Genomic DNA, 56905 nt, shown 5'->3' on the forward strand with positions numbered 1-56905 from the left:
TACGCCCGCCGGGTCCCGCCCCGCGCCAGGACCCGCGCCTGGATCTCCCTGGAGCGGAACAGGCAGCTCTTCGTCTGGAACGACCCCGAGGGCAACCCGCCGCCCCCCGAGGTCACCGTCCCCGAGATCGCCGGCGTCCACGGCCCGGACGCCGACCAGTGGAGCGACTGGACCTGGAAGACCCTCCGGGTCGAAGGCGCCAACTGCCGCGAGATCGTGGACAACGTCGTCGACATGGCGCACTTCTACTACGTCCACTACGCCTTCCCGGAGTACTTCAAGAACGTCTTCGAGGGCCACGTCGCCACCCAGTACATGGAGAGCAGCCCGCGCGGAGACATGGAGCTGGGCACCCTGAGCTCCGGCCGCCTGCGGTCCGACGCCTCCTACTACGGCCCCTCCTACATGATCGACCACCTCTACAGCGACGTCGGCGGCGGCGCCGAGATGGAGATCGTCCTGATCAACTGCCACTACCCGATCGACGCCGACAGCTTCCTGCTCCAGTACGGAGCGATCGTGAGGCGGCTGCCCGGGATGACGGACGAGCAGGCCGCCGACGCCGCACGGCTCACCGCCGAGGGCGCCACCGTCGGCTTCGAGCAGGACGTGGAGATCTGGCGGAACAAGACCCGCATCGACAACCCCCTGCTCACCGAGGAGGACGGTCCGGTCTACCAACTGCGGCGCTGGTACGAGCAGTTCTACGTCGATGTCGCCGACGTCAAGGACGAGATGACCCGCCGCTTCGAGTTCGAGATCGACACCCAGCGCGCCAACACGGCATGGCGCGCGGAGGTCGAGGAGAACCTGGCCCGCCGCGCGGCGGAGACGGAAGTCGGAGCCTGACATGCGAGCGGTGGAGTGCGCGACCTGCGGCAACCAGGTCCTGTGCGAGAAGTTCAGCATCGCCCACACCTCCGTGCAGTGGACCGCGGACGCGGCCGTCGCCTGCGCGGAGTTCCGGGACCGGGTGGCACAGGGCGGGACCACCGCCCGGATGCGGACCTGCAGGGCCCTGCGGGCGAGCATCGACCGCGCGGTCGAGGACGGAACCCTGAGGGTCGGCACCCTGGAGTCCGCGACCCTGGGGTCGGGACCGCTCTCCGGAACACCGGAGGACGCCGATGCCTGAGCCCACGACCGGGGTCCGCACCCACCGGCTGCGCGTCGTCGAGGTCATCGCCGAGACGGCCGACGCGCGCTCCCTGGTGCTCCAGGCGCCACCGGAGAGCGCGGACCGCTTCACGTACCGCCCCGGGCAGTTCCTCACCCTCAAGCTGCCCGGGGCGGACGGCGGGCCGGCCGCCCGCTGCTACTCCCTGGCCAGCTCACCGCATACCGGCGAGCCCTTGAAGATCACCGTCAAACGGGTCGCCGGCGGACACGGCTCCAACTGGGTCTGCGACCACCTGGCGGCGGGGGACGCGCTGGAGGTGCTGCCTCCGGCCGGCACCTTCACCCCGGCCTCCCTCGACGGCGACCTGCTGCTCGTCGCCGGAGGGAGCGGGATCACCCCGGTCCTCTCGATCGCCAAGTCGGCCCTTGCCGCGGGCCGGGGCAGGGTGACGCTGTTCTACGCCAACCGCGACGAGTCCTCGGTCGTCTTCCGCGACGAACTGCGGATGCTGGCCCAGGTCCACCCGGACCGGCTGCTCGTCGTCCACTGGCTGGAGTCGCTCCAGGGCCTGCCCGCCGAGGACCTGCTGACCGCCGCACTCGCTCCCTACGCCGACCGCGAGGCGTTCGTCTGCGGTCCGCAGCCGCTCATGGACGCCGTCGAACAGGCCCTGCGCACCCTGGGCGCGCCCGGCGACCGGATCCACCGGGAACGGTTCTTCTCCCTCGGCGCCGACGTCTTCGACGCCCCGGCGGTGCCGTCGTCCACGGAGACCGGGGACGACGCCACGGCCGAGGTCGAGCTCGACGGCGAGACCCACACGGTGGCCTGGCCGCCGACGGCACCACTGCTCGACGCGCTCCTGGCCGCGGGCGTGGACGCCCCGTACTCCTGCCGCGAGGGAGCCTGCAGCGCCTGCGCCTGCCGGGTCGTGACGGGCGAGGTCACCATGCTCCGCAACGACGTCCTGGACGACCAGGACATCGCCGAGGGATACGTCCTGGCATGCCAGACCCTCCCCCTCAGCGACCGGGTCGAGATCACCTACACCTGACGAGGAACCCATCATGTCCCGAACCTGCCTGGTCACCGGAGCCGCCTCCGGCATCGGCGAAGCCACCGCGGCCCTCCTGGCGCGGCGGGGCCACACCGTCATCCGCGCCGACCTCCACGAGGGCGACATCCGCGCCGACCTGTCCACGGCCGAAGGCCGGGCCGAACTCGTCGCCCGGGCCGGGGAGCTGACCGGCGCCCGCCTCGACGCCGTCGTCTCCTGCGCGGGCGTCGCGCACTTCGACCCGCTCACCATCAAGGTCAACCACTTCGGCGCCGTGGCCACGCTCGACGGGCTGCGGCCCCTGCTCGCCGCCGGCACCGCGCCACGGGCCGTGGTCGTCGGATCGATCGACTCCGTGCACCCGACGGACCCCGCGATCGTGGACGCCGCGCTCGCCGGCGACGAGGCGGCGGCGGAAGCCGCCGCCCGGGCCGCGGTCGACCGCGGCGAGGGACACCTCGTCTACTCCTCCTCCAAGGCGGCGATCTCCCGATGGGTCCGGCGGGCCGCCGCCACCGACGACTGGGCGGGCGCGGGCGTGCCGCTCAACGCGGTGGCCCCCGGCGTGGTCGTCACGCCCCTGACCCGGCCCCTGCTCGACGACCCGGAGACGCGGGCCCTCGTCGAGCGGAGCGTGCCCATGCCGCTGCACGGCCACGCCCGCCCCGAGCAGATCGCCCCGCTCATCGCGTGGCTGGCCTCGCCCGAGAACACGCTCGTGACCGGTCAGGTCGTCTTCGCCGACGGGGGCGCCGACGCGGTCCTGCGCGGCGACCGCACCTGGTGACCGACGGCACGAGGCCGGACACCCGGCGACGCACCCGCACCAGCACCCCGTACGGAGGAGACCGTCATGACGTCCCGTTCGCTCGAACGCTCCACCGTGCTCGCGGCCACGCCCGACGCCGTGTGGGCGGCCATCGGTGACTTCGGCGCTCCCGCCGGCTGGCACCCGCACCTGCCGCCGTGCACCCTGGAGGACGGGGGCGACCCCGAAGTCCCCGGCACCGTACGGGTCTTCACGCTCGACGGCAGGACCGTCGCCAGGGAGCGCCTGCTCCACAGCGACGCGGGCTCCCGCTCGTACCGCTACACCCTCCTCGACCCGGTCGTGCTCCCGGTCCACGACTACGTCGCGACGCTCGCGGTGCGTCCTCACCCCGAGGGGGCCGAGGTGACCTGGTCGGCCGCCTACCGGAGCGCGGACGACGTGGTGCCGCGGGTCGAGGCCCTCTTCGGGGACGGCACCTACGACACCGGCCTCGCCGCCCTGCGGGCTCGTTTCACATCCAGTCGCTGACGCGGAGCCAGGCCATCATGTTGTCCATCGAAGGCTGCGGAGCCTCCGGAGCCGCGCCCGCACCGACCGTCTGAGCCCGCTTCTCCGACTGCCGCCCCGGACCGAACAGCGACTGCCACACCGACCGTGCGCAGCCGCGCACGGCCGGGGCGAGCCGTTCCATCTCGCGGTGGACACCATGGCCGCAGACGGAGATCGCGGCGACGGCCCGGCCCGCGCCCCGCAAAGGGGCGGCGACGCAGAAGACGCCCCGGTATCCCTCCTCGTGGTCGAAGGCGACACCCCGTTCCCTCGTCGACGCCAGCTCCCGGCGGAAGGTCTCGGGGCGGGTGATGGTCCGCGGCGTACGCGGCCGCAGCCCGTCCCGTATCACCTGCTCCACCAGAGGGGCGTCGCTGAAGGCCAGGATCGCCTTGCCCGACGCGGTGCAGTAGGCCGGCTGCCGCCCGCCCGTCCGCGACGGCACACCGGAGTCGTCCGATCCGCCGATCCGCTCCAGATAGACCACCTCGGAGCCGTCGAGCACGGTCAGGTGCACCAGATGCCCGGTGGACTCGTGCAGCGCGTGCAGATGCGGCAGTGCCGCCCTGCGCAGCCTGTTGTGGTGCGAGGCCATGGCACCCAGCTCCAGCATGCCCATGCCCAGCCGGTAGTCACGCCCCTCGCGCTCCAGCCAGCGGAGCTGCACCAGCTGATCGAGGATGCGGTGCGCCGAGGACCTGCGGATGCCCGAGCGCTGCACGACCTCGGTGAGCGTCAGCCGGGGCCCCGCGCTCTCGAAGGCGCTCAACACCTTCGCCGCCTTCTCCAGCAGGGACAGAGGCGGCATCCCGGCCTCGACAGCCTCGGCGGCACGGGTCGTCATCGGCACCTCCCACACGGACAGCCCGGCCGACTGACGCCGGTCGGGTCCGTAATCTCCGGTATTGCGTGGAGATTGCCAGAGGATGACAGGCGGTGGGAAGAGGGAGTTCCGTCTCGGAACAGTAACGCGTAGGTTCCCTCTCGTCATGGCACGACGAGACCGGAATCCGGGAGGGACGCCCATGCGCGACGACGACGTCCTCGGGGCGGTCCGTGCCCTCGCCCCCGCCCTGCGCGAGCGGGCGGCCGAGGCCGAGGCGCTGCGGCGCCTTCCCGACGCCACCGTGAAGGAGCTGGCGGACGCCGGCTTCTTCCGGCTCCTCCAGCCCAGGGCGTACGGCGGACTCGCCGCCGATCCGGCCGTCTTCTACACGGCCGTCCACGAGATCGCCAAAGCCTGCGGCTCCACCGGCTGGGCGGCCTCCGTCCTCGGCGTCCACCCCTGGTACGTCGCCCAGCTCGACCCCCGGGCCCAGGACGAGGTCTGGGGAGCGGACGGCACCGCCCGGATCTGCTCCTCCCACGCCCCCACCGGGGAGGTCGCGCACGCCGACGGCGGCTTCCGGCTCTCCGGCCGGTGGCACTTCTCCGCGGGCTGCGACCACGCGCAGTGGGCCCTGCTCGGCGGCCTCGTCGCCGACGGCGACGGCAGGCCGGTCGACATGCGGACCTTCCTGGTGCCGCGCGCCGACTACCGCGTCGACGACGTCTGGGACACCGTCGGCCTGCGGGGCAGCGGCAGCAACGACATCGTCGTCGAGGACGCCTTCGTCCCCGCCCACCGGACGCTCGGCTACGGCCCGGTCACCACACTGCGCTGTCCCGGGCACGAGCTCAACCCCGAGCCGCTGTACCGGCTGCCGTACGCCGCCGTCTTCACCACCGCCGTCTCGACCGCGATGGTCGGGATCGCCGAGGGCGCCTACGAGGACCACCTCGCCGCCGCCCGCGAGAGCGTGCGGGCGTCCCCGGGCCGACGCGCCGCCGAGGACCCCTTCGCCCAGGTGCGCCTCGCCCGCGCCGCCGGCGACATCGACGCCGCCCGCCTGCAGCTCGGCCGCAACATGGCCGAGCTGTACACGACCGCGCGCGGGGGAGCGGAGATCCCGACCGAACTGCGCGCCCGCACCCGCCGGGACCAGGCCCTCGCCACCGAACGCGCCCTCAGCGCCGTCGACCTGCTCATGGAGAACTCCGGCCGCGGGCCGCTGCGGGCCGGCGCCGACGTCCTGCAGCGCGCCTGGCGAGACCTGCAGACCGGCCGCGGCCAAGCGGCCAACGACATCGACCGGGCGCTGGTCCTCTACGCCAAGGACGCCCTCGGCATGGACGTCCACGACCCCATGCTCTGAGCCGGACACCGCTCCCGGGCGGGGTTCCCGCTCAGTGGGAGCAGCGCATTTCACCGCCGTTCGGCACGCCGTACGGTCCTGGCATTCCCCCACCACGACCCGAAAGGGGATGCCCCATGGCCGATGACGTCCTGGCAGCGATCCGAGAGTTGGCCCCCGCCCTGCGCGAGCGGGCGGCCGAGGCCGAGACGCTGCGCCGGGTGCCCGACACCTCCGTCAAGGAGATCGAGGACACCGGCTTCTTCCAGCTGCTCCAGCCCAAGGCGTTCGGCGGCAGCGCGGCCGACCCGGTGCTCTTCTACACGGCGGTCAAGGAGATCGCGAAGGCGTGCGGCTCGACCGGCTGGGTCGCCTCCGTGGTCGGCGTCCACCCCTGGCACGTCGCCCTCTTCGACCCCCGCGCCCAGCAGGAGGTGTGGGGCCAGGACCCCAAGACGCGCATCGCCTCCTCGTACGCCCCCACCGGCAAGGCCACCGCGGCGGCCGGCGGCTTCCGGCTCTCCGGCCGGTGGCACTTCTCCTCCGGCTGCGACCACACCCGATGGGCGCTCCTCGGCTGCCTCGTCACCGACGACAAGGGCCACCCGGTCGACATGCGCACCTTCCTCATCCCGCGTGCCGACTACCGCGTCGACGACGTCTGGGACACCGTCGGCCTGCGGGGCACCGGCAGCAACGACATCGTCGTCGAGGACGTCTTCGTCCCCGAGCACCGCGCCCTGAGCTTCGGCCCGGTCACCGCCCTGGACGTGCCCGGCCACGCACTCAACCCCGAGCCGCTGTACCGGCTGCCCTATGCCGGGGTCTTCACCACCACCATCTCCACCCCCATCGTCGGCATCGCCGAAGGCGCCTTCGACGCCCACACCGAGGCCACCCGGCAGCGGATCCGCGTCTCCTACGGACAGAAGGTCGCCGAGGACCCCTTCGCGCAGGTCCGCATCGCCCGCGCCGCCGGCGACATCGACGCGAGCTGGCTGCAACTCACCCGCAACATGGGCGAGATGTACGCCCTCGCCGGGCGCGGCGAGGAGATCCCGATGGAGCTGCGCACCCGCACCCGCCGCGACCAGGTGCTCGCCACCGAACGCGCGGTCGCGGCGGTCGACCTGCTGATGGAGAACTCCGGCGGCAACGCCATGCGCACCGGTCCCGGCCCCGTCCAGCGCGCCTGGCGCGACGCCCACACCGGCCGCGGCCACGCCGCCAACGACCCCGAGCGCGCACTCGTCATGTACGGGCAGAGCGCACTCGGCATCGACATCCAAGACACCATGGCCTGAGAGGCGCCGCAGATGGCAGAGCGCACCTACGAGTCGACCTCCCGCACCGTCAAGGCGGCGGGACTCACCCTCCACTACCACGAGGCCGCACCCGCCGGCCGGCCGGAAGCACCCGTCGTGATCATGCTCCACGGGGGCGGCCCCGGTGCCTCCGGCTGGAGCAACTTCGGCCGCAACCTCCCCTTCTTCGCCGAGCACTTCCGTACCCTCCTCGTCGACCAACCGTGCTACGGCCGCTCGGACAAACCGGAGCTCGACAAGGACTACTTCAGCTTCAGCGCCGACGCCGTCGCCGCCCTGATGACCGAACTCGGCATCGACCGGGCGCACGTCCTGGGAAACTCCCTGGGCGGCGGCACCGCCGTCCGCATGGCCCTGAACCACCCGGACAAGGTCGCCAAGCTCCTCCTGATGGGCCCCGGCGGGGTGTCCGTCAACCTCTTCGCCCCCGACCCGACCGAGGGCATCAAGCGGCTCTTCGAGTTCAGCGCCGCACCCGAGCCGACCAAGGAGCAACTGCGCGCCTTCCTCGGCGTCATGGCCTACGACCAGTCGGTCGTCACCGACGAACTGGTCGAGGAGCGGTGGGCCTCCGCCACCGACCCCGACACCCGGCTCGGCAACGCCCGGATGGCGGCCTCCTTCGCCGACCCGGCCTGGGCCGAGGACGTGATGCTCTGGCGCGAGGCCCACCGGATCACGCAGCCCGTGCTGCTCACCTGGGGCCGCGAGGACCGCGTCAACCCCCTCGACGGCGCCCTGGTCGCGCTCAGGACGATCCCCGACGCCCGGCTGCACGTCTTCCCGCACTGCGGGCACTGGGCCCAGACCGAGCAGGCCGAGGAGTTCAACCGCCTCGCCGTCGACTTCTTCTCCCACTGACCTCCCTCGACCCTTCGTCACGACAGATGAGGTGCACCATGGACATCCGTGCTCTCGGCTACCTCCGCCTCGAGACCACCACGCTGGAAGAATGGCGTCGCTACGCCCTGGACGTCCTCGGCATGGTCGAGGCGTCCGGCACCACCGAGGACACTCTCTGCCTCCGCCTGGACGACCGCGCCCACCGCATCGTCATCCAGGCCGGCGAGAGCGACCGGCTCCTCGCGGCCGGCTGGGAGGTGGCGGACGCCGCCGCACTCGCCCGCGCCGCCGACGAGCTGGAGGCGGCCGGCGTCGCCGTCAAGGCCGCCGACCCCGCCGAACTCGCCGAACGCCGCGTCCGCGACCTGATCCACGTCACGGACCCCGGCGGCAACCCGCTGGAGATCTACTGGGGTCAGGCGCAGGACCACAGCGCGCTCGGCACCCCGTACGGAAACCGCTTCGTCACCGGCGACCTGGGCCTCGGCCACGTCGTGCTGCCGGTGCCGGACATCGAGGCCGCGCTCGACTTCTACGAGAACCTGCTCGGCTTCCAGCTGCGCGATTCCATGAAGCTCCCGCCGCAGGCCGTCCCGACCGCCACCGAGCAGCGGGAGTTCCACTGGATGCACTTCCTCAGCCCCAACCGCCGCCACCACAGCCTCGGGCTCTACCCCGGCGCGCTGCCCCCCGGCATCGTGCACTTCATGGTCGAGCTGGAGACCCTGGACGACGTGGGCCGGGGCCTCGACCGGATGCAGGCCGCGGGCATCCCCATCGCGTCCAGCCTCGGCCGCCACACCAACGACCACATGGTGTCGTTCTACGCCCAGGCGCCCGGCGGCTTCCAGGTCGAGTACGGCTGGGACGGACTGGTCGTCGACCCCGCCACCTGGGTGGCGAAGGAGATCACCGCCGACAGCTTCTGGGGCCACCAGTGGAACGGCTGATCGCCCCCTCCGAGTTCAGGGACGTGCTCGGACGCTTCGCCAGCGGCATCACGGTGGTGGCGACACTCGACGCCGACCGGGGGGAACCCGTCGGCTTCGCCTGCCAGTCCTTCGCCTCGCTGTCCCTGGATCCGCCGCTGGTGATGCTGGCCGTCGGCAAGCACTCCACCAGCTGGCCGAGGATCGAGAGCTCGGGCCGCTTCTGCGTCAACATCCTCGCCGAGGACCAGCGCGCCACGTGCGCCGCACTCGGCCGCAGCGGCCCCGACAAGTTCGCGGCCGTGCCCTGGAGCGTCAGCGAGCACGGGACCGTACGCGTCGACGGAGCCCTGGCCCACGTGGAGTGCGAGCTGGACGCCGTGTACGAGGCCGGGGACCACCACCTCGTCACCGCGCAGGTGGTGGCGCTCGACACGGGGGAGGACGGCAGGCCGCTGCTGTACTTCCGCAGCCGCTACGCCGTGGGCGCGTTCTGATGCCCATCGACGCCGAGAAGGCGGTCTCCGCGCCGCCGGTGCGCACCGAGGTCCGGTGGGTCGAGCGCGACGTGCGGCTCTACCACCTGGCGCTCGGAGCGGGCGTCCCCGAGACCGACCCGCGCGAACTGCGGTACGTCTACGAGGGGTCCGAGCGGGGCCTGCGGGTCCTGCCCACCTTCGGGGTCGTCGCGGGCGGCACCGGTGGCGTCGGCTTCCAGGTCTTCGACCTGCCGGGCGTCGACATCGACCTGGCGAACGTGCTGCACGGAGGCCAGGAGATCACGGTGCACCGCCCGCTGCCCGCCGCGGCCCGGGCGACCGCGGTCACCCGCGCCACGGCCGTGCACGACAAGGGCAAGGCCGCCGTCATCGTCCAGGAGTCCACCCTGCTCGGCGAGGACGGCGAGCCGCTGCTCACCCAGCGCAACCAGATCTTCGTCCACGGGGAGGGCGGCTTCGGAGGCGATCGAGGCCCCTCCGAGCGGCTTCCCGCGCCCGACCGCGCACCGGATCTGGTGACCGAGATCCCGACATCGCGTCAGCAGGCCCTGCTCTACCGGCTCACCGGAGACGGGAACCCGCTGCACGCCGACCCCGCCGTCGCCCGCCGCGCGGGCCACGACCGTCCCATCCTGCACGGGCTCTGCTCCTTCGGGATGGCGGTCAAGGCGGTCACGGACCGACTGCTCGACGGTGACACCGGCGCGGTCGCCGGCTGCCGCACGCGCTTCGCCGGAGTGTTCTTCCCCGGCGAGACCCTGCGGCTGCGCGTCTGGGACACCCCCGACGGCTACCGGCTGACGGCCACGGCCGCCGACCGCGGAGACGCGCCGGTCCTCACCGACGCGCGTATCACCGCACGCTGACCCGGCGGCCGGGGCGAAGGCCCCCGCCCCGGCCGCCGCACCACCCGACACGATCAGGGAGAACGCGATGAAGGACACGTGGGACCACACGTACGACGTGGTGGTCGTCGGCTCCGGTGCCGCCGGTCTGGCCGCCGCCATCACCGCCCGGCTGCGCGGACTGAGCGCCCTGGTGGTGGAGAAGACCGAGGTCTACGGAGGCTCGACCGCCCTGTCCGGCGGCGCGATCTGGGTACCGGACAACTTCCACCTGGACGCCGCCGGGCTCGGCGACACCCCCGAGAAGGCCCGCGCCTATCTCGACGCCACGGTCGGCGACCGGGTCCCCGCCGAACGCAAGGACGCCTATGTCGCGCACGGGCCGCGGATGGTCCGCGAGTTCCACGACCGTACGGCGGTCCGCTTCGTCTACACCCCCGGCTACTCCGACTACTACCCCGAACGGCTCGGCGGCTACCCGCAGGGCCGCTCCATCGAACCGCAGGTCTTCGACCTGAAGAAGCTGGGCCCCGACCGGCGCGCCACCATGCGCCGCGCCGGATTGCCCACCTACGGCCTCACCATCACCTCCAAGGACTTCCGGCAGCTCAACATGGTCGGACGCACCTGGGCAGGCCGCAGGACCGCCGCCAAGGTCGGCTTCCAGGCGGTCAAGGCCCGGCTCCGCGGCCAGGAACCGCTGTCGCTCGGCGAGGCACTCGTCGCCCGGATGCGGCACTCGCTCGACACCCTCGGCGGAGAACTGTGGCTCTCCGCCCCGCTGACCGCACTGGTGGAGGAGGGCGGCCGGGTCGCCGGCGTGCGGATCACCCGGGAAGGGCGGGAGGTCACCGTACGGGCGAACGGCGGTGTCGTCCTCGCCTCCGGGGGCTTCTCCCACGACCAGCGGCTCCGCGAGAAGCACCTCCCGTCGCCGACCTCCACCGAGTGGAGCTCCGCGGCCGACGGACAGACCGGCGACGCCCTGGAACCGGCGATCGCCCTCGGCGCCGCGACCGACCTGATGGACCGGGTGTGGGGCGCGCCGTCGGTGGTGCCTCCCGAGGGGAAGCCCTTCTTCCTCGTCGCCGACCGGGGCATCCCCGGCATGGTGATCGTCGACGCGGCGGGCGAGCGCTACGCCAACGAGGCGGCGCCGTACCACGAGTTCGTCGACGCCATGTACGCCAACGACAGGCCGCACGCGAGCACGGTGCCGTCCTGGCTGCTCCTGGACGCCACGTCCAAGGCGCGCTACCTCTTCATGGGCCTCTTCCCGGGGCAGCCGTTCCCCAAGCCGTGGCTGCGGAGCGGCTTCGTCAAGAAGGCCGCCACCGTCGACGAACTGGCCGCCCGCATCGAGGTCGCACCGGAGCGGCTGCGCGCCACCCTGGACCGCTTCAACGGCTTCGCCCGCGCCGGCCGCGACGAGGACTTCCACCGCGGCGACAGCGTCTACGACCGCTACTACGGCGACCCGACGCTGCCGAACCCCAACCTCGCGCCGCTGGAGAAGGGGCCGTACTACGCCATCCCCGTCCACCCGGGCGACATCGGCACCAAGGGCGGCCTGGTCACCGACGCCACGGCCCGCGTGCTGCGGGACGACGGCACCGCCATCGACGGCCTCTACGCCTCCGGCAACGTCTCCGCGGCCGTCATGGGGGAGACCTACCCCGGCCCGGGAGCGACCATCGGACCCGCGATGACCTTCAGCTGGCTCGCCGTCGGCCACATCGCCCGCACGCGCTCCGCCGAGGGACGGTGACGAGCCCGATGACCGAGCTGCGCGGCAGGACGGTGATCGTCACCGGTGGGGCACGCGGGATCGGCGCGGCGGCCGCCCGGACCGCCGTCGCGTCGGGGGCCCGCGTCCTGCTCACCGACGTGCGCGAGGATGAGGGGCGGGCCGCCGCGGGGGAGCTCGGCGAGAGCGCCCGGTTCGTCCGCCACGACGTCACCTCGGAGGACGACTGGCGCCGGGCGGTCGACTTCGCCGTGACCGCCTTCGGGCGAGTGGACGGGCTGGTCAACAACGCCGGAATCTCCGGCGGTTCCCACTTCCTGGAGGAACAGTCGCCCGAGGCGTTCCGGCATGTCCTCGACGTCGACCTCACCGGCGTCTTCCTCGGCATGCGCGCGGTGATCCCGGCGATGCGGGAGAACGGCGGCGGATCCATCGTCAACGTCTCCTCCGCGGCCGGCCTCATAGGCCTGGCGCGGACCGCGGCCTACGGAGCGGCCAAGTGGGGCGTGCGCGGGCTCACCAAGCTCGGCGCCGTGGAGCTCGCCGCCGACCGGATCCGCGTCAACTCCGTCCACCCCGGAATGATCCACACGCCGATGACCGCGCACGTGGGCATCGAGCGGGGCGAGGGGAAGTACCCGAACACTCCGATGGGCCGGGTGGGCGAGCCCCGGGAGATCGCGCGGGCGATCGCCTTCCTGCTCTCGGACGCCGCCTCGTACGTCACCGGAGCCGAACTCGCCGTCGACGGCGGCTGGACGACCGGCCCGACCATCCGACCGACCGAGGAGAACCCCTGATGCCCGTCGACCTCACAGGAAAGGTCGCGCTGGTCACCGGCGCGGCCCGTGGCATGGGCGAGGCCGAGGCCCGCCTCTTCGTCGCGCTCGGCGCGAAGGTCGTCCTCACCGACGTGCGGGAGCCGGAGGGAGCGGCGGCGGCCGCATCCCTCGGCCCCGCGGCCCGCTTCGTCCGCCACGACGTGACCGACGAGCGGTCCTGGGAGGCTGCCGTGGCCACCGCCCGGGACGCCTTCGGCGGACTCGACGTCCTCGTCAACAACGCGGCGATCTACTCCACCTCACCCATCACGGAGGAGGACCCGGCCCGCCTGGAGGCGATCCTCCGCGTCAACCTGATCGGCCCGTTCCTCGGCGTCCGTGCCGTCGCCGGCGCGATGAGGGACGGCGGCGGCGGATCCATCGTCAACATCTCCTCGCAGGCCGGCCTCCAGGGCATCTGGGGGCACGGCGCCTACGGAGCCGCGAAATGGGGGCTGCGCGGACTGACCAGGACGGCCGCGCTGGAACTCGGCCGGGACGGCATCCGGGTCAACTCGGTCCACCCGGGAGCCATCGCCACGGCGATGACCGCCCACCTGGACACCACGGAGCATCCGGGCACACCGCTGGGCAGGGTGGGGACGCCCGAGGAGGTCGCCCACCTCGTCGCCTTCCTCGCCTCCGACGACTCCTCGTACCTGTCCGGCGCCGAACTCGCCGTGGACGGCGGCGCGTCGGCGGGCCGGATGCCGGTCTTCACCCCGAAGGGAGCGGACGAGTGAACCGACCCGACCCCGAGGTCCAGGCGGTCATCGACCTCGCCACCGCCGGCTTCCCGCCGCTGGCCACGGAGATGACGGACATCGCCGAGGTACGCGCCTTCTTCGCGGCCCGGCCCCGACCCGCCGTCCCCCCGCCCCCCGTCGCCCGGGTCGCGGACGAGGACGCCGACGGAGTCCCCGTGCGCGTCTACGACCCGGCGACCCCCGAGACCGCCCCCGTGATCGTCTTCTGCCACGGGGGCGGCTTCGTCCTCTGCGACCTCGACAGCCACGACGCCTTCTGCCGCTCTCTCGCCCGTGCCACGGAAGCGGTCGTCGTCTCCGTGGACTACCGACGCGCCCCCGAGGACCCCTTCCCCGCCGCCCCCGAAGACGCCTACACGGCCCTGCTGTGGACGGCGGCGACCTTCCCCCGGCGCCGGATCGCCGTGGCAGGGGACAGCGCCGGCGCCAACCTCGCCACCGTCCTCACCCTGCTCGCGCGCGACCGGGGCGGCCCCGAGATCGCCTGCCAGGCCCTCTACTACCCCATGCTCGACCCGACCCGCTCCCGCCCCTCCCACCGTGAGAACGCCCAGGGCTACTTCCTCACCGCCGACCATCTGCGCTGGTACTGGGACGGCTACCTGCCGGACCCGGCGACGCGCACCAGCCCCTACGCGGCCCCGCTCGCGGGCGCCGACCTGTCCGGACTCCCGCCGGCCCAGATCGTCACCGCCGGCTTCGACCCCCTCCGGGACGACGGCCTGGCGTACGCGGACGCCCTCACGGCGGCGGGCGTGGCGGTGCGGGCCCGTCACCACGCGGGCATGTTCCACGGCTTCCTCTCCATGGCGGGCGCCCTGCCCGAGGCGGCCGAGGCCCGGGAGGCCGCCTTCGCCGACCTCAGGGCGGCACTCGCCCCGCACTGAACGCCGCCGCGAGCACGTGCGCACCGCCCCTCGACCGATCGGGTCGAGGGGCGGTGCGCGTTCCCCGTCCAGGCGCCCAGGTGTCTCATCCCCGGAGCAGAGCGAACCCCTTGTACCCCGAGGCCGCGACGTCCGCGATGATCTCCCCGTACACCCCGAAGCCGCCGATGAAGGGCATGAACACCCGTGGCTTCCCCGGGATGTTGGCCCCCAGGTACCAGGAGTTCGCCGCCGGGAACAGCGTGGCGTCCGCCCGCTCAGCACACTGCGCGACCCACTGCTCGACGGCCTCCTCGCTCGCCTCGATCGCGCGGTAGCCGTGCTCGTCGAGATGGCTCAGACAGTCGCCCAGCCAGTCGCCGTGCTGCTCCGCGCACAACACGACATTGGCCATCACGGACGGGCTGCCGGGGCCCGTGAGGTTGAACAGGTTCGGGAAGCCGTCGACTCCCAGGCCGAGATAGGTGCGGGGACCCCCGCTCCACACCTCCTTCAGCGTCCGGCCACCGCGCCCCCGGATGTCCACCCGGTCGATCGCGCCCGTCATCGCGTCGAAGCCGGTCGCGAACACGAGGGCGTCCAGCTCCACTCGGGTGGAGTCGGCCAGCACGATCCCGGTGCGGTCGATCCGCTCGATGGCGTTCTCCCGCAGGCTCACGAGCCGTACGTCGTCGCGGTTGAACGTCTCGTAGTAGTGCGAGTCGGTGACGATCCGCTTGGTCCCGATCGGATGGTCGGTGGGGACCAGCAGGTCGGCGGCGGCCGGGTCCTCGACGAGGCCGCGGACCTTCTCCTCCCAGAACGCGCGCGCCGCCTCGTTCGCCGCACGGTCGGTGAGCTGGTCGGGGAACGTCTTGGAGTACAGGACGCCGCCGAGTTCCCAGCGTTCCTCGAACGCGGCCCGCCGCTCGTCCGGCGACACGTCGAACGTCGCCGACGGGTGCGCCGTGTGCGGCGAGCCGCCGCCACTGAGCCGGGACAGCCGTCGCCGTTCGGCGTAGCCCGCCTTCTGCCGGCGGCGCGTCTCGTCGTCCAGGGGTTTGTTGCCCGCGGGGATGCTGAAGTTGGCGCTGCGCTGGAAGACGGTGAGGTGCGCCGCCTGCTCGGCGATCAGAGGAATCGCCTGGATGCCGGAGGACCCGGTTCCGATCACACCGACGCGCAGGCCGCCGAAGTCCACGCCCTCGTGGGGCCAGGCACCGGTGTGGTACGTGGCGCCGGAGAACTCCCCGGCCCCCGCGATGTCCGGCACGTGGGTACTGGAGAGGCAGCCGACGGCGAACACGCAGAACCGGGCCGACACCACCTCGCCGGCGTCCGTGCGGACGGTCCAGCGCAGCGTCTCCTCGTCCAGCTCGGCCGAGACGACCGAGGTGGAGAAGGTATAGCTGCGCCTCAGGTCGAAGCGGTCGGCGACATGACGCAGATAGCGGATGATCTCCGGCTGGGTGGCGTACTTCTCGCTCCAGTCCCACTCCTGCTGCAGCCCCTCGTCGAAGGAGTACGAGTAGTCCACGGACTCCACGTCGCAGCGGGCGCCCGGGTAGCGGTTCCAGTACCAGACGCCGCCCACGTCCTCGCCCCGTTCGAAGCCGCGCACGCTGCGGCCGAGACCGCGCAGCCTGTGCACGGCGTACAGACCGGTGACGCCCGCTCCGACGACCACGACGTCGACGGAATCGGTGATGCTGTCGTTCACGTTCGTACTCCCCTCAGTGGATGGTGCTGCTTCCCGACGGCCGCCGCAGCGCGTTCTTGTCGACCTTGCCCGCCGCGTTGTGCGGCAGGGCGGGCACGGAGCGGAAGGCGCGCGGGACCTTGAAGTTGGCCAGCCGCTCACGCGTGTACGCGGTCAGCTCCGCCGCCTCGATCGACCCCCCGGCCGCCGGCACGCAGTACGCGACGCCGACCTCCCCGAGCCGCGCGTCCGGAGCGCCCACGACCGCCACGTCCAGGACGGCGGGGTGGCCGCGCAACACCTGCTCCACCTCCGCCGGGTACACGTTGAAGCCGCCCACCACGAACATGTCCTTCAGCCGGTCGGTGATCCGCAGGAAGCCGCGTTCGTCGAGGACACCGACGTCCCCGGTGTGCAACCAGCCCTCCGCGTCGACGGCCTGCGCGGTCGCCTCGGGATCGTCGAGATAGCCCCGCATGACGTGGTAGCCGCGGGTGAGGATCTCGCCGGGCTCCCCGGGCGGCGCGTCGACCCGCAGCTCCGTGCCCTCCAGGGCCGTTCCGGACGTACGGGCCAGCGTCTCCGGGGACTCGTGCGGCGGGCAGATCGCGACCACGCCCGTCGACTCGGTCAGCCCGTAGGCGGTGTTGACGCTCCGCGCGCCGAGTGACGTCCGGATCTGCTCGATCAGCGCGGTGGGGATGTTCGCGGCGCCCGTGACCGCCATCCGCAGCGACGTGAGGTCGTACGCCTCGCGCTCGGGATGGTGGACGAGCGAGGTGAAGACCGTCGGCGCTCCGGTCAGGACGGAGACCCGCTCGTCCTGGATCCGCCGCAGGGCCGCCCCCGCGTCGAACACCCGCTCCGGGAGGATGGTCGCCCCGCGCAGCAGACAGGCGAGGATCCCGGCCTTGTAGCCGAAGGTGTGGAAGAACGGGTTGACGAGGAGGTAGCGGTCGCCGCGCCGGAGCGTGACCGTACGCGCCCACGCGTCGTACACGCGCAGGTTCTGTCCATGGGTGGTGGGCACGCCCTTGGGGCGGCCGGAGGTGCCCGAAGTGAAGAGGACGTCGGCGGTGTCGGCGGGGGAGACGGCGGCGGTACGGGCCGTCCGCTCCTGCCCGGTCACACGGTCCGCACCCGCCAGGAACTCCGTCCAGTCCGCGGAGTGCAGGGTCACGGTCCGTTCCAGGAGAGGGAGTTCCTCGCCCGAGGCGGCCAGCATCGCCCGGTAGTCCGTTCCCAGGAAGTCGTGCTCGGTGAAGAGGAGCCGGGTACGGGACCGGCGCAGGATGTCGGCGGCCTCGGCCGCCTTGTAGCGGGTGTTCACCGGGACCAGCACCCCGCCCGCGGCGACCGCGCCGAGCGCGGCCACCACCCAGCGGGCGCTGTTGGGCGCCCACACGGCGACCGCGTCTCCGGGACGCACCCCCTGCGCGATCACCGCGCGTGCCACCCGGTCGACCCGGTCGCGCAGCTCCTCGAACGTCCAGCGCTCCTCTCCGAAGACGAGGGCCTCCTCCTCTCCGTACCGCTCCGCGGCCCAGTCCGCGAGCCGGGCGATGGTCTGCGCGCCCTTCATGATCTGTCACGTCCTCCCTGCGGCCCCGCCCCTCGGGCGGGGCGCGGGCGGTGGAACCACGGCGGTTCGGAGCCTGACAGGCAGGGGCGGCCCGACGCAGGGCCCGGTTCCCGCTCACCGGGAAGGTGGCGGGTCCGATCCGGCTTTCCGCTCCACGCCCGGCGCGAGCCGGGCGCCTCCGGCGGACAGCCGTACAAGAGGAGCGGCCGGACCCCCGTGGAGTCCGGCCGCTCTCTCGTCGCGTCGGATCGGATCGTCACCCGCCCGCGGAATCCCGCGGGGAGGGCGCCCGGCGCTCAGTGCTCGCAGAGGGAGAATTCCCGCTCGAAGAGCTGCTCGTTGTGCTCGTCGACGAAGAACTTCCGTTCCCGCATGAGCTGTTCGCGGAAGCCCTTCGCCTCTTCCAGCGTCATGGTCGAGGTCTCGGACCACGGCTGCTGCGGTGGCACGTCGGACGTCGAGACGATCCTTTCCGACGGGTCGACCAGGAAGAAGGCGAGAATCTTCCGGTGCCCCGGGCGGGTGGCGTCCGCGAGGCGGAACGAGCCGACGCGGTGTTGCAGGATGTTCGGGAACGCCAGGCAGCGGCCCTCCGGGGTGGAGGCGGAACCCAGCAGCTGGTTCAGCGCGTCCTCGTCCTCCAGACCGTAGACCTCGCGCAGACCGTCGTCGTCGTTCTGCTCGTAGTCCGGATCGTCGAGCGCCGCCCGGAAGCTCAGCCGGCTCTCGGTGATGTTCTCGCTGTCCCAGTAGTAGATGCCGGTCGAGACGATCCGCTCGTTCAGCATCCCCTCGACGTGCCAGGAGCCGCCGTCGTACTCCGGCTTCTCCGGGGTGAGGTGGATCGTGGCGAGCTTGACGATGACCTGGAGCCCACGGCCGCGCAGATCGACCCGGGCGGAGTCGTCCGGCACCTCCGGCGCGGTGAAGTCCGGGGCGTCCGGGACGACCGGATGGCGGTTCTCCCACCACTCGTCATGCGCCGCCGACCAGGCACGGCGGGCTTCCTGGTAGGCCGCGTCGTCGCTGTAGTCGGACGCCCTCGGATACTCCGGCTGCGAGTCGTACCACCCGTAGGGATCGACGTCGACCCGCAGGGGGCGAGGGTGGCGGAGGTCCGTGAGCACGTTCTCCAGCAGCGGGCGCATGCGCGCGAACAGGTCCGGCAGGACGGAGGCCAGTGCGTGATGGGTCTCGGGGTGGACGTTGTTCACGTACGAACGGAAGGCGACATCGCCGTCGTCGCTGACGTCGACGTCCGTGGGCAGCCACTGGTACCGCTCGGAGAACTCGTACGTCGAGTAGCGGTCCGTCGGGTTCCGCCACGCCCGCTCGGGCCCGCCGCTCACCTCGTTCACCAGACAGAACAGCGAGGGATGCACCAGATCCAGGACCTGGCCGTCGGATCCGGGGTGCCAGTCCTTCTCCGCTTCGGGGACCTGCTCCAGAACCCGGACCGCCTCACGCAGCCGGGACCGGAGCTTCTCGTCGATCAGGGTGTCCGACTGCCACACCCCGTCGACTGCGGACACCTCGATCCCGGTGCGTTCGTCCCGCAGCGCGGCGTAGTGCGCGAGTTCGGCGAGCACATAGCGGATCTGCGCCTCGGTGAGCCCCTGGTCGACCGCTTCCCGCGTCCACCTGGCGACGATGTCGGCATCGTTCATCTTCTCGAACCAGCCGGGCTTCGCCCGAAGGTGCGAGCTGCACTCCATCATCTCCAGCTCCCGCAGCGCGCGCGGCTTCGCGAACGACAGGGAACGGGAGGCGTGAAAGGGCAGCGGGAATGCGGTCAGGCCGGTCAATTCTCTTGATCCTCACAGTCGGTGTGCGGTGGCCGGAAGGATACGTGAGCGGACTGACACCGCCGCTGTGGTCTCCCGGCGGGCACATCGCCGCCGTCGTCCCCGTCGCCGCGGAGACCTCTCGACAGCGAGCATCTAGGATGTCGACCGCGCTGCGACGTCGCACGGGGTTGACGTCGCGCGCGGTCGTGCCGCGGGCGCGGCCTTTCATCCGTGAGCCGTCCTACCGGATGCGCCCGGGTAGCTGTTTCTACGGGGGAGAACCGCGGTGTTCGGAATCATCAGGCCATGCCGTCATCGTCTGGGCGAGGGCCTGCGCACGGAGTGGATGGCGCATCTGTGCGGGCTGTGCCTGGCGTTGCGCGGCGAGTACGGGCAGTTCGCACGCGTGGCCACCAACTACGACGGACTGATCGTCTCGGTCCTGACCGAGGCCCAGTCGGAACGAACGGGCGACTGGCGGCGGGGAGCCGGTCCGTGCCCGCTGCGCGGAATGCGGTCGGCGGACGTGGCGCAGGGCGAGGGCGCGCGGCTGGCGGCGACGGTGTCGCTCGTGCTGGCGGCCGCGAAGATACGTGACCATGTGGCCGACGGCGACGGCCTGCTGGGGCGCCGCCCGGTGGCCCTGGCGGCACGCAAGATCGCCCACGGCTGGGACCGCGCGGGTGCGGCGGGCGGCGAACGGCTCGGCTTCGACACCGCGGTGCTGCTCGGGGCGGTCGAGCGCCAGCCGGAGATCGAGCGGTCGACCCGCCGTGGCGCCTCGCTCCTCACGGTCACGGAGCCCACGGAGACGGCGACCGCCGCCGCCTTCGCGTACACCGCGGTGCTCACCGACCGCCCGGAGAACGCCGAACCGCTCGCGGAGGCCGGCCGCCTCTTCGGTCGGCTGGCGCACCTGCTGGACGCGGTGGAGGACCTGGACGCGGACGAGGCGTCCGGCGCGTGGAACCCGATCGCCGTGACCGGCGCGGACCGCGCCGAGGTGCGCAGGCTCTGCGACGACGCGGTCCAGGGCATCCGACTCGCCCTGTCCGACGCCGTGTTCGTCGACGGTCGGCTGGTGCGGGCGCTGCTGGGCGGCGAGCTGGAGCGCGCCGTGGACCGGGTCTTCGACCCACGGCACCGCCACCATCAGCACCGGCGCGAGCAGCGGGCCCCGCGCATGCTGCCCTGGCTGGGACGCCGTACGGCCACGGAGACACCCGCGCAGACCGGTACGGACGCGGCCTGCGGCGTCGGCGCCCTCGCCGGCGTGGCCCCGGAGGGAGCGCCGACGGCGTCCGGCCGCCCGCCGCAGGGGCAGTGTCGGCGGTGTCACGAGTGGCGCCGGCTGTGCGGTGACTGCAGGTTGTGTGACAACTGCTGCCGCTGCGACGATGACGGTGACCCGGGCGAGGGCGAGTCCTGGGGGTTCGGGGAGGGCAATCGCGGCGGCGGATCGGGCCGGGACGGGTCCGGCAGGGACGGGTCCGGGGGAGAGGGCTGGTGGGGCGGCCACGGTGGTGGCGGCTCGGGCGGCTCCTCCGGTGGTTCGGGCGGTTCCGGCGGCGGGCATTCGTCCGGTGGCTCCGGTGGCTCCGGTGGCTCCGGTGGCTCCGGTGGCTCCGGTGGTTCCGGCGGGGGCTCGGGGGACGGCTGCGGCGGTGGCGGAGGGTGCTGCAACCCCTGCAAGTGCTGCTGCGACTGCTGCGACTGAACCACAGCCGCACGGGTCACCCGCGGTGAACGGTGGCGAGGGCGCTCCTCGCCACCGTGGGTGACCACGGCGTGCGGCCGGCGCCGGTCTCGTCTTCGACCTCGGGGGCAGCGGAAGCCGTGCCGCGGGGCGCCGCCGTGCGAGGGCGGAAAAATGGTTTGAGCCCGGGCGGCGGTACCGGCAGGATTCGGGGGGACACCGATGAGTTCTTCCCGGCGCCGCGGTCTGACAGTGTGACCCGCCACGTGCGGAGGACACTCACATGACGGAAGGCGCCATGCTCGCACCGCAGGCAACACCCACCCTCTCACCCGACCGCGTCACCACCGTGCTGCGGATTCTCGTGCTGTCCACCTTCGTCGTCCTCCTCAACGAGACGATCATGGTCAACGCGATCCCGCGGCTCATGCGCGAGTTCGAGGTCACCGCGGCAGCCGCCGGATGGCTGTCCACGGCCTTCATGCTCACCATGGCCGTCGTCATCCCGGTCACGGGGTGGTTCCTCCAGCGCGTGACGACGCGCACCGCCTTCACCCTGGCCATGGCGCTGTTCCTCGCCGGCACGGCTCTGGCCGCGGCCGCGCCCGCCTTCCCCGTGCTGCTGGCCGCCCGCGTCATCCAGGCAAGCGGCACCGCCGTCATGATGCCGCTGCTCATGACGACACTGATGACCCTCGTGCCCCCGCACGACCGCGGCCGTGTCATGGGCAACATCACCCTCGTCATCTCCGTCGCTCCGGCCCTGGGCCCGGCGGTCTCCGGCGTGCTGCTGCAGCTGGGTTCGTGGCGACTGCTGTTCCTTGCCGTACTGCCCATCGCCGGAGCCATGGCCCTGTTCGGCCGGAGCAGACTGGTCAACATCGGCGAGCCGCAGGCCGGTCCGATCGACTGGCTGTCCGTCCCCTTGGCGGCCGCGGGCTTCGGCGCCCTGGTCTACGGCCTGAGCGAGCTCGGTGCCGGGGACGCCGCCCGGGCCACCGTGCCCCCGGAGGCGACGACCCTGGCCGGTGCGGTGCTGATCGCTCTCTTCGTATGGCGGCAGCTGGCCCTCCAGCGCTCGTCCACCCCGCTGCTCGACCTGCGCGCCCTCACCTTCCGTCACTTCTCCGTGGCGCTCGGCCTGATGTGCCTGTCCTTCATGGCCCTCATGGGCGCGTTCATCCTGCTGCCGATCTATCTGCAGGAGGTGTGCGGCCTGACCTCACTGCAGACCGGTCTGCTCCTCATCCCCGGCGGTCTGACCATGGGCCTGCTCGGACCCCAGGTCGGCAAGCTCTACGACCGGATCGGCGCACCACGTCTGGTCGTGCCGGGCGCCGCCCTCACCGCGCTCTGCCTCGCGCTGTTCGCCCTCACGAGCGAGGAGACCTCGCCGTGGGTGGTGCTCGCCCTGCACGTGGCCCTGAGCGCCGGCATGGCGTTCGTCTTCACCCCGGTCTTCACCTCCGGCCTGGCCGTACTGCCGCCGCACCTCTACCCCCACGGCTCCGCCATCCTGGGCTCGCTCCAGCAGGTCGCGGCCGCCGCCGGCACCGCCCTGGTGATCAGCGTCATGACGGGACGCGCCGCCACGGCGGCAGCCGACGGCGCCGACGCCACCGGCGCCCTGGCCACGGGCATCACGTGGGGATTCGGCGTCGGAGCGGCGCTCGGCGTCGTGGCGGTACTGGTCGCGCTGCTGGTCCGCACCCCTCCCGTCGCGCAGCCGCCCGCTGAGCCGCAGACCCAGGACGAGGACGGTACGCCGACCAAGACCGCCCCCACCCCCTCCTGACGACGACGGACGACCGCCCGGCCCCCACCACGACGAAGGGGGCCGGGCGGTCGTCCGCATGCAGGGGCCCCGAGGGACGGCGCCGTGGCCGCTGTCGTCGGTGCGCGCCACGCCGCGCAGAGTGTGTGCCGAGGGAACGTTCCCCCTCGGGCGCCCCGCCGGATCGCCCGGCCACGTCGGATCGCCCGAGAGGGTCGAACCCATCTCTTTCGCCCCGCGACTGCCCCTGGCGCGCCCGGAGAAACGCGCCGCCGCACCACCGCGCCCCGCGAAACGCGCCGCCCCACCCCTACGGAGAGTGGCGGTGGCCCGTTTCCCTCGCCCGCGCGGGGGCAGACGCCGCTGGCAGCCGGAAACCTCCGGAAAGGCGGGAATCACGATGACGGCCCTGTCCTCACCCCCTCTCTCGCTCGCCGCCGGCGCGACCGGCCGCCCCGTGGCGTAGGCGGACCGATGCGTCACCACGACCTCGTCGTCATCGGTGCCGGCTCCGGCAACGCCGTCGTCGACGACTCCTTCGCCGATCTGGACGTGGCCATCGTCGAGGAACGCTGGTTCGGCGGGACCTGTCTCAACAGCGGCTGCATCCCGAGCAAGATGCTCGCCCACACCGCCCACGTCGCCCGCACGGTCCGGGAAGCCGGGACCTACGGCGTGGCCGCCGAGCAGGGCGAGGTGCGCTGGCGCGCCGCGCGTGACCGCGTCTTCGGGCGACTCGACGCCGAACGGGACGAGGGCCGCAGAGGTCGGGAGGACGCGGACTTCATCACCGTGTACGAGGGACGGGCCCGCTTCACCGGGCCGAGGACCCTCCGCGTCCAGCGGGCCGACGGCGCCCACGACATCAGCGCGGAACAGGTCGTCGTGGCAGCGGGCGGCCGGCCGCTGATCCCCCCGCCCGTCGCCCGTTCGGGCCTCCCGTACGAGACCTCCGACACCGTCATGCGGGTCGACGCCCCGCCGCGGCGCCTGGCGATCCTGGGCGGCGGCTACATCGCCGCGGAACTGGCGGAGGTGTTCACCGCGACGGGCAGCACCGTCACCATCGTGGAGCAGGAGCCGCGCCTCCTCGGCCCGCAGGACGAGACGGTCGTGGAGCGGTTCACGGAGGTGGCCCGCCGCCGCTACGACCTCAGACTCGGCCGGGAGCTCGCGACGGTCGACGGACGCCCGGGTGCACTGCGGCTGCTTCTGGACGACGGATCGACGGTGGAGGCGGACATGCTTCTCGTCGCCGCGGGCAGGGTCCCCAACAGCGACCTGTTGGACCTGGAGTCGGCAGGTGTCGCCACCCACGACGACGGGCGGGTGGTCGTCGACAGCCACCAGCGCACCACCGCGGAAGGCGTCCTCGCTCTGGGGGACATCTGCTCGCCGGTGCCCCTCAAGCACGTGGCCAACCGTGAGGCGGAGGTCGTCGCGCACAACCTCCGCCATCCTGACGACCTGATCACCTGTGATCACGCGCTCGTGCCGGCGGCGGTGTTCACAGAGCCGCAGATCGCCTCGGTCGGGGCCACCGAACAGGAATGCCGTGACCGCGGCCTCGACCATGTGGTGGGCATGACCGACTACGGAGACACCGCGTACGGATGGGCGATGGAGGACACCACCGGCTTCTGCAAGGTGCTCGCGGACCCCGGCTCAGGCCGCCTCCTGGGCGCGCACCTCATGGGTGCCCAGGCACCCACGCTCATCCAGCCCCTCGTGCTGGCCATGACGCTCGGCATCGACGCCGCCACTCTCGCCCTCTCCCCGTACTGGATCCACCCCGCGCTGACCGAGGTGGTGGAGAACGCCCTGCTCGACCTCGGCCTCGACCACGTGCTGGGCGGTCACCACGACGCAGACGAGGGGCGGCGCGGTGAGCGCCGCGCATGACCCTCTCCTGGCGAGGTCGTGGACGCCGGCCGGGGCCGAATGCCCCGCGATCAGGGCGCCCGACGTGCCGATGGGCGCGGTTGCCGCCAGCCTGGGAGGAGTTCTTCCGCACTCGCGACCCGGAGGTTCTCCGCAGTGGACCGACCTCGACAGCCCGGCCCGCGCGGATGGCTCGGTCGTGTGAAGCGGAGCGCCAACGCCCTGGGCGAGCGCCGAGCACGGCTCCGGGCCCAGCGGGAAGCCGAGGACAACGGAGCCTGGGACGAATCGCTCCCTCCGGAGCTGCGAGCCGGTGGCGTGCCGGGACCTCGCAACTCCGCGGACTCGGTGCCCTGGGCCGTACGGGTGGCCGCGGAGGCCGGTTGGCGGTTCCTGGTCCTCGCCGCCAGCCTCTGGGTGCTGATGCGGGTCATCGGAGCGGTACGACTCGTCGTGCTCGCCTTCGTGGCCGCCCTTCTGGTCACCGCTCTGCTCCAGCCGACGGTCGCCCGGCTCCACCGGCACGGGCTCTCCCGAGGTGCCTCGACCGCGCTGACGGCGACCTGCGGATTCGTGCTCCTCGGACTGGTCGGATGGTTCGTCGTCTGGCAGGTGCTCGACAATCTCGGGAACCTCTCCGATCGCGTGCGGGAGGGCATCGACGAGCTCAAGCAATGGCTGCTCGACAGCCCGCTCCACGTCACGGAGCAACAGATCAACGACATCGCCGAAACGCTGAGCGACACCATCGGCGACAGTACGAGCGAGATCACGTCCGCCGGACTCCAGGGCGTGACGGTGCTGGTGGAGGTGATCACCGGGCTGCTGCTGGCCATGTTCGCCACCCTCTTCCTGATGTACGACGGCAAGCGCATCTGGCTCTGGTCGCTCAAGCTGGTCCCCGCCGCGGCGCGCCCCGGTGTCGCCGGCGCCGGCCCGCGCGCCTGGCGGACCCTCACCGCCTACGTGCGCGGCACCATGATCGTCGCCATGATCGACGCCGTCTTCATCGGTGTGGGCATCCACTTCCTCGGCGTCCCGCTCGCCGTTCCCATCGGTGTGGTGATCTTCCTGTGCTCCTTCGTGCCCCTGGTCGGTGCCGTCGTCTCCGGAGCACTCGCCGTCGTCGTCGCGCTCGTCACCGAAGGCGTGTTCACGGCGCTGATGGCGCTGGTGGTCGTCCTCCTGGTGCAGCAGATCGAAGGCCACGTACTGCAGCCGTTCATCCTGGGCCGGGCGGTGAAGGTCCATCCGCTGGCGGTCGTCCTGGCCGTCGCCACCGGAGGCATCGTGGCGGGCATCGGCGGGGCCGTGGTGGCGGTCCCGCTCGTCGCCGTCGGCAACACCGTGGTCGGATACCTCCGCGCCCATCCCGCCGGTGTCGTGACGGAGACGGCGAGCTCCGAGAAGCCTCCGGGCGGGGAGCGGGAGGCGGAGCCGGAGGAGGGCACGGACCGGTGACGACGAGCCGGCCGCCGCCGTACAGCGTAGACGTCCGCCGGAGGTTCGCCGGGCCGCCCGCGGCACGTGTCCGGCATGAAGGACGGCCCTCGGGGCAGACGTGCGGTGTACCTGCCCGACGACCCCAGGGCACTGTCGTGATCACATCGTCCGACGTCATCTCCTTCCTCGTGGCGCTGCTCGTGCTGCGGGGCCGCAGACGCGGCTGCCCGCCGCCGCGGCGCACCGGGGACGCCGGACGGCCACCCTCTCCGCCGTACGCCTGAGGAGAGAGGTCGTGGCCGCACGACCACCTCGGCCGGGCGCACCTCCTGGGTCGACGCCCGTCGTGTCGGAAGGCCCCGGCCCTGACACCTGGCGATGATGGCCGTGTCCGTAACCGTCCGAACCGGGGGCCTGCCTGTGAACCGTCGCGGTGCCGAAGCGGTCCTGCCGTGAACGCGGACGACCCGGTCGTGAGCGGGATGGGACCCGTACTGGCGTGGGTACTGGAGCGGTCGCACGACGCGTCCGCGGGTGAACTGCCCGTTCTCATCGACGAGGCCGCGCGGCGGATGGGGGCGGCGGGGGCGCGAGTGTACGTGGCCGACGTACAGCAGGCGGGCCTGGTGATGCTCCCCCTGCGCGAAGGCGCGGGTCCGGTGTCGGAGACCTCGGCGGAGGGTGACGGCGGCCGACTCGCCGTCGACGGCTCACTGGCCGGCCTGGCCTACCGCACCCAGCGCGTGCAGCTGGGCAACGACGGCACCGCGTGGCTGCCGATGATCGACGGGATCGAGCGCGTCGGAGTCATGGAGGCCGGCCCCGGACCGGATCCCGGCCGGCTGGAGTCCTGCAAGGCCCTGGCGAGCCTGGCCACGCTGCTGGTCATCTCCAAGAGCACCCACAACGACCTCCTCGTCGCACGGGGCCGAAGCCGCCCCATGACGCTCCAGGCCGAACTGCTGTGGGCGTTCCTGCCACCGAGGTCCATCGGGACCCGCGAGGCCACGTCGACCGCCGTGCTGGAGCCGGCGTACGACATCGGCGGCGACGCCTTCGACCACGGATTCACCGACGGGCGGCTGCATCTGGCACTCCTGGACGCCATGGGCCACGACCTCGCGTCCGGCGGCGCGAGCGCGGTCGGCCTGGCGGCCTGCCGATCCACCCGCCGCTCCGGCGGCACCCTGCCGGACATCGCCCGAACCATCGACCGCACCCTCGCCGAGTGGATCCCGAACCGGCTCATGACCGGGATCATCGCCGATCTCGACACCGTGCGGGGCGAGTTCACCTGGGTCAACTGCGGCCACCCCGCGCCCCTGCTGATCCGCGACGGTCATGTCCTGACCGCCGCGCTCGAAAGACCCGCGCAGCTCCCTCTCGGCTTCGGGTTCCACACCGAGCTGCCTCCGGTACCGCACAGCACGAGGCTGGAACCCGGCGACCGTGTCCTCCTCTACAGCGACGGCGTCACCGAGGCGCGCTCCACCGACCACCAGCAGTTCGGCGAGGCCCGCCTCGCCGACACGATCATCCGCTCCATGGCGGCCGGTGACCCCGCGCCCGAAGCCCTCCGCCGGCTGATCGAGAACCTCCTGACGCACCAGAACCGTCTCGACGACGACGCCACCATCCTCCTCGCGGAGTGGCACCCCAGCTCCTGAGACCGGCTGTTCGCGCGTGCCGCTTCCCGAGTGAAGGGGGCACCCACCTCACCTCCGCCCCGTCAACCCGGGACCGGACGGGTGACAGGCACGTCAGGAGCGACCCGTACGCCCGGCCTCCGCTCCCCGCAGCGCGGCCTCAGACCACCGAGAGCAGATCCACCACGAAGACGAGCGTGGAACCCGCCGGGATCGCCGGCGAGGGGGACTGCTTGCCGTAGCCGAGCCGCGGGGGCACGACGACCTCGCGTCGGCCACCGACCCTCATCCCCCTGATGCCCCGGTCCAAGCCCTTGATGACCCTGCCGCCGCCCACGGCGAACTTGAACGGCCGGCCCTGGTCCCAGGAGGCGTCGAACTCCCTTCCCGACGCGAAGGTGACCCCGACGTAGTGCACCTGGACGACCCTGCCCGGCTTCGCCTCGGGTCCGTCGCCGACCACGAGGTCCCGGACGGTCAGCTCGGCGGGAGCGTCACCCTCCGGAAGGTCGACCTCGGGCTTCGTCGGTTCGTTCATCGCGGCCTCCTCGCCTTCCGCCGGAAGCCCTCGCGCGGACCAGCCGGACACATGGACACTCCATGCAGCAGATCATCACGCTATCGAGAGGCCCGGCTGCCGTCCGACGGGGATGCCCCGCGTGCCACGGAGAGGGGCTCGGCGATGTCCTCCAGCGACCGGCGTTCGGCCTTGACGGCGAGGAACGCCGCCACGATGCCCGCGGCGCACATGAGCCCGGCGCCGATCTGGAAGGCGAGGACCGTGTCGGAGACGACGCCGGACTCGGTGAGGCTGGCGAAGATGAGGGGACCGCTGATGCCGCCGGCGGCCGTACCGATCGCGTAGAAGAAGGCGATGGCCATCGCCCGGGTCTCCATGGGGAAGACCTCCGAGACGGTCAGGTACGCGCTGGAGGCGCCCGCCGACGCGAAGAACAGGACCACGCACCAACAGGCGGTGAGCGTGGTCGCCGTGAGGGAGCCCTGGTCGAAGAGCCACGCCGTGACGAAGAGGAGGACGCCCGACAGGATGTACGTGGAGGAGATCATGATGCGGCGTCCGACGGTGTCGAAGAGCTTCCCCAGCAGCAGGGGGCCGAGGAAGTTGCCCGCCGCGATGACGGCGAAGTAGTAGCCGGTGCTGCCGGTGGGCACGTCGAAGAAGGTCGTGAGGATCGCGCCGAAGCCGAACGTGATGGCGTTGTACAGGAACGCCTGGCCGATGAAGAGGGACAGACCCAGGACGGCGCGGCGGGGATAGCTGTGGAAGACGGTCCTGGCGATCAGCCCGAACCCGATGCTCTTGCGCTGGTGGATGGTGATCTCACCGGCGGGTGGCGGCAAGGGTTTCCCGTGCTCGCGCTCGATCTCCCGCTCGACGGAGGACACCAGCTCGTCGGCCTCCTCGCCCCGACCGTGGATGAACTGCCAGCGCGGGCTCTCCGGGACGTGCCTGCGGACCAGCAGGATCACCAGTCCGAGGACCACTCCGAGGGCGAAGCTCAGACGCCAGCCGACGTTGATCGGGAAGATGTCGGTGTCGAGCATGACGATGGAGAGCAGAGCGCCGCCGATGGCGCCGAGCCAGTAGCTGCCGTTGATGATCAGGTCGACACGGCCGCGGTACGTGGACGGGATGAGCTCGTCGATCGCGGAGTTGATGGCCGCGTACTCACCGCCGATGCCGAAGCCGGTGAGGAAGCGGAAGAGGAAGAACCACCACGTCTCGAACGACAGCGCGGTGAGCGCGGTCGCGGCGAGATACACCGCGAGGGTGATCATGAAGAGCTTCTTGCGCCCGTAACGGTCGGTCAGCCAGCCGAAGAACAGCGCTCCGGAGCAGGCACCGGCCACGTACAGCGCGGCGGCGACACCGGTGACCTGGGCCGAGGTGATGGGGAGCCCGCTGCCCTCCTCGGCGAGCCGGCCGGCCATGTTGCCGACGATCGTGACCTCGAGACCGTCAAGGATCCAGACGGTACCGAGACCGATCACGATCATCCAGTGCCAGCGGGACCACGGAAGCCGGTCGAGACGGGCCGGCACGGCGGTGGTCACGGTGCCGGTGGAGGCGGGCACGGGGTCCGGACTCGGTTCCGCGGTCATGGTTCCCTCTCCGTCGGGCGACGCCGTCCCGTGTTCCCCGAACCGGGGATCGCACGCCTCCCGGCAGCTCCGGGCACGACCTCCATCCAGCCTGCGGCCCGAACGCCCGTACCGCCACGAGATCACCCGCCGATCAGGGGGGTGGGCGCACGCCCGGTGCGCTCCTCGCCCGTCCTGGACGACTGATCCGCCCGGGTCTGCCCCGCCTCCCTGCTCGGCAACTGGCGGGTCCGCGCCGCGCCGGTACGGGAGACGGGTGACCGGCCGACGGCGGCGCGGACTCAGTGCGGCGGGGGGCGTGTGGCCAGCCAGTGGCGGGCGATCTGCTCCCGCGTCGCGATCCACGCACCGCCGCGCTGTGCGACGTACCGCAGGAAGCCGTCGAGCGCGCGGATGCGGCCGGGTCGGCCGATGATGCGGGGGTGCAGGCCGACACTCATCACGCGGGGGCGTTCGGCGCCCTCCGCGTGCAGGACGTCGAAGGTGTCGACGAGGTACGTGAGCATGTCGTCCGCTGTGGTGAACCCGTGGACGATCAAGAACTTGAAGTCGTTGGCGTCGAGGCTGTACGGCACCACGAGGTGCGGGCGTCCGCTCTCCTCCACGTAGAAGGGCAGATCGTCCGAGTAGTCGTCGGAGTCGTAGAGGTAGCCGCCGTCCTCGACGACGAGCCGCCGTGTCGCGGGGCTCGTCCGGCCGGTGTACCAGCCGACGGGCCGGCGCCCGACGAGCCGCTCGATCGTGGCCGTCGTGCGCGCGACATGGGCGCGCTCGACGTCCTCGGGAACGGCCCGGTAGTCGATCCAGCGCCAGCCGTGCCCCGCCACCTCCCAGCCGGCGGCCCCCATCGCCCGCGCGGCATCAGGGTTACGCTCCAGGGCCTGTCCGACGGCGTGGACGGTGAGGGGCACACGATGAGCGGTGAGCGTGCGATGAACGCGCCAGAACCCGGCGCGCGAGCCGTAGGCGAACATCGTCTCGGCGTTCGGATCGCGCCCGCCGACCACCGGTGGCGCACCGACGACCTCGTGCAGGAACTCCTCCGAGGCGCGGTCGCCGTCGAGGACGTTGCGCTCGCCGCCCTCCTCGTAGTTGAGAACGAGACTGACGGCGACGCGGGCGCCGCCGGGCCAGGCGGCATGCGGTGGTTCGGCGCCGTAGCCGACGAGGTCGCGCTGCTGCTCGGACACGGGCGGCACGCTACCGGTGATCGGCCGTCGAAGGGACGAGGCGCCGCGAGACCGCTCCGGGACCCACGCGTCCGGACGCTCCGCACCCCTTCGCCCGCCGGTCGACGGCGGCGCGCCTCGCCGGACGGAGTCCAGAGCCGCGTCTCCGAGCGGAAAGCCGTACGCCGATCGGACGCGCGACCGCACCGCACGGCTCGTGCGATTTCAGCCGTTTCGCTCCTATGATGCCGATGTCATTCCCTTGTATCGAAGGAGTGTTTCGTGGCGACTCGTCTCAACCCGTACATCAGCTTCTCCGGTGACGCGCGGCAGGCCATGGAGTTCTACCAGAGCGTCCTGGGCGGCGATCTCCGGCTCAGCGGCTACGGCGACTTCGGCTCCGAGGTGCCGCCCGGATACGACGACAAGATCATGCACGGCATGCTCGAGACCTCCGGCGGGCTGACGCTGATGGGCGCCGACGTGCCACCGGGCATGGAGCACAGGACCGGGACCGACTTCGCGGTGAGCCTGAGCGGCGAGGACGCGGACGAGCTGCGGGGCTACTGGGAGAAGCTGTCGGCCGGAGGGGCCGTCTCGGTCCCCCTGGAGAAGCAGATGTGGGGCGACGTCTTCGGCATGTGCACGGACAAGTTCGGCATCACGTGGATGGTCAACATCAGCGAGCGAGCCTGACCGCTCCCGAGCCCGGTCCGCCGCTGCCGTTGGCGCGTCGTCGTCAGGCCGCGAGTCGACCGACGGCGAGGGAAAGGGATCTCTCGGACCGAGGTACGCCCATGGAGCGGGGGCGCTCCATGGGCTGCTGCTCCCTTCCTGACCCGCACCATGCGTCCCGGGCCGCCCGTAGCGTGACCTCCGTGATGGTGGGAACCGAGGAGACCCGGCTGGTCGTGCTGCGCGGCAACAGCGCGTCGGGGAAGTCGTCCGTCGCCGCGGGTCTGCGTGAGCGGTTCGGCCGCGGCCTCGCCCTGGTCGGACAGGACAACCTCCGCCGCGTCGTGCTCTGCGAGCGAGACCTCCCGGGTGCCGCGAACATCGGCCTGATCGACCTGACAGCCCGTTACGCCCTGGACGCCGGCTATCACGTCGTCGTCGAAGGCATCCTCTACGCCGACCACTACGGCGACATGCTCACCCGGCTGCGCGCCGACCATCGCGGCCCGACCCATGGCTACTACCTGGACGTCCCTCTCGACGAGACCCTCGCCCGCCACGCCACCAAACCCATCACCGACGACGTGAACCACGCACAACTGCGCGACTGGTACCGCCCGCACGATCTGCTGCCCGACGGCGTCGAGACGGTCATCGGCACCGACAGCGCCCTGTCCGACACGGTCGATCGCATCATGCTCGACACCGGCCTGGCCCACCTGCCCGCACGGAACCGCTGACCGGGAGGCCGCCGCGACGGCCGCCCGAACCAGCCGGGATGTGGTGGAGGGTCATGTCCCGGAGCGGCAGGGATTCCGCCCAGGGAGCCGTAGGCTCAAGGTCGACGACGGCGGGAGACCGGTATGTGGAAGCGGGCCCTGGACCGGGCCGGGGTGCGGGAGCCAGGGCTCCGGCGGGACTACACCGAGCAGCGGCGGGCTGTGCGGAGGTTCGCGACGGCCGAGTACGCGGCGGCGCGGGTCCTGCTCCCCGGCGCGGTGCTCCCGCACGTCGTGGCAGCCGTCGCCTTCATGCACGACACCGACGACCGGATCGACCGGGGTGCGCCGGAGGACCGGGCGGCCGCTCTCGCCGAGTGGGACGGCCTCGTACGCAAGGCCCTGGCCGACGGCGACTCCACCCTGCCCGTCCTGCGCTGCCTGGCACACACCGCCGAGCGGCACCCCGATGTGCGCGCCCACGTGGAGGAGTTCCTGACGGGCTGCGAGCGCGAGGTCGCCTGGCGGAGCATCGCCGCCGAACGGGAACTGGAGCTGTACGTACGGGAGTACTCGCTTCCCGCGCTGATGCTCACGGCCTGCCTCCTCGCGCCCGAGGACGTGGTCACGCGGACGGCGTTCACCGAGGGCTGCCACCTGCTCATCCGTGCCATGCAGCGCGTCGACTTCCTGGAGGACCTGTCCGAGGACGTGCGCGCGGGCCGCCCCGGCGTCCCCGCCGACGCGGTGAGCCGCCACGGCGCGGACCTCGCCCGGCCCGGCCCGGCACTCGGCCGGCTCGTCGAGGAGCAGGCCGACCGCGCCGCCGACGACCTCAGGGCCGCCGCCGACCTCCCGACCCTCGCGGCCCCTCCGTACCGGCCCTTCGTCCGCGCGCTCATCGGCGTTCAGCGCCTCCGCCTCGACGCCGTACGCCGCGCGGGCGCCTCCCTGGCTACCCGCCCCTCGGGCCCCTCGGCACCGGCGGCCGCTCTCGTGCTGCTGAGGGAGGCCGCGCGGCGGACGCGGGGCTGAGCGACGGCGCCCGACCCGGGAAACCCCCCGGGTCGGGCACGCTCCTTCGGCCGCTAGAAGAAGCCCAGCTTCTTCGGCGCGTAGCTGACCAGCAGATTCTTCGTGTGTTGGTGGTACACGCGCCACACCGTACCTGACCAGGCGAAATGAAGGTTTCTTTCTCCGGCGGGCCGGTGCTGGTCCGCAACTGGCCCGGATCTTGGGCGTGGGGGCGGTGCGCTTGCGCGCTGCGGCAAGTCGTCGCCGGAGCAGCGCTGGGGCAATGTCCGCAGCGCGGTCGCGCTCGCCGACGAGGCCATCGAGCGGCTCGGCTCCGAGGCCGCCACCCTGGCCCTCGCCGAATCGCGGTATGCGCTGGGGCTCGCCCTGTCGGCCGCCGGGCAGCGACGCCCACGTCCAGATGTGGTGCTGGACCGACTCCTATGCCCCCGATGGCTACCCGTCGCACCGCAAGCGCTGGTTCTACGTCATTCAGGCCGACGGCAGCCCCAAGCCCGGGGACGAGGGCTACATCTACTCCGCCCTCATCCCCGTCTCCGAGCAGATCGTCACGCCTGTGTGCACCACCCGACGCATCCTCGAACTCCACCCGCTGCCTCCGCCGCCACCCGACCCTGCCCCCGACGAGACGCCCTCCGCCGTCTCGGCCGAGCCGCCCGGCTCGACCGGCACTCCCGAGCCCCAGCGTCTCCCTGTCACCCGGACGCCCGCGACGACCCAGCCCCCCGCGTCACCTCAGCCGGTCATGGTGACCGTGGACAACCGGGTGACCAACGGCGCGACCCAGATGCGTGAGGACACCGATCACCCCGCCTACCTGTCCCAACGCACGTGAAGAGGTGCAAGGACCGGAAGCCGGCCTGCAACGCGTCCGGCGACCTTGCCTCCGGTGACCGGCTGACGGCGCTCTGCCGGACCACCGGAGACCGGATCACCAACGGTGAAGACGGCCGTGACATCGACGATGACAACCCGGCTTTGGACGAAAGCCGGTCTTGGTACCGGCTTCGCGCGGCCGACGGTCGTACCGGCTACCTGTCCGTCGTCTGGCTCGACCCCGGCGACCGCGGCGGCCTGGGCCTGCGCGCCTGCCGACCCCGCCCACCGCCAGAAGGTTCGCTGGCCGCTGTGATGGGGGGCGGCGCGGCATGGCCGTCAGAGCAGCCGGCCCGGCGCCGAGTTCCTGGATGGGGTTGGACCCGTCTGTTGCCCTGGCCGCACTGTGCCGCGCGGGCTGACTGCGGCCGCCCTGCGGGACGAGGCGGCGGGCGAGCGGCTTCCACCCGTCCCCACGACACCTCGCCGGGAGCTGTGTGCTGAGCTTCTGGCGCATCCAGGCAGCGCAGTCGGACACCGGGCTGCCCCGGATCGTGTCGTACGGTCTGGCATCGCGGCCGCCCACCGTCCGCAACGGATCTCACCGGACCCGGCGGTGCCGCGGGTACGGCCGAAAGATCTGAACCGATACCGGGAATCAGGCCGCGACGAGCTCCTGCTCGCGGTCCGGCGTCTTGACCTTGGGCTTCTTGTTCGGCAGCGAGAGCCGGAAGACCTTGCGCCACGCGGAGAACACCTGCTTGGGCAGCGGCCCGGTGACGTACTCCAGCTCGTACTTTTCGAACAGCGCGCGCACCTTCACCGCGACCTCGGCGTACCGGTTGCTCGGCAGGTCCGGGAACAGGTGGTGCTCGATCTGGTGCGACAGGTTGCCGGTCATGAAGTGCATGGCCCTGCTGCCGCTGATGTTCGCCGAGCCCATCATCTGGCGCAGGTACCACTGGCCGCGCGTCTCGCCCTTGATCGACCGGCGCTCGAAGACCTGCACGCCCTCGGGGAAGTGCCCGCACATGATCACCGAGTGGGACCAGATGTTGCGGACCAGGTTCGCGGTGAACGTGGCGGCGAGCGTGGTGAGGAACGACGGGCCCGACAGCAGCGGGTGGATCACGTAGTCCTTGAGCACCTGCTTGCGGATCTTGCGGCCGACGGCCTTGGCCCGCGCGCGGAACTCCGGGTTGTTGCGGCGGCGCTTGTGCAGGTTCTTGCCGAGCTCCAGGTCGTACGCTGCGATGCCGTACTCGAAGAAGCAGGCGTTGATGAAGTTCCACAGCGGCTGGCCGAGGTGGAACGGGTGCCACTTCTGGTCCTCGTCGACGCGCATGATGCCGTAGCCGAGGTCGTTGTCCTTGCCGATCACGTTGGTGTACGTGTGGTGCAGCTCGTTGTGCGAGTGCTTCCACTGGTCGGACGGCGAGACGTGATCCCACTCCCAGGTCGTGGAGTGGATCTTCGGGTCCCGCATCCAGTCCCACTGGCCGTGCAGGATGTTGTGGCCGATCTCCATGTTGTCCATGATCTTCGCCACGGACAGTCCGGCGGTGCCGATCAGCCACGCGGGCGGGAAGAAGGAGAACAGCAGCACGCCCCTGCTGACCAGCTCGAGCTTGCGCTGCGCCGAGATGACTTTGCGGATGTAGGCGGCGTCCTTCTCGCCGAGGTCGGCGATCACCTCATCGCGGATCGCGTCCAGCTCACGGCCGAGCTCCTCGATCTGCTCCGCGGTCAGGTGGGCGGTGGGGTCGATGGCGGTCAAGGTGCTCCTACCGTTCGATGTCGCAGGGGCCCGCAGCGGCGGACACGCAGGTCTGGATGAGGACGCCCGGCTCGGCCTCGGTGATCTCGCCGGTGCGCAGGTCGCGGACGGCGCCCGCCGTGAGCGGCGTGACGCAGCCGAAGCAGATGCCCATGCGGCACCCGGACGGCATGAGCACGCCGGCCTCCTCGCCGACGTCCAGCAACGGCGTGGCGCCATCCGCGTCGACGGTCTTGCCGGTGGCGCTGAACGTGACCTCGCCGCCGTCACCGGCGACGACGATGCCGGGGCGGAAGCGTTCGGTGTGCAGGCGCTCTTGGACGCCGTGTTCGCTCCAGAGCTCTTCGGCGGCGTCGAGCAGGCCCGCAGGCCCGCAGGCCCAGGTCTCGCGCTCGGCCCAGTCGGGCACCAGTTCGTCGAGACGGGCGATGTCGAGCATGCCGTCCGTGTCGGTGTGCACCTCGGTGAGCCGCAGCTTCTTGTCCGCGACAAGGCCGTGCAGTTCGTTGCGGAAGATCACGTCTTGCGGCTGTGGCGCGCAGTGGACCATGACGACGTCGTCGAACTCGGTGTCACGCAGCATGCCCATCACAGGCGTGACGCCGCTGCCGGCCGTCAGATAGAGCACCTTGGCGGGCTTGGCTTCCGGCAGCACGAAGTCACCGGTTGCCTGGTCGAGCTGGACCAGCGTGCCCGGTTTCGCCCTGCGGACCAGGTGGTTGCTGACCTTGCCACCCGGGATCGCCTTCACGGTGATCGTGACTCGGCCGTCCCGGCGGTTCGGCGGCGAGGTGATGGAGTAGGCACGCCACAGGCGCCTCCCGTCGACGTCGACCCCGATCCGCACGTACTGACCGGCCGTGTGACCGCGCCAGCCCCGTCCCGGCCTGATCACGATGGTCGCGGCGTCACTCGTCTCGGGGTGCAGGGCCTCGATGCGCCCACGCAGGTCAGCGCCCGCACGCAGCGGGCTGACCAGGTCGAGGTAGTCCGACGGCAGCAGCGGCGTCGTGACCATCTCCAGCAGTTTCCACGCCCCACTGCGGAGGGCTGCACTCGTCATGACTCCAGCTTGGTCCGCCTCAAGGCGTAAAGTCCTGACCGCAGGACGTGAATTTGTTCGGCTGAATTGTTCGCAGGGAATAAAGATGAGTCATTCAATCCGGAGAGTCACCGACCTATCTCTGGATGCGACGACGGTCACCGCACTTCGGGCCGCGCTGAAGACCACTGCCGACGAGGTCGTCCAGGCGATCATCGACGAGGTCCCTCCCTACGCCAACGCCCTTTCGGGCCGCATGGGCGTCACCATCCGCCGAGCCGTCCGTACCGCCCTGGGGCACTACCTGGACCTCGCGAGCGGGAACGCCACAGGCGGTGACGCCGGTGACGCCGCCTACGAGCTGGGCCGCGGCGAGGTGCGCGACGGCCGTTCGATGGACGCCCTGCTCGGCGCCTACCGCGTCGGCGCCCGTGTGGCGTGGCGATGCCTGGCAGCGGGTGCGGTACCCGCAGGTCTGCCCGCCCCCGAGGTCGCCAAGTTCGCCGAGCTGACCTTCGCCTACATCGACGAGCTCTCCGCCGCGAGCGCCGCGGGCCACGCCGACGAACTGGCGGCCCGGGGCCGGGACCACGAGCGCCACCTGGAACACCTGGCCCGCGACCTCCTCGCAGGCGCGAGCCCGGACGTGCTGCTGGCCTCTGTTCAACGGGCCGGCTGGCAGCCTCCGGTATCGCTGACCGCGGTCCTGCTGCCAGCCGCCCAGGCCCGGCCCGCCTACCGCGCGCTCGACCCGAGCACCCTCGTCCTCGACGATCTGCCGGACGCCTTCGGTGTGCTGCTCGTCCCCGATGCCGACCGGTCACATCTCTTGCGGCAGCTGGCCGACCGCATCGCCGTGGTCGGCCCGGCCCGGCCATGGACCCGTGCGTCCGCCTCGTACGCACGAGCCGTGCGCGCGCGCTCCCTCTCCTCCGGCATCCGCGACACCGAGGACCACCTGCCCGAGCTGGTGCTGAGCGCCGACGTGGACGCGTTCGCAGACCTCCGTGCCCGAGCCCTCGCACCGTTGCGGACCTTGCCTGTCGCGACCGCACAGCGGCTGGAGGAGACGTTGCGGGCGTGGCTGCTGCACCAGGGCAGGCGGGACGAGGTGGCGGCGGCGCTGTTCGTCCATCCCCAGACCGTCCGGTACCGGATGTCGCAGCTGCGGGAGGTGTTTCCGGATCTCGCATCGCCACACCGGATCCTTGAGCTGACGCTGGCGGTCGGTCTTCGGGTCAGCTGACGCGTACTTCGACCGTCCGCGATCGAGTCCGCGAGACCGCGTCAGCCAGGACGTGTCACCGGCCCGGTGAGCTCGGTTTGGTCCGTGGCTGGTCCGGAACAGCCGGTCTGGAGTGGGAGCCAGGCAGGAGGAATTGAGAGGAACCGGAAAAAAGATGCCCGCGTCGAGCGGGCCGAGCCGACGGCTCCTGACGGGTAAGAGCCCAGTTCAGGCGCCGTTCTTCGGGCTCCTAGAAGAAGCCGAGCTTCTTCGGGGAGTACGAGACGAGGATGTTCTTCGTGTGCTGGTAGTGGTCCAGCATCATCTTGTGGGTCTCGCGGCCGATGCCCGACTGCTTGTAGCCGCCGAACGCCGCGTGTGCCGGGTACGCGTGGTAGCAGTTCGTCCAGACGCGGCCCGCCTGGATCGCGCGGCCCGCGCGGTAGGCCGTGTTGCCGTCGCGGGTCCAGACGCCCGCCCCGAGGCCGTAGAGCGTGTCGTTCGCCGTGCGGATCGCGTCGTCGAAGTCCGTGAATGAGGTGACCGCGACGACCGGGCCGAAGATCTCCTCCTGGAAGATCCGCATGCGGTTGTCGCCCTCGAAGATCGTCGGCTGGACGTAGTAGCCGCCCGCCAGCTCTCCGTCGTACTCGATCCGCTGGCCGCCCGTCAGGATCTTCGCCCCCTCCTGCTGGCCGGTGTCCAGGTACGAAAGGATCTTCTGGAGCTGGTCGTTGGACGCCTGCGCGCCGATCATCGTGTCCGTGTCCAGCGGGTGCCCGGGGAGGATCTTCTCCGTGCGGGCGATCGCCGCCTCCAGGAACTCGCTGTAGTGGCCGCGCTGGATCAGGGCCCTCGACGGACACGTGCAGACCTCGCCCTGGTTGAGGGCGAACATCGTGAAGCCCTCCAGCGCCTTGTCCCGGAAGTCGTCGTCCGCCACCGACACGTCGTCGAAGAAGATGTTCGGGGACTTGCCGCCCAGCTCCAGCGTGACCGGCTTGATGTTCTCCGAGGCGTACTGCATGATCAGCCGGCCCGTCGTCGTCTCGCCCGTGAACGCGATCTTCGCGACGCGAGGCGAGGACGCGAGCGGCTTGCCCGCCTCCGCGCCGAAGCCGTTGACGATGTTCACCACGCCCGGCGGCAGCAGGTCGGCGATCAGGCTCATCCAGAAGTGCACCGACGCCGGGGTCTGTTCGGCCGGTTTCAGGACCACCGCGTTCCCCGCGGCCAGCGCGGGCGCCAGCTTCCAGACCGCCATGAGGATCGGGAAGTTCCACGGGATGATCTGCCCGACCACGCCCAGCGGCTCGTGGAAGTGGTACGCGACGGTGTCGTCGTCGATCTCGCTCAGCGTGCCCTCCTGGCCGCGCAGCGCCCCCGCGAAGTAGCGGAAGTGGTCGATCGCCAGCGGGATGTCGGCGGCCAGGGTCTCCCGGACCGGCTTGCCGTTCTCCCAGCTCTCCGCGACGGCCAGTTCCTCCAGATGGGCCTCCATCCGGTCGGCGATCCGGAGGAGGAGGTTCGACCGCTCCGTCGGCGCCGTGCGGCCCCACGCCGGGGCCGCCGCGTGTGCCGCGTCCAGAGCGCGCTCCACGTCCTCGGCCGTTCCGCGGGCGACCTCGGTGAAAGGACGGCCGTCGACCGGGCTCGGGTTCTCGAAGTACTGTCCCCGGGCCGGGGCGACGTACTCACCGCCGATCCAGTGGTCGTAGCGGGCCTGGTACGACATGATCGCGCCCTCGGTACCGGGTGCGGCGTAACGAGTCATGGACATGGCCTCCCTCGGACCGCGCCGGCCGTCCTGACCGGCGCTCACCGCCGAGAGTGCTCCGCCCGACGTTGCAACACCGTTGCGCCCGCCGACAGTTCCGCGTCCAGCGCCCGCAACCGGGCCAGCACGGGCGCCAGTCCGGCATCCGGAACCACCTCGGACAGCGCCCGCCACATCTCCACGTCGTCCTCGCCCCACGCGCTGTACGTCCAGTCCGCGAGCAGCGCCGGATCGCCCCGGTCCACCAGCGCCGCCCGCAGCCGGTCCGCGAGCCGCTCGCGCAGCCGTACGACGCCCGGCGCGCGCGACGACGGCAGCAGCGGACCCGCGTACTCGCCGAGCGCCGCCGACACCGCGCCCGAGCCGAGCCGCCGGTCGACCGTGCCGAAGTCCGCGTCCACCGAGGCCGCCAGCCGGTAGGGGCGTGAGCGCAGCAGTTCCGGACCGAGGAGGCCGCGCAGCCGCGACAGCTCGGCCCGCAGGGTGACCGGGGTGACCGACTCCTCCTCGTACAGGAGCGTCAGGAGCTCGTCGCCGCCCACGCCGTCGGGACGGTGCGCGAGGACGACCAGGATCTCGCTGTGGCGCCGGCTCAGCCGCAGCCCCCGGCCGCCGACGCGCAGCAGCGCCTCGTCCCGGCCCAGCGCGGTCAGCCTCACCCGGTCCTCGGCCGGGGCGGGGGCGAGGAGGGCCAGGTGGGACTCGGCCGCGCGCGCCACGGCCTGCACGAAGGCCAGGCTGTGCGGATGGGCGAGCCGGTCCCCGCCGGTGATGTCGACCGCGCCGAGCAGCCGCCCGGTCCGCGGATCGTGCACCGGGGCGGCGGCGCAGGTCCACGCCTGCACCGGCCGACGGAAGTGCTCGGCGCTGAAGACCTGCACCGGCCGGTCCACGGCGATCGCCGTCCCGGGCGCGTTCGTCCCGGCCACCGACTCCGACCACCGGGCCCCGGCGACGAAGTTCATGGCGCGGGCACGGCGCAGCGTCCCGGGGTGACCCTCCACCCAGAGCATCCGCCCGGCCGCGTCGCAGACCGCGAGCAGATGCTCCCCGTCCCGCGCGTAGGCGCCCATCAGCTCCCGGATCACCGGCATCGCGGCGGAGAGCGGATGTTCCTCCCGGTGCCCGGCGAGCTCGTCGTCGGCCAGCTCCACACGGGCCGCGCCGTCCGGGCTCACTCGCGCCCGCGCCGAGCGCCGCCAGGAGTCGGCGACCAGCGGCCGTACCGGGGGGAGCTGCACCCGACCGCCGCTGGTGAACGCCTCGTGCGCCCGCCGCAGCGCCCCGGCGTCCGGCTCCGACGTCACCCACGCATCGCTCAACTCGGCCTCCACGTCGAGGTCCACCGCTGCCTTCCTGGCCATCGTCGTGCGCGCGCGGGTCGCCCACAAGCGTCCGGACACCACGGCATATGCACCCTGTCCTGACACCGCCGTCAGGTCCTCACGTAGAGTGGGGCTCGGGCCGTGACTGGCGCTTGAGGTGGATCACCACCGGGGAGCGGCCCCGCGGACTCCACGCACCCGCGCGGATCCGTCGCTGCCGTGCGCCTGGGCGATCACCTGTCATCGACGACGCCCAGGAGTGGCCCATGTCCACCAGCACCGCCTCCCTCATGGACGGAACCGCCCTCGCCCGCCGCACGGTCGAGGAGACCGCCGCGCGTGCCGCCGAGATCACCCGCCGCACCGGCGTCACGCCCTGTCTCGCCACGGTCCTCGTCGGCGCGGACCCGGCCTCCGTCACGTACGTGAAGATGAAGCAGAACCGCTGCGCGAAGGCCGGAATCCGTTCCCGGCACGTCGAGTTGCCCGCCTCCACGACGACCGAGGAGCTCGTCGCCGCCATCACCGCGCTCTCCGAGGACCCCGAGGTCCACGGCATCCTGCTCCAGCACCCGGTCGGAGCGCACATCGACGAGCGCGCCGCCTTCGAGGCGATCGCCCCGGAGAAGGACGTCGACGGCGTCACCATGGCCTCCTTCGCCGCCATGGGCTTCGGCCTCCCGGGCTTCGTCTCCTGCACGCCCGGCGGCATCATGCGCCTGCTCGACGCGTACGACGTCGAGCTGAGCGGCAAGCGGGCCGTCGTGGTCGGCCGCTCCGCGATCCTCGGCAAGCCGGCCGGACTGCTGCTGCTCGGCCGCGACGCCACCGTCACGTACTGCCACTCGCGCACCACCGAGCTCTCCTCGATCGTCGGTGAGGCCGACATCCTCGTGGCCGCCGTGGGCAAGCCCCGCTTCATCAAGGGCGAGCACATCAAGCCCGGCGCGGTCGTGATCGACGCGGGCTACAACCCCGGCAACATCGGCGACGTCGACTTCGAGACGGCCGCCGAGCGGGCCTCGCTCATCACGCCCGTACCCGGGGGTGTGGGTCCGATGACCATCGCCGTGCTCCTGGCGCAGACCGTCGAGGGGGCGGAGCGCCAGCTCGGCCTCTGAGAGGTGCCGGGGGCCGCCGCCTGCCCGCCTGGACCGGGCAGGCGGATCCCTGCGACCCGTCTAGCACGAGGACAGCGCGTCGCGCGACCCTTGGGTGGACGGACTTTTGTCACCGTTCTGTCCGCGGTGTGCTGCAACTTGCCTTCAGGCAGCAGAAACTGACGGTTCGTGAGTGAATCTGGTCACCATGTCCCGGTTCCCCGTCGGCCTGCCGGCGCCGCTGCCGCACCTCCTCGTGCCGGTCCTTCTCCTCCTGGCGGGCCTCGTGGCCGTGAGCTGTCACGGGGCGGGAACCCGGTCCCCGGGGGATCCCGGAGATCTGAGGTCCGCGACGGCCCAGGCCGCCGGCCGCGAGCTCGCGCCGCAGGGCGGGGCCGAGACCCGTCGTCCCCCGCCTGACCCCGGCTCGTCCGCGACGGCCTCGGTGCCGTACGAGCGCCTCGCACCGGGGGAGTGCTTCGACATCGACCGGGAGGCCCCGGGGACCGTCGTGCGGCGCGGCTGCGACCAGCCGCACGACGCCCAACTCGTCACGGTGCTCCGGCTGACCGGCGACCACGGCACGGACGAGGAGGTACGCGACGGGGCCGCGGCCCTCTGTCGCGAGCCGCTGCGCGACGAGGCCGCGGAGCAGCCGTACGGCACGCGGTGGACCACCTTCGTCCAGTACCCGTACCGCAGCGGCTACCTCCTCGGCTCCGACGCCGTCGCCTGCAGCCTCGCCGCACACACCCCCGCGTCCGCCACGGGCGGCACGGTCCGCAAGCTCACCGCGCCGCTCCGGTGACGGCCGCGCCTCAGCCCTCTCCCGCCGCCGCGAGCGCGGCGGCCGGATCCTGGTCCGCGGGACCGGCCGGGACCCAGTGGCCGCGTTCCTTGCGATAGGGCCACCAGCGGCCGTCCTCGCCGAGCCGCAGCTGCGCCTCCGCACCCACCACCGTCCAGCGCGCCGCCCCCGCCGGCCTCAGCACCGGCCGGTCGGCGTCCTCCCAGGCATCCGCGAGCGCCGTCCTCGCCCGTGCCAGCGCCTCCGGTTCCGGTGTCCACTCCTCCTCCAGTACGGCGAGGGCGGCGGCGCCGCCGAACCGCCACGCGCGCGTGGCCGGCTCCAGCTCCGCCCGACGCCGCCCGGACCCGGTGGCGAGCCGGGACGCGACACCCGACGGCACGGACCCGGAGGCCGCCAGGCGCACCGCGTCCTGCCCGACCGTCAAGGCCCCTTCCACCGGGGTGTGCTCATGCCCCGGGGCGAGCGCCTCGGCGAGCATCCGGTGGGCCCGGATCGCCGCGTCCACCGCCAGGAACTCCAGCGCCGAAGGGTCGAGACCGGGCGCGGGGTCCGTCTCGGTGTCCAGGGCCGGTGGAACGCCCGGGACCGACGGGAGCGCCGGCGGGGCGGGCAGCGGTGGCAGGATGTCCCGCGCGGCGAAAGCCTCCCCGGCCGGCACACCGTCGGACTCGCCCCCCGAACCCTCCGCGACCGGGGCGTCGGGAGCCGCCCGCACCGCGCTGCGCTCCTGCAGCTCGTCCAGGAGCGCGCGTTCCCCGCGCCCCCGCATCAGCAGCAGCACGAACGGGTCCTCGTCCAGCAGCCGCGCCACCTGGTAGCACAGGGCCGCCGTGTGCGGGCAGTGGTCCCACGCCTCACAGCCGCACTCCGGGTCCAGATCGCCGATGCCCGGCATCAGTTCCAGTCCGGCCGCCGCCGCGTCCTCCACGAGATGCGGCGGCATCTCATGGTCGAGCAGCGCCGCGATGTGGCCCGCGCTCTCCACCGCGAGGTCGAGCAGCCGGTCCCACTCGTCCTCCGACAGCTCCTGCAGCAGCACGTCGCTGCGGTACGAGGAGCCGTCACGGTCCCGCACGACCGCCGTGATCCGCCCGGGCCGTACCGAGACCGCGCCCACCGCGCCCTCACGGGCGTGCCTGCGCCCCTTCTTCAGCTGCTGGCCGTCGAGCGCCGTGTCCTCCAGTGCCTTCAGCCAGGCCCGGCCCCACCATGTGCGGGCGAAACCGGAGCCGCCGGCCGGCGGCAGCGCCGCGAAGGTCCGTTCGTCCTCGTACCCGCTCATCGCCCGTCCCCTCTCAGCTGGACCAGGTCGGCCAGCTCGGCATCCGTCAGTTCGGTCAGCGCCGCCTCGCCCGAGCCCAGCACCGAGTCGGCCAGGGCCCGCTTGCGCAGGAGCATCTGGGCGATCCGGTCCTCGATCGTCCCCTCGGCGATGAGCCGGTGGACCTGCACGGGCTGCGTCTGCCCGATGCGGTACGCGCGGTCGGTGGCCTGGGCCTCCACGGCCGGGTTCCACCAGCGGTCGTAGTGCACGACATGCTCGGCCCGGGTCAGGTTGAGCCCGGTGCCCGCCGCCTTCAGCGACAGCAGGAAGACGGGAACCTCGCCGTCCTGGAAGCGCGCGACCATCGCCTCGCGCTCGGCCACGGGGGTGCCGCCGTGCAGGAACTGGGTCCGTACGCCCCGCGCCGCCAGATGCTCTTCGAGGAGCCGCGCCATCTGCACGTACTGGGTGAAGACCAGGACGCTCGCGTCCTCGGCGAGGATCGTGTCGAGCAGCTCGTCGAGCAGCTCCAGCTTGCCGGAGCGGCCGTCGATGCGGGGCCGGTCCTCCTTCAGGTACTGGGCGGGGTGGTTGCAGATCTGCTTGAGCCCGGTCAGCAGCTTCACCACCAGCCCGCGACGCTCCATGCCGTCGGCCTCGGCGATCGCCGCGAGTGTCTCCCGCACCACCGCTTCGTAGAGCCCCGCCTGTTCCTTCGTCAGGGAGACGGCCCGGTCGGTCTCGGTCTTCGGCGGCAGCTCGGGGGCGATTCCCGGGTCGGACTTGCGGCGGCGCAGCAGGAACGGGCGGACGAGCGCGGCGAGCCGTTCGGCGGCGGCCGGGTCCTCACCGCCCTCGACGGCCGAGGCGTACCGGGAGCGGAAGGTGCCGAGCCGGCCGAGGAGGCCGGGCGTCGTCCAGTCGAGGATCGCCCACAGTTCGGAGAGGTTGTTCTCGACGGGAGTGCCGGACAGGGCGACGCGTGCCTTGGCCCCGATGGTGCGCAGCTGCTTGGCGGTGGCCGAGTACGGGTTCTTGACGTGCTGGGCCTCGTCCGCGACGACCAGACCCCAGGAACGGCCCGCCAGTTGCTCGGTGTCCAGCCGCATGGTCCCGTACGTGGTGAGGACGAACTCGCCGTCGGCCAGGCCCTCCAGGCTCCGTGCCGGGCCGTGGAAGCGGCGCACGGGCGTGCCGGGCGCGAACTTCTCGATCTCCCGCTGCCAGTTGCCCATGAGCGAGGTGGGGCAGACGACCAGCGTGGGGCCGGCGGCGTCGGGATGGCTCCGGCGGTGCAGATGGAGCGCGATGAGCGTGATGGTCTTGCCCAGGCCCATGTCGTCGGCGAGACAGCCCCCGAGGCCGAGGGAGGTCATCCGGTGCAGCCAGTTGAGGCCGCGCAGCTGGTAGTCGCGGAGCGTCGCCGCGAGCGCGGCGGGCTGGGGGACCTCCTGCGGCCCGCCCTCGGGGTCGGAGAGGAGGGTGCGCAGCTGCTCCAGCCAACCGGTCGCATGCACCTCGACCCGGCGGCCGTCGGCCTCCGCCGTCCCGGTGAGGACGGCGCCGAGCGCGTCCACGGGCGTCATCTTGCGGTCGTGCGAGGCGCGGGCGCGGCGGACCTCCGCCGGGTCGACCAGCACCCACTGGTCCCGCAGGCGCACCACCGGGCGGCCGGCTTCGGCGAGCTGGTCCAGTTCGGCACGGGTGAGTTCCTGCTCGCCGATCGCGAAACGCCAGTTGAAGGCGAGGAGCGCGTCGGCGGAGAGGAAGGAGGGGAGCGCAGAGGAGCGCCGGCCGTCGGGGGAGTCGGCGTCCCCCTCCGGGTGCGGCGCGTCCGTCGGCGTCGGGTCGCCTCCCCGCGCACCCGGCGCGTCGGAGTCGCCGTCCGGAGGGCCGATCACCGCGCGGACCGTGAGCCGGTGGGCCAGGTCGCGCGGCCAGTGGATCTGGACGCCCGTCGCGGCGAGCGCCCGCGCGGCGGGGCCGAGCAGCTCGGTGACCTCCTCGTCCGCCAGCTCCACGGCGTCCGGGACGGCGGCCGAGAGCAGCGGGGCCAGGGGCGGCCAGGCACGTGCGGCACGGCGCAGCGCGAGGAGCGCGTCCATCCGGGCCCGGGGCTCGAACGCCCCGCCGGCGGGGCCCGATCCGGCCCAGACGTCGGCCGCGTCGGCGACCAGGGCCGGGTCCGCGACACTGTGCATCTGCAGCACCGCCCGGAATCCGGGAACCGTCCGCTCGCCGAGCCCCGGCAGTTCGAGGCGCAGGGAGAGGCGTACGCCGGCGTCGTGACCGGCCGCCACGTCCGCCGCCCACGCCCGCTGCTCGGGCATCTGCTGCGGCGCGTCGGCCGCGAAGGCGGGTCCGCCCGCGGCGAGCGGAGCCGCCGGAGTGCGCGGCAGCGTGTCCGCGACCGCGTCGACGAAGGCGCGCAGCAGCCTCTCGGGCTCGGGCAGGAGCAGCGGACCGGAACCGGGCAGCGGTACGGCATGGGCGGCGGGAGGCATCGACGCGGCGAGCGCCCGCAGCGCGGCCAGCTCCTCGGGTCCGAGGGGCCCGGCCCGCCACGCGTCGCGATCGGTGGCCGTGAGCCCGGGCAGGAAGAGTCCCTCGGCTCCCAGACGGAGGGCGAAGAGGGCGGCGGCGCCCCAGAAGGCTGCCGAGGGTGAGGAGGCGCCGGAGAAGCGGGCGCGGGTGAGGACCGGCAGGGCGTCCCGTACCGGCAGGAGGAGCGCGGGGACGGTGTGCGGCCGGACCTCGTCGGCGGCAGCGGTCACCACGGTCAGATCCTCCGAGGTCGCGGTCGGAGCGCCGGCGATCGCGAGCGGGTGATCGGCCGGGAGGTGACCGGCGGGCGGGAGATCTGTGGGCGGAAGATCGGTGGGCAGGGACCCGTCCGGGGACCAGAAGGCGACCCGGCCGGCGCGCGGCGGGTCGGAGGGCAGGAAGACGGCGGAGCAGCGGGCGAGTTCATCGGGTCTCTGGGACGGCGACAACGCATTCCTCAAATTTGACTACCGGGACCGAGCGGCCGAGGGTACCCGAACCGCACCCCTTCCCGTGAACATGATCGACGTGACCTGCCTCACGTCCCGGTCCTCGGGTCGTGGCTCCGGCACGGCACGAGGTGGAGCCAGCCTCACCCCCGCCCCCGGGAAGACCCCCCGGATCCCCCCGGGCAGACCCCCCGGAATTCCGGGGGGTGACGCCATGGCTGCGGACGATCACCGATCCGTACGTTCGAGGGAGTCCGGGCGGCCAGCGTCCGGAACCCCTGACCACGGACACGGAGACCGCCATGCCCCAGGCCACCGCCACGCTCACGGCGCCCGACCGGAGCCTTCCGGCACCCGACGGGAACAGCGCCACCAGAAGGGGTGGCGGCAGCGAGTTCGCGCCGCTGCTGCGCACCGTGAAGGAGCAGGGGCTGCTGGAACGCAGGTCCGGATGGTACGCCCGGGGGATCGCCGTGAACTTCCTCGGCCTCGCCGCCGTCGTCGCGGGTCTGGTCCTGCTCGGCCCCTCCTGGTGGGCGCTGCCGCTCGCCGTCCCTCTCGCACTGCTCTCCGCCCGGGTGGCCTTCGTCGGGCACGACGCCGGGCACTCCCAGATCTCCGGGGACCGGCGCCGCAACCGGATCATCCAGCTCGTCCACGCCAACCTGCTGCTCGGCATGAGCCAGGAGTGGTGGAACGACAAGCACAACCGCCACCACGCCAACCCCAACCACCTCGACAAGGACCCGGACGTCGCGGCCGACATCCTCGTCTTCGCCCAGCACCAGACCACGGGGCGCGCCGGATTCCGGCGCTGGCTCACCCGCCACCAGGCATGGCTGTTCTTCCCGCTGACCACGCTTGAGGGCATCGCGCTCAAGGTGTACGGCTTCCAGGCGCTGTTCTCCAAGGACGGTCCGTACAAGAACAGGCGCGAGCGGCTCGTCGAGGGCGCCCTGCTCCTCGCCCACGTGGTCGGCTACGCCACCCTGCTGCTGACCACCCTCACCGTCGGTCAGGCCCTCGTCTTCGCCCTGATCCATCAGATGCTCCTCGGACTCCACCTGGGCATGGCCTTCGCCCCCAACCACAAGGGCATGGAGATGCCCGACGCCCACCCGGACGGCGACAGCTGGGGTCATCTGCGCCGGCAGGTGCTCACCTCGCGCAACATCCGGGGCGGCCTCCTGACCGACTGGTTCCTCGGCGGGCTGAACTACCAGATCGAGCACCACCTCTTCCCGAGCATGCCGAGGCCGCATCTTCGACTGGCCCAGCCCGCCGTGCGTGCGCACTGCCGTACGGTGGGTATCCCTTACACAGAGACCGGTTTCGTCGAGTCCTACCGACAGGCGCTCGGACATCTGCACGAGGTCGGGGAGCCGCTGCGCTCGGCAGCGTGACAAGGAGGCGTCGGACATGTCGACACGGACGAAGATCGTGATCGGGGGAGTCGCCGTCGGCCTCCTCCTGATCCCCCTCATCGGATTCTGGATGTCCCTGCTGGTGATCCTCGGCGTACCGGCCGTCGCCTACCTGGCCCTCGATCCGAGCCAGCGGCGCCGACTGCGCAGGATCTCCCGCAAGGAGCTCAACCGCTGACCCGCCCCGGGCACCACGGGACACCGGCGACCTCCGCGGGTCCGTGACAGCGTCGCGGCCGCGGGGGACCGCCGACGACCGGAGAGCACCGGCGTAGGCTCGGAGAAGATCACCCGCAGGTGATCATCGGAACGGGGAAGGGGAGCTCCACCGCATGAGCAGCGCCACCGTCACCACGGTCAGCAGCAACGGCGTCTACTCGTTCACCAAGCCGAACCGGGACAGCATCACGCTGCTCGCCGGTCTGGGCGTGGAGGGCGACGTCCACGCCGGAGTCACGGTCAAGCACCGCTCCCGGGTGGCCAAGGACCCGACCGTCGCGAACCTGCGACAGGTGCATCTCATCCACTCCGAGCTCTTCGACGACGTCGCCGGAGCCGGATTCGACGTCACACCGGGAGCCCTCGGAGAGAACGTCACCACCCGGGGCATCGACCTCCTCGGCCTGCCGACCGGCACCCGGCTGCACCTCGGGGCCGAGGCCGTCGTCGAGGTCACCGGCCTGCGCAACCCCTGCGCCCAGATCGACGGCTACCGGCACGGGCTGCTGAAGCAGGTCCTCGGCAGGGACGAGAGCGGGCGGATCGTCCGCAAGGCCGGGATCATGAGCATCGTGCTGACCGGTGGCGAGGTACGGCCCGGCGACCCGATCCGGATCGAGCTGCCGGCCGAGCCGCACCGCCCCCTGGAGATGGTCTGACCGCTGACGCCCTACGGGGTCCTCAGCGCACAGGAGTTGACCACGTCACCGCCCGCCGGCCGTGCGATCGTACGGTCCGCGGGCGGAGCCGTTCCCTCCTCGACCCACTCGCGCAGCGCCGCGAACGCCGAGCGGTAGCAGGGGAGTATCGGACGCAGCCTGTCGGGATAGGTGTCGTACAGGCCGTCGGTGTGCGTGCCGTCCTGGACCGTGTAGTACCGGTGCAGTCCGCCTCGCCTCCGGTCGTCGATCATCCGCGCGTACACGTCGGAATCGGTCGCGATGGGCAGCAGCGTGTCCAGATCGCCGTGGAGGGTGATCAGCGGCTTCCCGATCCGCCCGGTCAGCGCGACCCGGGCGACGGCCCGGTGCACGGACGCCGGCCGGGAGGCGTAGTCGTACGACGCGTCGGAGGCGCAGGGGGCGAGGATCCGCTCGACCGTCGAACCGGCCGTCGCGCCCGGACACGCCGGGTCGTAGGAAGGATCGAACTCGGCCCGGAAGACCTTCTGCGTCAGCCCCCAGTACGCCTTCTCGTGGTACGGCCACAGGAAGCGGGAACCCGGCGCGAACCCGGCACCGATCAGGTCCTCGTCCGAGGCGTGGCCGAAGGTACGGGCGACGGTGACCGGGAGGCTCGTCAGCAGGTTGGGGCCGCGGGTCGTCCAGAGCACGCCCTCCCAGTCCACCCCGCCGTCGTACAGCGCCGGACGGTTCTCCAACTGCCAGCGGGTCAGATAGCCGGCGTTGGAGATGCCCGTCATGTAGGTGCGCTGGGGCGCCCTGCCGTACCGCTGCCGTACGGCCTGCTTCGCCGCCACCGTCAGCTCGGTCACCCGGCGGTTCCACTCGGCGACCGCGTCGCCCGGCCGCCGGCCGTCGGTGAAGAAGTCGGGCCCGGTGTTGCCCTTGTCGGTGGCGGCGTAGGCGAACCCCTGGGCCAGCACATGGTCGGAGATGAGCGCGTCGGTGGAGTACTGACGCCGGGTGCCGGGCGCGCCGGTGACGACCAGGCCGCCGTTCCAGTTCGCGGGGAGTCTGATCACGAACTGGGAGTCGTGGCCCCATCCATGGGTCGCGTTGAGCCGTGAGTCGTCGGGGAAGTAGCCGTCGATCTGGATTCCGGGGACGCCGGACGGGTTGCGGGTCCCGGCCGCGGCGAGGCCGGCCTGGTCGGCCATGTCGGTGTACGGGGTTCCGGCCAGACCCGCCGTCGTCAGGTCCCCGAGACAGGCCGTCTCCTGGTGCCCGGCGCCGGGCACGTGGATCCTGTGCTGCCCCGCGCACCCGGGAGGCGGGCCGGACCGGGCACCGGCGGGCGCGGCGGGACCCGCGACGGTGAACGCGGTCAGGAGCGCGACGAACAACGGAACGCCTCGGGTCAGGCGCATGGACAGCCTCCGGTGGGACGACGGAACGGGGGTGCGCCGCCACATCGTGCGGCGCACCCGTCCCGTGCGGCCATGTTCCCGGCCCACATCTCGGACCATCGGCCCATGTGGGGCCGCGGCGGCTGGGGCCGGAGCCCGGGGCTGCCGGGGGCTGCCCGGCCGAGAGTTCGGGACTCAGCGTGCCGTGTCAGCGTGCCGGCCTCGGAGCGCGGGCCTCGGAGCGCGGGGCTCACGGCTCAGAGCGGCTGGGCTCCGGGCTCGCAGCGCTGGGCCCCGGGCTCAGCATGCCCGGCTCGGAGCGCGGGGCTCCTGGTGCTCAGGACGGGCGTACCGCCATCGCGTCGAGGGCCTCCAGGAGGTCCGGCAGCTTCGGTCCGCGTGCCACCGGGAGCACCTCGCGTGGTTCGTCGTCGAGGAGGACGAAGGCCATGTCGTCGGTCCGGGCGACGAGCGACCAGCCGGGCCCGTCGGCGCGCAGCATCCGGGCGCCTTCGGTGGCGAAGCTCGATCGGACCCGCCCCACGGGCGGGGCGTCCGCCAGGTAGCCACGCAGGTCGGTGAGCGCGCGACGGACACCGTCGTACGGATCGTGGGGGAGCCCGTCCCCGTCGCCGTCTTCGCCGGGGGTGCCCGGGCTCCGGGGCGTGTCGTCCGTGCCGGTGTCGCCCTCGGGCCGTGACGCTTCCGCCCCGGAGTCCTCGGTTTCCTCGTCGTCGTCCATCCGGGCGCGCCAGGACGCCCACTGCAGCGCCACCTCGTCGGCGCCCAGCCTGCGCTGGGCGGGGCCCCAGACGGCGTCGTCCGGCGGGCTGAGCGGCGCGCGGTCGCCCTCCTCCGGCGCGGGATCGTGCGGGGCCGGGAGGTCGGGGGAGGCCGTCGCCACCGCGAGCGGCCAGCCCGGGAGCGCGGCCACGACGGAGCGCTCGTCGGGGGAGAGGTCGTACTCCATCCCGCAGTCCCACGAGGCGATGGCCACCGCGACCAGCGACACGTCGTCGATCGCGACGGTCCACCGGGCCCCCTGGCCGTCCTGCCCGAGGACGAGCCCGTAGCCCTCGGCGTACGGCTCCAGATCCAGGGCTGCGCAGGCGGCCGGGTAGTCGTCGCCCAAGGCGCTCGGGAACTGCGCGGGCGTGAGCAGCACCGCGGTCAGCACGTACAGCGCGTCGTCGTCTGCGGTAGCCACGTCAGCCTCCCCATCTGGTCGTCGGCGCACCTTAACCAGTGGGTAACCCGCGCGTCGAGAGTCTCCGGAAGGAATCTGGCACGGCCGATTCCGCACGGCTCACGCCGCCGGCGGTCCCGGCAGTCCCAGCAGCGAGCGGGCCACGGTCTGCGGCGACTCGCCGCGTTCACGGGCGAGCGCGATCACGGCGCGGCAGGCGAGCTCGTTGATGCCGAAGGAGAGGGCTTCGGGGGAGACCCAGGTGACGGCCTCGTCGATCTGGTCCTGGTCCTCCTCCACGCAGCCGACCACATAGGTCGCCGCCGCCTCGAAGAGGTTGTGCTGCCGTCGCACCGGGGGCGGTTTCGGCGGGCCGTCCGGTGCCCGTCGCGAGGCCGGCAGGAGGGCGTTGAGGAGTGCTCGCATTCTGGCCATGACCTGCCGCCTTCCCCGGACACGGCTGCCCGGCACCTCCACCGTAGACAGGGAAGTGCCGGGACAGAAGGGCGCGTTGGGCCGTGAAACGACGAAGTGGCTCAATGACGGACGGCGAGCACCAGGTAACGGTCGTCCTCGTCCACGTAATCGACCATCCGCCATCCGGAACCGGCGAGAAGCGGGCGCAGGTGGGGCTCGGCGCGCAGATCGTCGTCGGTGATCCGCCGGCCGTGGCGGGCGGCGAGCGCGGCGCGGCCGATGGGGTGGAAGAGGGCGAGCCGGCCGCCGGGGCGGACCGCCCGGGCCAGTTCGCGCAGGTTCTCGGCGGGGTCCGCCAGATGGGAGATGAGACCGGCCCCGAACACCGCGTCGAGCACCCCGTCGCCCAGCGGCAGCCGGGCGACGTCCGTGAGGAGGAGTCCGGCGGACTCGTCCCGCCCGGCGCGGACGGCCTGGGCCAGCATCTCCGGGGTCAGGTCCGCCCCGACCACGGTCCCCGTCGGGCCGACGGCCGCGCGCAGGGCCGGCAGGGCGCGGCCGGTGCCGCAGCCCGCGTCGAGCACGGCGTCGCCGGGGCGCAGCCCGAGATCGGCCACCGCCGCGGCGTAGGCCGGGCCGTCGTCGGGGAAGCGGGCGTCCCAGTCGGCGGCGCGGGGGCCGAAGAACTCCTGGACATGGGTGGGGTCATCGCTCATGCGTGCATGATGCCCCAGCCTCACGGGTGAACGTCCGGCGCGCACGTTCGAGCCAGGCACGATCGTTCTGGAACATCTCTATGTCATATTCCATCAGGTTTCGAAATGCGCCCCCGATGCGCCCCCTCGTGCGCACTAGCGTCCCTGGGTCATGGGACACCTGGACCACGCCACCTTCGGCTGGCTGACACCTGTGCTGTCGTACGCGATGGCCTGCATAGGCGCCGCCCTCGGGCTGCGCTGCACCGTACGAGCGCTCGACGCGACCGGCCGATCGCGACGCAACTGGCTGCTCACCGCCGCGTCCGCGATCGGCACCGGTATCTGGACGATGCACTTCGTCGCGATGCTCGGCTTCGGCGTGACCGGGACCGACATCCGCTACGACGTACCGCTGACCATTCTCAGTCTCCTCATCGCCATGGCCGTCGTCGGAGTCGGCGTGTTCGCCGTCGGCCACGGAGGAGACAGGATCCGCTCGCTCCTGATCGGCGGTCTCACGACCGGCGTCGGCGTCGCGAGCATGCACTACATGGGCATGGCCGCCCTGCGGCTGCACGGACAGGTGACCTACGACCCCATGCTCGTCGCGCTCTCCGTCGTCATCGCGGTCGTCGCCGCGACGGCGGCGCTGTGGGCGGCGCTCAACATCCACGCCCCGGCCGCCGTCGCGGTCGCCTCGCTGGTCATGGGAGCGGCCGTCAGCAGCATGCACTACACGGGCATGTTCGCCGTCCGCGTCGAGGTCTCCCCCTCGACGGCCGCGCTGCCCGGGGCCACGGCGATGCAGTTCATCTTCCCCCTCGCCGTGGGGCTCGGCTCCTACCTCTTCATCACCTCCGCCTTCGTCGCCCTCTCCCCGACGGCCAGGGAACGCGCCGCCTACGCCTCGGCCGAGCGCCTCACCGAGCCCGACGAGCGCGCGGTCGACGTGGCACCCCCCGGCTACCGGCCGGAACCGGCGAGCGCCGGCACAGCGAGGACAGCGGCCTCCTACGCCTACCCGGTGGGGCCCGTGGACGGCGGACGGGACCACCCTTAGCCCGCCCCGGCCCCTGGGCCGCACTCGGACGGACCGGGGCGGGAAGCCGCTCCGGTGAGCCCCGAGCGGCACCCGACCCCGTCGACCCGCGCCGAGACAGCCGCTCGCCGAACGCCGCACCGTGGCACACGCGGGACGCACACCGCACCAGGACAGACGCAGCCGGAACGAGGAGGCCATGCGAACTCCCCGCAGGACCAAGGACGCCGACGCCCCGGCGCCGCAGGCGGCGCGCGGACGGCGCGCGCACGCAGGGCCGCCCGCCGACGAACGATCGGAACCCGCACCCGCGGCCCGGCCCGACCGGGCCGATCACGCCAGGCCGGGCGGTCCGGCGCCCGGGATCCCCGCTCCGCCCCGACGCCGCGGCCTGCGCCCCAGGACCGTCCGGGCGAAGATCGTCTCGCTGCTGATGGTTCCCGTCGTGTCCCTGCTGGCCCTGTGGGGATTCGCCACCGTCACCACCGCGCAGGACATCGCCCGGCTCCGCCAGCTCCAGCGCGTCGACGCGGAGATCCGCGAACCCGTCGCCGCCGCCGTCACCGCCCTGCAGGCCGAACGCCGCGCCGCCGTGCGCCAGGTCGCCGTGCCCGGTGCCGGACGCGTCACCGAACTGAAGGAACAGTCACGGCGCACCGACGCCGCCGTCGCGCGGCTCCGGCTCGACGGCGGACACACCGTCGGCGACACCGGGGAACTTCCCCGCGACGTCGCCGACCGCATCGGGCGGTTTGTCGCCAAGGCCGAGGGCCTCGACCGGCTCCGTACCGCCGCGGCGGCCGGCGGCGCCGACTGGGAGCAGGTCTACAAGGAGTACACCGCCGCGATCACCGCCGCCTTCGCCGTCGACGGCGCGCTGAGCGGTATCCAGGACGCCGAGATCGGCTCCGACGCGCGCGTGCTGCTGGAATTCGGCCGGGCCGGCGAGATGCTCGCCCGGGAGGACGCGCTGCTCAGCTCCGCCCACCTGAGCGGAGAGTTCCCCGCCGAGAGGCTTCGGCAGTTCACCGGGGCCGTCGAGACGCGTCGCACGCTCACCGAGTCCGCCACCGCCGACCTGCGCGGATCCGAACGCGCCGCCTGGGAGAACCTGGCCGCCCAGCGCGGCTACCAGCAGCTCACGCTCGCGGAGGACCGGGTGCGCGCCGCCGCCCCCGGCCGCAAGGCCGCCCAGGCCGTGCCCGCCGCCACGTGGGACGACGCCATGGCCGTCGTACGCGGCGGGCTCGGCACCATCGAGACGGACGCCCGACACGCCGCCGCCGACCGCGCGGACCCGTTCGCCGGAGGCGTGCTCACCGCGGGCGGCGCCGCGGTGCTGCTCGGCCTCGCCGCCGTCGCCGCCTCCCTCGTCATCTCCGTACGCATCGGACGCGGCCTGGTCATCGAACTGATCAGCCTGCGCAACACCGCTCTGGCGATCGCCCGCCGCAAACTCCCCGCCGCCATGACACGCCTGAGGGCCGGCGAGGAGATCGACGTCCAGGCCGAGGCTCCGCCGGGACCCGCGCCGCAGGACGAGATCGGGCAGGTCGGAGAGGCGCTCACCACCGTCCACCGGGCCGCGCTCTCCGCCGCCGTGGAGCGCGCCGAACTCGCCAGCGGAATCTCGGGCGTCTTCGTCAACCTCGCCCGCCGCAGCCAGGTCCTGGTCCACCGTCAGCTCAACCTGCTGGACAGCATGGAGCGCCGGGCCGACGACCCGAACGAACTCGGCGACCTCTTCCGGCTCGACCACCTCACGACCCGGATGCGGCGCCACGCGGAGAGCCTGATCATCCTCTCCGGCGCGGCCCCGGGACGCGCCTGGCGGATGCCGGTCCCGCTGACCAACGTCGTACGGGCCGCCGTCTCCGAGATCGAGGACTACGCGCGCGTGGAGATGCGGCAGCTGCCCGAGACGGCCGTCGTCGGCGGCGCCGTCGCCGACCTCACCCACCTGTTGGCCGAGCTCATCGAGAACGCCGCGCAGTTCTCCCCGCCCCACACCAAGGTGCGGATCAGCGGCGAGCCGGTGGGCAACGGATACGCCCTGGAGATCGAGGACCGAGGGCTCGGCATGGGCAAGGAGAGCCTCGCCGAGGCCAACACGAGGATCGAACAGTCCGAGGCCCTCGACCTCTTCGACAGCGACCGGCTCGGCCTCTTCGTGGTCAGCCGGCTCTCCTCCCGCCACGACATCAAGGTCCATCTGCGC

50 protein-coding genes and 1 riboswitch (2 of these 51 cut by a window edge) are annotated in these 56905 nt (G+C 72.3%); of the genes, 33 read left to right on the top strand and 17 right to left on the bottom strand.

The annotated features are described in order from the left end of the window. From AB0D99_RS07260 to AB0D99_RS07280, 5 genes are all read left to right on the top strand, one after another. Positions 1-849 carry the 3' portion of a Rieske 2Fe-2S domain-containing protein gene (locus AB0D99_RS07260; RefSeq protein ID WP_362357892.1) on the top strand. Its footprint begins 306 nt before the window's first position, so only the last 849 of its 1155 coding nucleotides appear in the window; the start codon falls outside the window, past its left edge; its stop codon occupies positions 847-849. Between the two features lies 1 nt (position 850). Beyond that, the gene (locus AB0D99_RS07265) at positions 851-1135 is read left to right on the top strand and encodes a hypothetical protein (RefSeq protein ID WP_362357894.1); all 285 of its coding nucleotides are present in this window, start codon (positions 851-853) and stop codon (positions 1133-1135) included. Continuing rightward, positions 1128-2174 (top strand): ferredoxin--NADP reductase, encoded by a 1047-nt coding sequence (locus tag AB0D99_RS07270; RefSeq protein WP_362357896.1) that lies wholly within the window; start codon positions 1128-1130, stop codon positions 2172-2174. Before AB0D99_RS07265 ends, AB0D99_RS07270 begins: the two co-directional genes overlap by 8 nt. Positions 2175-2187: 13 nt before the next feature. Beyond that, on the top strand, positions 2188-2964 hold the full coding sequence (locus tag AB0D99_RS07275) for an SDR family oxidoreductase (RefSeq protein ID WP_362357898.1): 777 nt from the start codon (positions 2188-2190) through the stop codon (positions 2962-2964). Positions 2965-3030: 66 nt separating this feature from the next. Beyond that, positions 3031-3477: an SRPBCC family protein gene (locus AB0D99_RS07280; RefSeq protein WP_362357900.1), complete on the top strand. Its 447-nt coding sequence runs from the start codon at positions 3031-3033 to the stop codon at positions 3475-3477. Here the strand turns inward: AB0D99_RS07280 and AB0D99_RS07285 are convergent. Continuing rightward, positions 3461-4342: an IclR family transcriptional regulator gene (locus AB0D99_RS07285; protein WP_362357902.1), complete on the bottom strand. Its 882-nt coding sequence runs from the start codon at positions 4340-4342 to the stop codon at positions 3461-3463. The genes AB0D99_RS07280 and AB0D99_RS07285 overlap by 17 nt on opposite strands. Positions 4343-4523: 181 nt before the next feature. On the opposite strand from AB0D99_RS07285, the gene hsaA (AB0D99_RS07290) reads away from it, so the two are divergent. The 10 genes from hsaA (AB0D99_RS07290) (at position 4524) to AB0D99_RS07335 (ending at position 14336) form a co-directional block, all read left to right on the top strand. After that, positions 4524-5693: a 3-hydroxy-9,10-secoandrosta-1,3,5(10)-triene-9,17-dione monooxygenase oxygenase subunit gene (gene hsaA / locus AB0D99_RS07290; RefSeq protein ID WP_362357904.1), complete on the top strand. Its 1170-nt coding sequence runs from the start codon at positions 4524-4526 to the stop codon at positions 5691-5693. Between the two features lie 116 nt (positions 5694-5809). Beyond that, positions 5810-6976 (top strand): 3-hydroxy-9,10-secoandrosta-1,3,5(10)-triene-9,17-dione monooxygenase oxygenase subunit, encoded by a 1167-nt coding sequence (gene hsaA, locus AB0D99_RS07295; RefSeq protein WP_362357906.1) that lies wholly within the window; start codon positions 5810-5812, stop codon positions 6974-6976. Positions 6977-6988: 12 nt separating this feature from the next. Continuing rightward, a complete protein-coding gene (gene hsaD / locus AB0D99_RS07300; RefSeq protein WP_362357909.1) occupies positions 6989-7858 on the top strand; it encodes a 4,5:9,10-diseco-3-hydroxy-5,9,17-trioxoandrosta-1(10),2-diene-4-oate hydrolase in 870 nt (289 codons plus the stop codon). Positions 7859-7896: 38 nt separating this feature from the next. Beyond that, positions 7897-8790, top strand: a complete 894-nt coding sequence (locus AB0D99_RS07305) for a VOC family protein (RefSeq protein ID WP_362357911.1) — start codon at positions 7897-7899, stop codon at positions 8788-8790. Then, positions 8778-9266, top strand: a complete 489-nt coding sequence (locus AB0D99_RS07310; RefSeq protein ID WP_362357913.1) for a flavin reductase family protein — start codon at positions 8778-8780, stop codon at positions 9264-9266. Before AB0D99_RS07305 ends, AB0D99_RS07310 begins: the two co-directional genes overlap by 13 nt. Beyond that, complete coding sequence (locus AB0D99_RS07315) at positions 9266-10135, top strand: MaoC/PaaZ C-terminal domain-containing protein (RefSeq protein ID WP_362357915.1); 870 nt, start codon at positions 9266-9268, stop codon at positions 10133-10135. The genes AB0D99_RS07310 and AB0D99_RS07315 overlap by 1 nt, the downstream gene beginning before the upstream one ends. Before the next feature lie 67 nt (positions 10136-10202). Next, positions 10203-11882 carry an FAD-dependent oxidoreductase gene (locus AB0D99_RS07320; RefSeq protein WP_362357917.1) on the top strand — a complete coding sequence of 560 codons (1680 nt, stop codon included), beginning with the start codon at positions 10203-10205 and terminating at the stop codon, positions 11880-11882. An 8-nt stretch (positions 11883-11890) separates the two neighbouring features. Continuing rightward, positions 11891-12661, top strand: a complete 771-nt coding sequence (locus AB0D99_RS07325; RefSeq protein WP_362357919.1) for a glucose 1-dehydrogenase — start codon at positions 11891-11893, stop codon at positions 12659-12661. Further along, positions 12661-13425, top strand: coding sequence for a glucose 1-dehydrogenase (locus AB0D99_RS07330; RefSeq protein ID WP_362357921.1), 765 nt, complete (start codon positions 12661-12663; stop codon positions 13423-13425). Before AB0D99_RS07325 ends, AB0D99_RS07330 begins: the two co-directional genes overlap by 1 nt. After that, a complete protein-coding gene (locus tag AB0D99_RS07335; protein ID WP_362357923.1) occupies positions 13422-14336 on the top strand; it encodes an alpha/beta hydrolase in 915 nt (304 codons plus the stop codon). The genes AB0D99_RS07330 and AB0D99_RS07335 overlap by 4 nt, the downstream gene beginning before the upstream one ends. Before the next feature lie 85 nt (positions 14337-14421). On the opposite strand, the gene AB0D99_RS07340 is transcribed toward AB0D99_RS07335, so the two are convergent. The 3 genes from AB0D99_RS07340 to AB0D99_RS07350 form a co-directional block, all read right to left on the bottom strand. Then, entirely contained in the window at positions 14422-16035 is a 1614-nt protein-coding gene (locus tag AB0D99_RS07340; protein ID WP_362357925.1) for an NAD(P)/FAD-dependent oxidoreductase, read from the bottom strand. A 13-nt stretch (positions 16036-16048) separates the two neighbouring features. Next, the gene (locus AB0D99_RS07345) at positions 16049-17596 is read right to left on the bottom strand and encodes a FadD3 family acyl-CoA ligase (protein ID WP_362357927.1); all 1548 of its coding nucleotides are present in this window, start codon (positions 17594-17596) and stop codon (positions 16049-16051) included. Between the two features lie 296 nt (positions 17597-17892). After that, a complete protein-coding gene (locus tag AB0D99_RS07350; RefSeq protein ID WP_362357929.1) occupies positions 17893-19401 on the bottom strand; it encodes a DUF4246 domain-containing protein in 1509 nt (502 codons plus the stop codon). Positions 19402-19669: 268 nt separating this feature from the next. On the opposite strand from AB0D99_RS07350, the gene AB0D99_RS07355 reads away from it, so the two are divergent. The 6 genes from AB0D99_RS07355 to AB0D99_RS07380 all read left to right on the top strand — a co-directional run bounded on the left by AB0D99_RS07355 (position 19670) and on the right by AB0D99_RS07380 (position 27844). After that, positions 19670-21100, top strand: coding sequence for a DUF5685 family protein (locus AB0D99_RS07355; protein ID WP_362357931.1), 1431 nt, complete (start codon positions 19670-19672; stop codon positions 21098-21100). A gap of 262 nt (positions 21101-21362) precedes the next feature. Then, positions 21363-22874 (top strand): DHA2 family efflux MFS transporter permease subunit, encoded by a 1512-nt coding sequence (locus tag AB0D99_RS07360; protein WP_362357933.1) that lies wholly within the window; start codon positions 21363-21365, stop codon positions 22872-22874. Positions 22875-23327: 453 nt separating this feature from the next. Next, complete coding sequence (locus AB0D99_RS07365; protein WP_362357935.1) at positions 23328-24755, top strand: mycothione reductase; 1428 nt, start codon at positions 23328-23330, stop codon at positions 24753-24755. 135 nt (positions 24756-24890) lie between these two features. Further along, the gene (locus AB0D99_RS07370; RefSeq protein ID WP_362357937.1) at positions 24891-26195 is read left to right on the top strand and encodes an AI-2E family transporter; all 1305 of its coding nucleotides are present in this window, start codon (positions 24891-24893) and stop codon (positions 26193-26195) included. A 137-nt stretch (positions 26196-26332) separates the two neighbouring features. Further along, positions 26333-26461: a hypothetical protein gene (locus tag AB0D99_RS07375; RefSeq protein WP_362357939.1), complete on the top strand. Its 129-nt coding sequence runs from the start codon at positions 26333-26335 to the stop codon at positions 26459-26461. A gap of 168 nt (positions 26462-26629) precedes the next feature. Continuing rightward, positions 26630-27844, top strand: a complete 1215-nt coding sequence (locus AB0D99_RS07380; RefSeq protein ID WP_362357941.1) for a PP2C family protein-serine/threonine phosphatase — start codon at positions 26630-26632, stop codon at positions 27842-27844. A 139-nt stretch (positions 27845-27983) separates the two neighbouring features. Here the strand turns inward: AB0D99_RS07380 and AB0D99_RS07385 are convergent, their stop codons facing one another. The 3 genes from AB0D99_RS07385 to puuE all read right to left on the bottom strand — a co-directional run bounded on the left by AB0D99_RS07385 (position 27984) and on the right by puuE (position 31137). Continuing rightward, complete coding sequence (locus AB0D99_RS07385) at positions 27984-28361, bottom strand: FKBP-type peptidyl-prolyl cis-trans isomerase (protein ID WP_362357943.1); 378 nt, start codon at positions 28359-28361, stop codon at positions 27984-27986. Positions 28362-28441: 80 nt separating this feature from the next. Next, complete coding sequence (locus tag AB0D99_RS07390; protein ID WP_362357945.1) at positions 28442-29947, bottom strand: MFS transporter; 1506 nt, start codon at positions 29945-29947, stop codon at positions 28442-28444. 281 nt (positions 29948-30228) lie between these two features. Next, complete coding sequence (gene puuE / locus AB0D99_RS07395; RefSeq protein ID WP_362357947.1) at positions 30229-31137, bottom strand: allantoinase PuuE; 909 nt, start codon at positions 31135-31137, stop codon at positions 30229-30231. A 261-nt stretch (positions 31138-31398) separates the two neighbouring features. Between puuE and AB0D99_RS07400 the strand changes: the two genes are divergently transcribed. The 4 genes from AB0D99_RS07400 to AB0D99_RS07415 all read left to right on the top strand — a co-directional run bounded on the left by AB0D99_RS07400 (position 31399) and on the right by AB0D99_RS07415 (position 34380). Next, positions 31399-31812 (top strand): VOC family protein, encoded by a 414-nt coding sequence (locus tag AB0D99_RS07400; protein ID WP_362357949.1) that lies wholly within the window; start codon positions 31399-31401, stop codon positions 31810-31812. A 185-nt stretch (positions 31813-31997) separates the two neighbouring features. Then, on the top strand, positions 31998-32531 hold the full coding sequence (locus AB0D99_RS07405) for an AAA family ATPase (RefSeq protein ID WP_362358162.1): 534 nt from the start codon (positions 31998-32000) through the stop codon (positions 32529-32531). 123 nt (positions 32532-32654) lie between these two features. Further along, positions 32655-33545, top strand: coding sequence for a squalene/phytoene synthase family protein (locus AB0D99_RS07410; RefSeq protein ID WP_362357951.1), 891 nt, complete (start codon positions 32655-32657; stop codon positions 33543-33545). 349 nt (positions 33546-33894) lie between these two features. Further along, positions 33895-34380, top strand: a complete 486-nt coding sequence (locus AB0D99_RS07415; RefSeq protein WP_362357953.1) for a hypothetical protein — start codon at positions 33895-33897, stop codon at positions 34378-34380. Between the two features lie 639 nt (positions 34381-35019). Here the strand turns inward: AB0D99_RS07415 and AB0D99_RS07420 are convergent. Beyond that, positions 35020-36138, bottom strand: a complete 1119-nt coding sequence (locus tag AB0D99_RS07420; protein WP_362357955.1) for an acyl-CoA desaturase — start codon at positions 36136-36138, stop codon at positions 35020-35022. 7 nt (positions 36139-36145) lie between these two features. Continuing rightward, the gene (locus AB0D99_RS07425) at positions 36146-37201 is read right to left on the bottom strand and encodes a ferredoxin reductase (RefSeq protein WP_362357957.1); all 1056 of its coding nucleotides are present in this window, start codon (positions 37199-37201) and stop codon (positions 36146-36148) included. 85 nt (positions 37202-37286) lie between these two features. Here AB0D99_RS07425 and AB0D99_RS07430 point away from each other — a divergent pair, with 85 nt between their 5' ends. Beyond that, positions 37287-38426: a helix-turn-helix domain-containing protein gene (locus AB0D99_RS07430; protein ID WP_362357959.1), complete on the top strand. Its 1140-nt coding sequence runs from the start codon at positions 37287-37289 to the stop codon at positions 38424-38426. A 229-nt stretch (positions 38427-38655) separates the two neighbouring features. On the opposite strand, the gene AB0D99_RS07435 is transcribed toward AB0D99_RS07430, so the two are convergent. Then, entirely contained in the window at positions 38656-40179 is a 1524-nt protein-coding gene (locus tag AB0D99_RS07435) for an aldehyde dehydrogenase family protein (protein ID WP_362357961.1), read from the bottom strand. A 44-nt stretch (positions 40180-40223) separates the two neighbouring features. Next, positions 40224-41588, bottom strand: a complete 1365-nt coding sequence (locus tag AB0D99_RS07440; RefSeq protein ID WP_362357963.1) for a GAF domain-containing protein — start codon at positions 41586-41588, stop codon at positions 40224-40226. Positions 41589-41638: 50 nt separating this feature from the next. Continuing rightward, positions 41639-41745, top strand: a riboswitch (ZMP/ZTP riboswitch). 28 nt (positions 41746-41773) lie between these two features. On the opposite strand from AB0D99_RS07440, the gene AB0D99_RS07445 reads away from it, so the two are divergent. After that, positions 41774-42628, top strand: a complete 855-nt coding sequence (locus tag AB0D99_RS07445) for a tetrahydrofolate dehydrogenase/cyclohydrolase catalytic domain-containing protein (protein ID WP_362357965.1) — start codon at positions 41774-41776, stop codon at positions 42626-42628. Positions 42629-42800: 172 nt separating this feature from the next. Beyond that, positions 42801-43415 carry a hypothetical protein gene (locus AB0D99_RS07450; RefSeq protein ID WP_362357967.1) on the top strand — a complete coding sequence of 205 codons (615 nt, stop codon included), beginning with the start codon at positions 42801-42803 and terminating at the stop codon, positions 43413-43415. A gap of 10 nt (positions 43416-43425) precedes the next feature. Here AB0D99_RS07450 and AB0D99_RS07455 read toward each other — a convergent pair whose 3' ends face one another. Both AB0D99_RS07455 and AB0D99_RS07460 read right to left on the bottom strand, forming a co-directional pair. Beyond that, the gene (locus tag AB0D99_RS07455; protein WP_362357969.1) at positions 43426-44700 is read right to left on the bottom strand and encodes an SWF or SNF family helicase; all 1275 of its coding nucleotides are present in this window, start codon (positions 44698-44700) and stop codon (positions 43426-43428) included. Then, positions 44697-47675: an SNF2-related protein gene (locus tag AB0D99_RS07460; RefSeq protein ID WP_362357971.1), complete on the bottom strand. Its 2979-nt coding sequence runs from the start codon at positions 47673-47675 to the stop codon at positions 44697-44699. Before AB0D99_RS07460 ends, AB0D99_RS07455 begins: the two co-directional genes overlap by 4 nt. 302 nt (positions 47676-47977) lie before the next feature. Between AB0D99_RS07460 and AB0D99_RS07465 the strand changes: the two genes are divergently transcribed. The 3 genes from AB0D99_RS07465 (at position 47978) to AB0D99_RS07475 (ending at position 49977) form a co-directional block, all read left to right on the top strand. Continuing rightward, the gene (locus AB0D99_RS07465) at positions 47978-49078 is read left to right on the top strand and encodes an acyl-CoA desaturase (protein WP_362357973.1); all 1101 of its coding nucleotides are present in this window, start codon (positions 47978-47980) and stop codon (positions 49076-49078) included. Positions 49079-49094: 16 nt separating this feature from the next. Further along, entirely contained in the window at positions 49095-49277 is a 183-nt protein-coding gene (locus AB0D99_RS07470) for a hypothetical protein (protein WP_329112629.1), read from the top strand. Positions 49278-49431: 154 nt separating this feature from the next. Beyond that, a complete protein-coding gene (locus AB0D99_RS07475; RefSeq protein WP_362357976.1) occupies positions 49432-49977 on the top strand; it encodes an MOSC domain-containing protein in 546 nt (181 codons plus the stop codon). Positions 49978-49988: 11 nt separating this feature from the next. Here the strand turns inward: AB0D99_RS07475 and AB0D99_RS07480 are convergent, their stop codons facing one another. The 4 genes from AB0D99_RS07480 to AB0D99_RS07495 form a co-directional block, all read right to left on the bottom strand. Continuing rightward, positions 49989-51368, bottom strand: coding sequence for a tannase/feruloyl esterase family alpha/beta hydrolase (locus tag AB0D99_RS07480; protein WP_362357978.1), 1380 nt, complete (start codon positions 51366-51368; stop codon positions 49989-49991). 316 nt (positions 51369-51684) lie between these two features. Beyond that, positions 51685-52554 carry a hypothetical protein gene (locus AB0D99_RS07485; RefSeq protein ID WP_362357980.1) on the bottom strand — a complete coding sequence of 290 codons (870 nt, stop codon included), beginning with the start codon at positions 52552-52554 and terminating at the stop codon, positions 51685-51687. A 99-nt stretch (positions 52555-52653) separates the two neighbouring features. Beyond that, the gene (locus AB0D99_RS07490) at positions 52654-52968 is read right to left on the bottom strand and encodes a hypothetical protein (protein WP_362357982.1); all 315 of its coding nucleotides are present in this window, start codon (positions 52966-52968) and stop codon (positions 52654-52656) included. Between the two features lie 101 nt (positions 52969-53069). Beyond that, positions 53070-53666: a methyltransferase domain-containing protein gene (locus AB0D99_RS07495; protein WP_362357984.1), complete on the bottom strand. Its 597-nt coding sequence runs from the start codon at positions 53664-53666 to the stop codon at positions 53070-53072. A 151-nt stretch (positions 53667-53817) separates the two neighbouring features. Between AB0D99_RS07495 and AB0D99_RS07500 the strand changes: the two genes are divergently transcribed. Further along, entirely contained in the window at positions 53818-54708 is an 891-nt protein-coding gene (locus AB0D99_RS07500; protein WP_362357986.1) for an MHYT domain-containing protein, read from the top strand. A gap of 178 nt (positions 54709-54886) precedes the next feature. Then, positions 54887-56905: the 5' portion of a nitrate- and nitrite sensing domain-containing protein gene (locus AB0D99_RS07505; RefSeq protein ID WP_362357988.1), read on the top strand. The gene runs 858 nt beyond the window's last position; 2019 of the gene's 2877 nt are visible here — the first part of the coding sequence; its start codon is at positions 54887-54889; its stop codon lies beyond the right edge, outside the window.

This window comes from Streptomyces sp. NPDC047971 (assembly GCF_040653355.1).
GTDB lineage: Bacteria > Actinomycetota > Actinomycetes > Streptomycetales > Streptomycetaceae > Streptomyces.

What these genes read in the sequence shown, in the direction of transcription:
- AB0D99_RS07425 (WP_362357957.1), bottom strand. Translation starts at nt 37,201, where the DNA reads ATGACGAGTGCAGCCCTCCGCAGTGGGGCGTGGAAACTGCTGGAGATG.
- hsaA (WP_362357904.1), top strand. Translation starts at nt 4,524, where the DNA reads ATGCGCGACGACGACGTCCTCGGGGCGGTCCGTGCCCTCGCCCCCGCC.
- hsaA (WP_362357906.1), top strand. Translation starts at nt 5,810, where the DNA reads ATGGCCGATGACGTCCTGGCAGCGATCCGAGAGTTGGCCCCCGCCCTG.
- AB0D99_RS07280 (WP_362357900.1), top strand. Translation starts at nt 3,031, where the DNA reads ATGACGTCCCGTTCGCTCGAACGCTCCACCGTGCTCGCGGCCACGCCC.
- AB0D99_RS07305 (WP_362357911.1), top strand. Translation starts at nt 7,897, where the DNA reads ATGGACATCCGTGCTCTCGGCTACCTCCGCCTCGAGACCACCACGCTG.
- AB0D99_RS07435 (WP_362357961.1), bottom strand. Translation starts at nt 40,179, where the DNA reads ATGACTCGTTACGCCGCACCCGGTACCGAGGGCGCGATCATGTCGTAC.
- AB0D99_RS07345 (WP_362357927.1), bottom strand. Translation starts at nt 17,596, where the DNA reads ATGAAGGGCGCGCAGACCATCGCCCGGCTCGCGGACTGGGCCGCGGAG.
- AB0D99_RS07500 (WP_362357986.1), top strand. Translation starts at nt 53,818, where the DNA reads ATGGGACACCTGGACCACGCCACCTTCGGCTGGCTGACACCTGTGCTG.
- AB0D99_RS07405 (WP_362358162.1), top strand. Translation starts at nt 31,998, where the DNA reads ATGGTGGGAACCGAGGAGACCCGGCTGGTCGTGCTGCGCGGCAACAGC.
- AB0D99_RS07480 (WP_362357978.1), bottom strand. Translation starts at nt 51,368, where the DNA reads ATGCGCCTGACCCGAGGCGTTCCGTTGTTCGTCGCGCTCCTGACCGCG.
- AB0D99_RS07325 (WP_362357919.1), top strand. Translation starts at nt 11,891, where the DNA reads ATGACCGAGCTGCGCGGCAGGACGGTGATCGTCACCGGTGGGGCACGC.
- AB0D99_RS07315 (WP_362357915.1), top strand. Translation starts at nt 9,266, where the DNA reads ATGCCCATCGACGCCGAGAAGGCGGTCTCCGCGCCGCCGGTGCGCACC.
- AB0D99_RS07265 (WP_362357894.1), top strand. Translation starts at nt 851, where the DNA reads ATGCGAGCGGTGGAGTGCGCGACCTGCGGCAACCAGGTCCTGTGCGAG.
- AB0D99_RS07365 (WP_362357935.1), top strand. Translation starts at nt 23,328, where the DNA reads ATGCGTCACCACGACCTCGTCGTCATCGGTGCCGGCTCCGGCAACGCC.
- AB0D99_RS07275 (WP_362357898.1), top strand. Translation starts at nt 2,188, where the DNA reads ATGTCCCGAACCTGCCTGGTCACCGGAGCCGCCTCCGGCATCGGCGAA.
- AB0D99_RS07360 (WP_362357933.1), top strand. Translation starts at nt 21,363, where the DNA reads ATGACGGAAGGCGCCATGCTCGCACCGCAGGCAACACCCACCCTCTCA.
- AB0D99_RS07415 (WP_362357953.1), top strand. Translation starts at nt 33,895, where the DNA reads ATGCGCTGGGGCTCGCCCTGTCGGCCGCCGGGCAGCGACGCCCACGTC.
- AB0D99_RS07470 (WP_329112629.1), top strand. Translation starts at nt 49,095, where the DNA reads ATGTCGACACGGACGAAGATCGTGATCGGGGGAGTCGCCGTCGGCCTC.
- AB0D99_RS07330 (WP_362357921.1), top strand. Translation starts at nt 12,661, where the DNA reads ATGCCCGTCGACCTCACAGGAAAGGTCGCGCTGGTCACCGGCGCGGCC.
- AB0D99_RS07385 (WP_362357943.1), bottom strand. Translation starts at nt 28,361, where the DNA reads ATGAACGAACCGACGAAGCCCGAGGTCGACCTTCCGGAGGGTGACGCT.
- AB0D99_RS07475 (WP_362357976.1), top strand. Translation starts at nt 49,432, where the DNA reads ATGAGCAGCGCCACCGTCACCACGGTCAGCAGCAACGGCGTCTACTCG.
- AB0D99_RS07320 (WP_362357917.1), top strand. Translation starts at nt 10,203, where the DNA reads ATGAAGGACACGTGGGACCACACGTACGACGTGGTGGTCGTCGGCTCC.
- AB0D99_RS07270 (WP_362357896.1), top strand. Translation starts at nt 1,128, where the DNA reads ATGCCTGAGCCCACGACCGGGGTCCGCACCCACCGGCTGCGCGTCGTC.
- AB0D99_RS07285 (WP_362357902.1), bottom strand. Translation starts at nt 4,342, where the DNA reads ATGACGACCCGTGCCGCCGAGGCTGTCGAGGCCGGGATGCCGCCTCTG.
- AB0D99_RS07410 (WP_362357951.1), top strand. Translation starts at nt 32,655, where the DNA reads ATGTGGAAGCGGGCCCTGGACCGGGCCGGGGTGCGGGAGCCAGGGCTC.
- AB0D99_RS07455 (WP_362357969.1), bottom strand. Translation starts at nt 44,700, where the DNA reads ATGAGCGGGTACGAGGACGAACGGACCTTCGCGGCGCTGCCGCCGGCC.
- AB0D99_RS07445 (WP_362357965.1), top strand. Translation starts at nt 41,774, where the DNA reads ATGTCCACCAGCACCGCCTCCCTCATGGACGGAACCGCCCTCGCCCGC.
- AB0D99_RS07430 (WP_362357959.1), top strand. Translation starts at nt 37,287, where the DNA reads ATGAGTCATTCAATCCGGAGAGTCACCGACCTATCTCTGGATGCGACG.
- AB0D99_RS07495 (WP_362357984.1), bottom strand. Translation starts at nt 53,666, where the DNA reads ATGAGCGATGACCCCACCCATGTCCAGGAGTTCTTCGGCCCCCGCGCC.
- AB0D99_RS07390 (WP_362357945.1), bottom strand. Translation starts at nt 29,947, where the DNA reads ATGACCGCGGAACCGAGTCCGGACCCCGTGCCCGCCTCCACCGGCACC.
- AB0D99_RS07490 (WP_362357982.1), bottom strand. Translation starts at nt 52,968, where the DNA reads ATGGCCAGAATGCGAGCACTCCTCAACGCCCTCCTGCCGGCCTCGCGA.
- AB0D99_RS07465 (WP_362357973.1), top strand. Translation starts at nt 47,978, where the DNA reads ATGCCCCAGGCCACCGCCACGCTCACGGCGCCCGACCGGAGCCTTCCG.
- hsaD (WP_362357909.1), top strand. Translation starts at nt 6,989, where the DNA reads ATGGCAGAGCGCACCTACGAGTCGACCTCCCGCACCGTCAAGGCGGCG.